54 protein-coding genes (1 of these 54 running past the window's edge) are annotated in these 55,089 nt (G+C 68.9%); 29 read left to right on the top strand and 25 right to left on the bottom strand.

The genetic code is table 11. The features are described 5' to 3' along the window. The first annotated feature begins 95 nt into the window (after positions 1–95). The 6 genes from ABDW61_RS00730 to ABDW61_RS00705 all read left to right on the top strand — a co-directional run bounded on the left by ABDW61_RS00730 (position 96) and on the right by ABDW61_RS00705 (position 10,322). Positions 96–314, top strand: a complete 219-nt coding sequence (locus ABDW61_RS00730; RefSeq protein WP_343635189.1) for a molybdopterin-binding protein — start codon at positions 96–98, stop codon at positions 312–314. Between the two features lie 20 nt (positions 315–334). Next, positions 335–955, top strand: coding sequence for an alpha/beta hydrolase (locus tag ABDW61_RS00725; RefSeq protein ID WP_343635187.1), 621 nt, complete (start codon positions 335–337; stop codon positions 953–955). Between the two features lie 102 nt (positions 956–1,057). After that, positions 1,058–1,504 (top strand): SRPBCC family protein, encoded by a 447-nt coding sequence (locus ABDW61_RS00720; RefSeq protein WP_343635185.1) that lies wholly within the window; start codon positions 1,058–1,060, stop codon positions 1,502–1,504. 317 nt (positions 1,505–1,821) lie between these two features. After that, positions 1,822–3,957 carry a protein-disulfide reductase DsbD domain-containing protein gene (locus tag ABDW61_RS00715; protein WP_343635183.1) on the top strand — a complete coding sequence of 712 codons (2,136 nt, stop codon included), beginning with the start codon at positions 1,822–1,824 and terminating at the stop codon, positions 3,955–3,957. Between the two features lie 52 nt (positions 3,958–4,009). Next, on the top strand, positions 4,010–4,666 hold the full coding sequence (locus tag ABDW61_RS00710) for a redoxin domain-containing protein (RefSeq protein ID WP_343635181.1): 657 nt from the start codon (positions 4,010–4,012) through the stop codon (positions 4,664–4,666). A gap of 205 nt (positions 4,667–4,871) precedes the next feature. Beyond that, on the top strand, positions 4,872–10,322 hold the full coding sequence (locus tag ABDW61_RS00705; protein WP_343635179.1) for a diguanylate cyclase: 5,451 nt from the start codon (positions 4,872–4,874) through the stop codon (positions 10,320–10,322). A gap of 22 nt (positions 10,323–10,344) precedes the next feature. Here ABDW61_RS00705 and ABDW61_RS00700 read toward each other — a convergent pair whose 3' ends face one another. The 9 genes from ABDW61_RS00700 to ABDW61_RS00660 form a co-directional block, all read right to left on the bottom strand. After that, positions 10,345–11,256, bottom strand: a complete 912-nt coding sequence (locus ABDW61_RS00700; protein ID WP_343635177.1) for a TIGR02285 family protein — start codon at positions 11,254–11,256, stop codon at positions 10,345–10,347. A 249-nt stretch (positions 11,257–11,505) separates the two neighbouring features. Beyond that, entirely contained in the window at positions 11,506–12,465 is a 960-nt protein-coding gene (locus tag ABDW61_RS00695; RefSeq protein ID WP_343635962.1) for a sulfate ABC transporter substrate-binding protein, read from the bottom strand. A gap of 231 nt (positions 12,466–12,696) precedes the next feature. After that, positions 12,697–15,432, bottom strand: a complete 2,736-nt coding sequence (locus ABDW61_RS00690; RefSeq protein WP_343635175.1) for a TonB-dependent receptor — start codon at positions 15,430–15,432, stop codon at positions 12,697–12,699. A 28-nt stretch (positions 15,433–15,460) separates the two neighbouring features. Continuing rightward, a complete protein-coding gene (locus tag ABDW61_RS00685) occupies positions 15,461–16,408 on the bottom strand; it encodes a CysB family HTH-type transcriptional regulator (RefSeq protein WP_343635173.1) in 948 nt (315 codons plus the stop codon). Positions 16,409–16,572: 164 nt separating this feature from the next. Then, on the bottom strand, positions 16,573–17,496 hold the full coding sequence (locus ABDW61_RS00680; RefSeq protein ID WP_343635172.1) for a CysB family HTH-type transcriptional regulator: 924 nt from the start codon (positions 17,494–17,496) through the stop codon (positions 16,573–16,575). A gap of 52 nt (positions 17,497–17,548) precedes the next feature. Continuing rightward, positions 17,549–18,622: a sulfate ABC transporter ATP-binding protein gene (locus ABDW61_RS00675; protein ID WP_343635170.1), complete on the bottom strand. Its 1,074-nt coding sequence runs from the start codon at positions 18,620–18,622 to the stop codon at positions 17,549–17,551. Next, the gene (gene cysW / locus ABDW61_RS00670) at positions 18,619–19,509 is read right to left on the bottom strand and encodes a sulfate ABC transporter permease subunit CysW (RefSeq protein ID WP_343635168.1); all 891 of its coding nucleotides are present in this window, start codon (positions 19,507–19,509) and stop codon (positions 18,619–18,621) included. The genes ABDW61_RS00675 and cysW overlap by 4 nt, the downstream gene beginning before the upstream one ends. A gap of 1 nt (position 19,510) precedes the next feature. Then, positions 19,511–20,392 carry a sulfate ABC transporter permease subunit CysT gene (gene cysT / locus ABDW61_RS00665; RefSeq protein ID WP_343635166.1) on the bottom strand — a complete coding sequence of 294 codons (882 nt, stop codon included), beginning with the start codon at positions 20,390–20,392 and terminating at the stop codon, positions 19,511–19,513. Positions 20,393–20,400: 8 nt separating this feature from the next. Beyond that, positions 20,401–21,387 (bottom strand): sulfate ABC transporter substrate-binding protein, encoded by a 987-nt coding sequence (locus tag ABDW61_RS00660; protein ID WP_343635961.1) that lies wholly within the window; start codon positions 21,385–21,387, stop codon positions 20,401–20,403. 249 nt (positions 21,388–21,636) lie between these two features. Between ABDW61_RS00660 and ABDW61_RS00655 the strand changes: the two genes are divergently transcribed. Then, positions 21,637–22,137: a GAF domain-containing protein gene (locus ABDW61_RS00655; protein WP_343635164.1), complete on the top strand. Its 501-nt coding sequence runs from the start codon at positions 21,637–21,639 to the stop codon at positions 22,135–22,137. Further along, positions 22,137–22,526, top strand: a complete 390-nt coding sequence (locus ABDW61_RS00650) for a response regulator (protein WP_343635162.1) — start codon at positions 22,137–22,139, stop codon at positions 22,524–22,526. Before ABDW61_RS00655 ends, ABDW61_RS00650 begins: the two co-directional genes overlap by 1 nt. Positions 22,527–22,535: 9 nt before the next feature. Here the strand turns inward: ABDW61_RS00650 and ABDW61_RS00645 are convergent, their stop codons facing one another. Next, positions 22,536–23,348: a glycosyl transferase gene (locus tag ABDW61_RS00645; protein WP_343635160.1), complete on the bottom strand. Its 813-nt coding sequence runs from the start codon at positions 23,346–23,348 to the stop codon at positions 22,536–22,538. A gap of 181 nt (positions 23,349–23,529) precedes the next feature. Here ABDW61_RS00645 and ABDW61_RS00640 point away from each other — a divergent pair, with 181 nt between their 5' ends. The 4 genes from ABDW61_RS00640 to ABDW61_RS00625 are packed head-to-tail and all read left to right on the top strand — an operon-like array spanning position 23,530 to position 27,258. Beyond that, positions 23,530–24,471, top strand: coding sequence for a TauD/TfdA family dioxygenase (locus ABDW61_RS00640; RefSeq protein WP_343635158.1), 942 nt, complete (start codon positions 23,530–23,532; stop codon positions 24,469–24,471). Continuing rightward, positions 24,468–25,505 (top strand): ABC transporter substrate-binding protein, encoded by a 1,038-nt coding sequence (locus ABDW61_RS00635; protein ID WP_343635156.1) that lies wholly within the window; start codon positions 24,468–24,470, stop codon positions 25,503–25,505. Before ABDW61_RS00640 ends, ABDW61_RS00635 begins: the two co-directional genes overlap by 4 nt. A gap of 2 nt (positions 25,506–25,507) precedes the next feature. Next, on the top strand, positions 25,508–26,350 hold the full coding sequence (locus ABDW61_RS00630; protein WP_343635154.1) for an ABC transporter ATP-binding protein: 843 nt from the start codon (positions 25,508–25,510) through the stop codon (positions 26,348–26,350). After that, positions 26,347–27,258, top strand: coding sequence for an ABC transporter permease (locus ABDW61_RS00625; protein WP_343635152.1), 912 nt, complete (start codon positions 26,347–26,349; stop codon positions 27,256–27,258). The genes ABDW61_RS00630 and ABDW61_RS00625 overlap by 4 nt, the downstream gene beginning before the upstream one ends. On the opposite strand, the gene ABDW61_RS00620 is transcribed toward ABDW61_RS00625, so the two are convergent. Both ABDW61_RS00620 and ABDW61_RS00615 read right to left on the bottom strand, forming a co-directional pair. Next, complete coding sequence (locus ABDW61_RS00620; protein ID WP_343635150.1) at positions 27,233–27,664, bottom strand: VapC toxin family PIN domain ribonuclease; 432 nt, start codon at positions 27,662–27,664, stop codon at positions 27,233–27,235. The two genes, ABDW61_RS00625 and ABDW61_RS00620, sit on opposite strands and share 26 nt — an antisense overlap. A gap of 2 nt (positions 27,665–27,666) precedes the next feature. Then, complete coding sequence (locus tag ABDW61_RS00615; RefSeq protein ID WP_343635148.1) at positions 27,667–27,867, bottom strand: type II toxin-antitoxin system VapB family antitoxin; 201 nt, start codon at positions 27,865–27,867, stop codon at positions 27,667–27,669. A 401-nt stretch (positions 27,868–28,268) separates the two neighbouring features. On the opposite strand from ABDW61_RS00615, the gene ABDW61_RS00610 reads away from it, so the two are divergent. The 5 genes from ABDW61_RS00610 (at position 28,269) to ABDW61_RS00590 (ending at position 33,362) form a co-directional block, all read left to right on the top strand. Then, positions 28,269–29,684: a pyridoxal-phosphate dependent enzyme gene (locus ABDW61_RS00610; protein WP_343635146.1), complete on the top strand. Its 1,416-nt coding sequence runs from the start codon at positions 28,269–28,271 to the stop codon at positions 29,682–29,684. After that, the gene (locus tag ABDW61_RS00605; RefSeq protein ID WP_343635143.1) at positions 29,681–30,883 is read left to right on the top strand and encodes a PLP-dependent aspartate aminotransferase family protein; all 1,203 of its coding nucleotides are present in this window, start codon (positions 29,681–29,683) and stop codon (positions 30,881–30,883) included. The genes ABDW61_RS00610 and ABDW61_RS00605 overlap by 4 nt, the downstream gene beginning before the upstream one ends. Before the next feature lie 296 nt (positions 30,884–31,179). Further along, on the top strand, positions 31,180–32,118 hold the full coding sequence (locus ABDW61_RS00600) for a LysR family transcriptional regulator (protein ID WP_343635141.1): 939 nt from the start codon (positions 31,180–31,182) through the stop codon (positions 32,116–32,118). A gap of 106 nt (positions 32,119–32,224) precedes the next feature. Further along, positions 32,225–32,938: a Bax inhibitor-1/YccA family protein gene (locus ABDW61_RS00595; RefSeq protein WP_343635139.1), complete on the top strand. Its 714-nt coding sequence runs from the start codon at positions 32,225–32,227 to the stop codon at positions 32,936–32,938. A 19-nt stretch (positions 32,939–32,957) separates the two neighbouring features. Beyond that, the gene (locus ABDW61_RS00590) at positions 32,958–33,362 is read left to right on the top strand and encodes a hypothetical protein (protein WP_343635137.1); all 405 of its coding nucleotides are present in this window, start codon (positions 32,958–32,960) and stop codon (positions 33,360–33,362) included. Between the two features lie 6 nt (positions 33,363–33,368). Here the strand turns inward: ABDW61_RS00590 and ABDW61_RS00585 are convergent, their stop codons facing one another. The 3 genes from ABDW61_RS00585 to ABDW61_RS00575 all read right to left on the bottom strand — a co-directional run bounded on the left by ABDW61_RS00585 (position 33,369) and on the right by ABDW61_RS00575 (position 35,768). Next, the gene (locus tag ABDW61_RS00585) at positions 33,369–34,010 is read right to left on the bottom strand and encodes a glutathione S-transferase (protein WP_343635135.1); all 642 of its coding nucleotides are present in this window, start codon (positions 34,008–34,010) and stop codon (positions 33,369–33,371) included. 71 nt (positions 34,011–34,081) lie between these two features. Then, the gene (locus ABDW61_RS00580) at positions 34,082–34,678 is read right to left on the bottom strand and encodes a GNAT family N-acetyltransferase (protein WP_343635133.1); all 597 of its coding nucleotides are present in this window, start codon (positions 34,676–34,678) and stop codon (positions 34,082–34,084) included. Between the two features lie 49 nt (positions 34,679–34,727). Next, entirely contained in the window at positions 34,728–35,768 is a 1,041-nt protein-coding gene (locus tag ABDW61_RS00575; RefSeq protein WP_343635131.1) for a Gfo/Idh/MocA family oxidoreductase, read from the bottom strand. 225 nt (positions 35,769–35,993) lie between these two features. Between ABDW61_RS00575 and ABDW61_RS00570 the strand changes: the two genes are divergently transcribed. Then, positions 35,994–38,210, top strand: a complete 2,217-nt coding sequence (locus ABDW61_RS00570; RefSeq protein WP_343635129.1) for a M3 family metallopeptidase — start codon at positions 35,994–35,996, stop codon at positions 38,208–38,210. A gap of 61 nt (positions 38,211–38,271) precedes the next feature. Here the strand turns inward: ABDW61_RS00570 and ABDW61_RS00565 are convergent, their stop codons facing one another. Next, entirely contained in the window at positions 38,272–38,889 is a 618-nt protein-coding gene (locus ABDW61_RS00565) for a DUF2242 domain-containing protein (RefSeq protein WP_343635127.1), read from the bottom strand. 87 nt (positions 38,890–38,976) lie between these two features. Next, positions 38,977–39,258 (bottom strand): hypothetical protein, encoded by a 282-nt coding sequence (locus tag ABDW61_RS00560; protein WP_343635125.1) that lies wholly within the window; start codon positions 39,256–39,258, stop codon positions 38,977–38,979. A 201-nt stretch (positions 39,259–39,459) separates the two neighbouring features. On the opposite strand from ABDW61_RS00560, the gene ABDW61_RS00555 reads away from it, so the two are divergent. The 3 genes from ABDW61_RS00555 to ABDW61_RS00545 all read left to right on the top strand — a co-directional run bounded on the left by ABDW61_RS00555 (position 39,460) and on the right by ABDW61_RS00545 (position 40,614). Beyond that, on the top strand, positions 39,460–39,654 hold the full coding sequence (locus ABDW61_RS00555; protein WP_343635123.1) for a hypothetical protein: 195 nt from the start codon (positions 39,460–39,462) through the stop codon (positions 39,652–39,654). Between the two features lie 37 nt (positions 39,655–39,691). Further along, positions 39,692–40,006, top strand: a complete 315-nt coding sequence (locus ABDW61_RS00550; protein WP_343635960.1) for a BON domain-containing protein — start codon at positions 39,692–39,694, stop codon at positions 40,004–40,006. Between the two features lie 185 nt (positions 40,007–40,191). Next, positions 40,192–40,614, top strand: coding sequence for a response regulator transcription factor (locus ABDW61_RS00545; protein ID WP_343635121.1), 423 nt, complete (start codon positions 40,192–40,194; stop codon positions 40,612–40,614). Here the strand turns inward: ABDW61_RS00545 and ABDW61_RS00540 are convergent. Then, entirely contained in the window at positions 40,592–41,224 is a 633-nt protein-coding gene (locus ABDW61_RS00540; protein ID WP_343635119.1) for a response regulator transcription factor, read from the bottom strand. The two genes, ABDW61_RS00545 and ABDW61_RS00540, sit on opposite strands and share 23 nt — an antisense overlap. A gap of 45 nt (positions 41,225–41,269) precedes the next feature. Here ABDW61_RS00540 and ABDW61_RS00535 point away from each other — a divergent pair, with 45 nt between their 5' ends. The 5 genes from ABDW61_RS00535 (at position 41,270) to ABDW61_RS00515 (ending at position 47,617) form a co-directional block, all read left to right on the top strand. Next, a complete protein-coding gene (locus ABDW61_RS00535) occupies positions 41,270–42,739 on the top strand; it encodes a CHASE3 domain-containing protein (RefSeq protein ID WP_343635117.1) in 1,470 nt (489 codons plus the stop codon). Between the two features lie 189 nt (positions 42,740–42,928). Continuing rightward, complete coding sequence (locus tag ABDW61_RS00530) at positions 42,929–43,375, top strand: BON domain-containing protein (protein WP_343635115.1); 447 nt, start codon at positions 42,929–42,931, stop codon at positions 43,373–43,375. Positions 43,376–43,735: 360 nt separating this feature from the next. Then, positions 43,736–44,107 carry a hypothetical protein gene (locus ABDW61_RS00525; protein ID WP_343635113.1) on the top strand — a complete coding sequence of 124 codons (372 nt, stop codon included), beginning with the start codon at positions 43,736–43,738 and terminating at the stop codon, positions 44,105–44,107. A 65-nt stretch (positions 44,108–44,172) separates the two neighbouring features. Continuing rightward, complete coding sequence (locus ABDW61_RS00520; RefSeq protein ID WP_343635111.1) at positions 44,173–46,353, top strand: M13 family metallopeptidase; 2,181 nt, start codon at positions 44,173–44,175, stop codon at positions 46,351–46,353. Between the two features lie 43 nt (positions 46,354–46,396). Continuing rightward, positions 46,397–47,617, top strand: coding sequence for a hypothetical protein (locus ABDW61_RS00515; RefSeq protein WP_343635109.1), 1,221 nt, complete (start codon positions 46,397–46,399; stop codon positions 47,615–47,617). 24 nt (positions 47,618–47,641) lie between these two features. Here ABDW61_RS00515 and ABDW61_RS00510 read toward each other — a convergent pair whose 3' ends face one another. Then, the gene (locus ABDW61_RS00510; protein WP_343635107.1) at positions 47,642–47,998 is read right to left on the bottom strand and encodes an H-NS histone family protein; all 357 of its coding nucleotides are present in this window, start codon (positions 47,996–47,998) and stop codon (positions 47,642–47,644) included. A 333-nt stretch (positions 47,999–48,331) separates the two neighbouring features. On the opposite strand from ABDW61_RS00510, the gene ABDW61_RS00505 reads away from it, so the two are divergent. Continuing rightward, positions 48,332–49,057, top strand: a complete 726-nt coding sequence (locus tag ABDW61_RS00505; protein ID WP_343635105.1) for a GntR family transcriptional regulator — start codon at positions 48,332–48,334, stop codon at positions 49,055–49,057. A gap of 7 nt (positions 49,058–49,064) precedes the next feature. Here the strand turns inward: ABDW61_RS00505 and ABDW61_RS00500 are convergent, their stop codons facing one another. Then, positions 49,065–49,532: an Lrp/AsnC family transcriptional regulator gene (locus tag ABDW61_RS00500; RefSeq protein ID WP_343635103.1), complete on the bottom strand. Its 468-nt coding sequence runs from the start codon at positions 49,530–49,532 to the stop codon at positions 49,065–49,067. Between the two features lie 126 nt (positions 49,533–49,658). On the opposite strand from ABDW61_RS00500, the gene ilvB reads away from it, so the two are divergent. Continuing rightward, on the top strand, positions 49,659–51,386 hold the full coding sequence (gene ilvB / locus ABDW61_RS00495) for a biosynthetic-type acetolactate synthase large subunit (protein ID WP_343635959.1): 1,728 nt from the start codon (positions 49,659–49,661) through the stop codon (positions 51,384–51,386). A gap of 33 nt (positions 51,387–51,419) precedes the next feature. Here the strand turns inward: ilvB and ABDW61_RS00490 are convergent, their stop codons facing one another. The 3 genes from ABDW61_RS00490 to ABDW61_RS00480 form a co-directional block, all read right to left on the bottom strand. After that, positions 51,420–51,908, bottom strand: a complete 489-nt coding sequence (locus tag ABDW61_RS00490; protein WP_343635101.1) for a hypothetical protein — start codon at positions 51,906–51,908, stop codon at positions 51,420–51,422. Next, positions 51,909–52,964, bottom strand: coding sequence for an XRE family transcriptional regulator (locus ABDW61_RS00485; RefSeq protein WP_343635099.1), 1,056 nt, complete (start codon positions 52,962–52,964; stop codon positions 51,909–51,911). 72 nt (positions 52,965–53,036) lie between these two features. Beyond that, the gene (locus ABDW61_RS00480; RefSeq protein WP_343635985.1) at positions 53,037–53,315 is read right to left on the bottom strand and encodes a hypothetical protein; all 279 of its coding nucleotides are present in this window, start codon (positions 53,313–53,315) and stop codon (positions 53,037–53,039) included. Here ABDW61_RS00480 and ABDW61_RS00475 point away from each other — a divergent pair. Then, positions 53,241–53,600, top strand: a complete 360-nt coding sequence (locus ABDW61_RS00475; RefSeq protein WP_343635097.1) for a DUF3224 domain-containing protein — start codon at positions 53,241–53,243, stop codon at positions 53,598–53,600. The two genes, ABDW61_RS00480 and ABDW61_RS00475, sit on opposite strands and share 75 nt — an antisense overlap. A gap of 37 nt (positions 53,601–53,637) precedes the next feature. Here ABDW61_RS00475 and ABDW61_RS00470 read toward each other — a convergent pair whose 3' ends face one another. Next, on the bottom strand, positions 53,638–54,078 hold the full coding sequence (locus ABDW61_RS00470; RefSeq protein WP_343635095.1) for a hypothetical protein: 441 nt from the start codon (positions 54,076–54,078) through the stop codon (positions 53,638–53,640). A 249-nt stretch (positions 54,079–54,327) separates the two neighbouring features. Continuing rightward, positions 54,328–55,089: the end of a DNA topoisomerase (ATP-hydrolyzing) subunit B gene (gyrB, locus tag ABDW61_RS00465; protein ID WP_343635093.1), read on the bottom strand. Its footprint extends 1,767 nt past the window's final position; the window shows 762 of its 2,529 coding nt (coding positions 1,768–2,529); its start codon lies beyond the right edge, outside the window; its stop codon occupies positions 54,328–54,330.

Below are 55,089 nucleotides of genomic sequence, written 5' to 3'. Positions count from 1 at the left end.
CATATGCGGGCGCCGCATGTTCATCGGCAAAGCGCTTCGTTCGGCAAATGAGCGCCGCTGCCTAAGCTGGTCCCCATCTTTTCAGGAGCCCACGCATGAGCATCACCGCCATCAACGTCCGCAACCAGTTCCGCGGCACCATCAAGGAGATCGTCGAAGGCCCGGTCGTGTCCGAAGTCGACGTGCAGACGGCCGGCGGACTGATCGTCACGTCGGTCATCACCACGCGCTCGGTGAAGGAACTCCAGCTGACGGTCGGCAAGGAAGTCGTCGCGCTGGTGAAGTCCACCGAGGTGTCGATCGCCACGCTCTGAGCGCGGCCCAGGAGACCGTCATGGCGCTCTACCCTCTTCGCGCGTCGCAGCGCTCCGCGAGCACCGAGCCTCGGCTGCTGATCATTCCCGGCCTGCACGACAGCGGGCCGGCGCATTGGCAGAGCTGGCTCGAGCAGCAATACCGCGATGCGCATCGCGTGCGTCAGCGGGATTTCAGCCATCCCGATCTGGAGCGCTGGTCCGAGCGCATCCAGGCGCGGCTGGACAACGCCGGACCGGGCGAATGGATCGCCGTGGCGCACAGTTTCGGCTGCCTGGCGCTGGCGCACCATCTGCAGCGGCATCCGGACTCGCCGGTGCGCGAGGCGCTGCTGGTCGCACCGGCCGAGCCCGACAAGTTCGGCCTCGCCGAAAGCCTGCCGCACCAACGGCTGGGCCGCCCGACAGCCATCATCGCGAGCCAGAACGACCCGTGGATGAGCGCCTCCAGCGCCCTGCGCTGGGCCACGCGCTGGGGCAGCAGCTACAGCAACATCGGCCTGGTCGGACACATCAACACCGAGTCCGGCTTCGGCCCGTTCCCGCTGGCCAAGCGCTGGGTCGAGGCCGCCCGCGCCCGCGCCGCCCGCGAGCGCCGCCCCGAGCGCGCCAGCATCCTGGAGTGGTCGTTCTCGGTCTGAGCCCCCCTCGGGGAATCCCTGTCAGGGGCGCGGAGTCTCGCGCCGGACACGTTCCAGGACTATGGTCAGCCCCTCGTTCCATCCAGAACCAGGGAGACCTCAATGCCCTTCACCATCCGCCTGCACCGCGTCCTCAAGGCACCGCCAGAACGCGTGTACCGCGCCTTCACCGACCCCGCGGCCATGTGCAAATGGCTGCCACCCCACGGGTTCACCGGGACCATGCATCACATGGAAGCCAAAGTCGGCGGAACCTGGCGCATGTCCTTCACCAACCTCTCCGCCGGCGGCAGCCACACCTTCGGCGGGGAATACCTCGAACTCGAACCCGGCCGCAAACTCCGATACACCAGCCGCTTCGATGACCCCAACCTGCCCGGCGAGATGACCACAACCATCGAGCTGACTCAGGTCTTCTGCGGGACCGAAATGCAGGTCACCCAGGAAGGCATCCCCGACGTCATCCCGTCCCAGGCCTGCTACCTGGGCTGGCAGGAGTCGCTGACCCTCCTCACGCAGCTCGTTGAACCCGATATTCCGAACGGCTGAAGAACACCGTTTTCCTGGCAGGGGGTGTCAGGGTCTGCGTATTTTTTCGAAGGGATTTTGGCGTTCGAAAGTCCCCAATGACCCCGCACGGCCAAGCGCGGGCTCTCCACGACGCGAGGGGGCTCCCTCCAGGACCCCCTCGCATCATTCCGGCCCCATGACCATTTGCTGACTTCCCCTTTCCCCCTTTCGTTCGCGAATCACGGATCAAGGCAATCAAGGAGAAGCGGCGCTTACGGTTTCTTCGAATCCACGAAGTAAGGAAACAAGGAAACGACGCCTTGTGAGCGCTTCAACCATTCCCTAGCATCGCCGCCATGCCGCGCTTCGATCCGTCCCGCCTGCGACCCATCGCCGCCATCGCGTGCCTCGGCCTGGGCATCGGCGTCGCGCTGCCCGCCCCTGCGTCACCCTCAGATCGCGCATCGACCGACGAAGTCGAAGTCCGCCTCATCAGCGCGTCCTCGCAGGTCTCGCCCGGACAAACCGTCCTGGTCGCCCTCGAGCAACGCATCGCGCCTCACTGGCACACCTACTGGAAAAATCCCGGCGACTCAGGACAGCCCACAAGCATCGACTGGCAACTCCCAAAGAACATCACCGCCAGCGACATCCACTGGCCCGCACCCAAACGCTTCGACGTCGGCCCCATCACCAACTACGGCTACGAAGCGCAAGTCCTCCTGCTCACCGAGATCCACCTCCCCGATAGCCTGACCCCTGGCACCTCCGTCGCCCTCACCGCCGAAGCGAACTGGCTCGTCTGTCGCGAGGAATGCATCCCGCAACAAGCGACGCTCGCCCTGTCATTGCCGGTGGCCGCCTCGGCAACGCCTTCCCCGGATGCGGCGACGTTGTCCACAGCGCTGTCCTCATTGCCCGCGAAGGCAAGCTTCGATGCGTCCGCTCGCGTCGATGGAAAGGAGCTCGTCGTCAGCTGGCCCGTCGCTGCGACCGCGCAGGCGAGACAAGCGCTGTTCATGCCCAATGACTGGGGCCGCATCCAGCACGCGGCAAAGCCACGGCTCGATCGCGACGGCGATGCATGGCGCCTTCGCATGCCCGTCGGCGAACAGCCTGCGCCGGCCGGACAAGTGCTCGAGGGGTTGCTGCTCGTCGACGGCCAGGCCTGGGAAGTCCGCATGCCGGTGCTCAACGGGAACGCGCCATCGCCGGCGCCTGAGCCAGCGAACGCGAATGCTTCCGCGCTCGGCCTGTGGACCGCGATGGGTCTGGCCTTGATCGGCGGCCTGATCCTGAATCTGATGCCGTGCGTATTTCCGGTGCTCGCGATCAAGGCGCTCGGCTTCCTGCAAGGCAGTGCGAGCGAGCACCGGCGCCAAGGGGTGGCCTACACCGCCGGCGTGCTGATCGCCTTCGCCGCCCTGGGCGCGGTGCTGCTCGCCTTGCGCAGCGCCGGCGGCAGCATCGGCTGGGGCTTCCAGTTTCATTCCCCGGTATTCGTGTTGTTGCTCGCCTGGCTGCTGTTCGTGCTCGGCCTGTCGCTGGCCGGCCATCTGCAGATCGGTGGCGGTTTCGCCGGCATCGGGCAAAGCCTGGCCAGCAGGCCCGGTCTGGCCGGCAGTTTCTTCACCGGCGTGCTCGCGACGGTCGTGGCCACGCCTTGCACCGCGCCCTTCATGGGCGCGGCGATGGCTTTCGCGCTGGCGCAGCCGGGGCCGCAGTTGATGGCGGTGTTCCTGTCGCTGGGATTCGGCCTGGCGCTGCCCTATCTGGCTCTGGCCTGCTGGCCCGCGCTGCAGCGCCGCATGCCGCGTCCTGGCCCGTGGATGGAGGTGCTCAAGCAGGCCCTCGCCTTCCCGATGTTCGCGGCGGCGATCTGGCTCGTGTGGGTGCTCGCGCAGCAGGCCGGACCGTTGGGCGTGCTGATCGTGCTCTCCGGCATGGTGTTGATCGCGCTGGCCGCCTGGGTTCGCATGGTGAGCCGCCATGCATCGGCCCAATGGCGCTGGACGGGGGCGGGCGCCGCGCTGGCAGCGGTCATCGGTGCTGTCGCGCTGGTGCCCTCGTTGCCGGCGATGAATGGCGGCGAGACGTCTTCATCCAAGGACTCGGCCATCGCCGCTGCCGCTGAGGGGCACGAGCCCTATTCGCCAGAGCGCCTTTCGGAGCTGCGCGCGCAAGGCAAGCCGGTGTTCGTGAATCTGACCGCGTCCTGGTGCATCACCTGTCTGGTCAACGAGCGCGTGGCGCTGTCCACGCAGGAGGTGCGCGAGGCCTTCACCCGCGAGGGCGTGACCTACCTGAAGGGCGACTGGACGCGCCAGGATCCGCGCATCACGGCCTTGCTCAAGCAGCACGATCGCAGCGGCGTGCCGCTGTACCTGTTCTATCCCGCCGGCGCCGGCAGCAGTGCGCAAGTGCTGCCGCAGGTGCTGACGCCTGGCATCGTCACTTCGGCGCTGCGCGCCGGAGAGGCCGCCGTCCGTTGAACCGCTCCCTGAACCGCTCCTTGAAGCGAGCCCCAACCTGGAGATTCCTGCGATGAACGCTTCGACCACCGCTTCCTCCATGCCGGCCACCTGGTCGCGCCGCGCCGTACTGGCCACCGCCGCGCTCGCCGCGTCGATGGCGATGACCGGTCCCGTGCTCGCGCAAGCGCAGCTCGACCAGCCCGCGCCCGCCTTCAGCGCGGCCACGGCTGACGGCAAGACCGTGACGCTGGACAGCTACAAGGGCAAGACCGTCGTGCTGGAGTGGACCAACCACGAGTGCCCCTACGTGAAGAAGCATTACGGCAGCGGCAACATCCCCGCGCTGCAGAAGGAAGCGACCGCGCAGGGCGTGGTGTGGCTGCAGGTGATCTCGTCGGCGCCGGGCCAGCAGGGCAACGTCGACGGCCCGACGGCGATCAAGCTGAACAAGGATCGCGGCGCCGCGCCGACGCAGGTGTTGCTCGATCCGAGCGGCCAGATCGGCAAGAGCTATGGCGCGCAGACCTCGCCGCATCTGTTCATCGTGAATCCGCAAGGCGTGCTGGTCTACAAGGGGGGCATCGACAGCATCGCGACGGCGAAGGTCGACGACATCGCCAAGGCCGATCCCTATGTGAAGACCGCGCTGAGCGAGCTCGCGGCCGGCAAGAAGGTGACCCACGCCAGCACCAAGCCCTACGGGTGCTCGATCAAGTACGGGAGCTGAGCCGCCGAAGATCACCTGCGCCGCGCGATTCGCGTGCGCGTTTCCCCCTCGCTCCCTTCGGGGGCGAGGGAGTTGAGTCCGTGGCGGCGCCTGAACTGTCGCTTTCTTCCGCTTCCTCCCCGATTCGGGGGCCGCTTGAGGGCGAATCGGCGCAAGTGCGCCGTGTCCTGCCGTTACAGTCTGCGGACAACAGAGAGCGGACGGGATGACGGACAGAGCAGCGTGGGAGGCGGCCGATCCAGGGGCTTGGCAGACGGAGCGGACGCTCCACCAGGGCCGCCGGACCGAGGTCGTCCAAGTCGGCGATGGCGCCGGCCGCAGTGCGGTGCTCAAGCGCCTGCGCGATACCCACGCCGAACCCGCCGCCATCGCGCGCCTGCGCCGCGAGCACGAGCTGGCGCAGCGCCTGGAGCCCGCTTTCGTCCTTCGCCCCACGGCCCTGATCGAGCACGACGGCCGCCCCGCGCTGCTGCTGCCGGCGCTCGGCGCGGAAACGCTGCGCCACCGCCTGCGCCGCGGCACCTTGGACAACGACGAGTTGATCCAGATCGCGCTCGATCTGGTCGAGGCGCTGCGACACCTCCACGGCCATGGGCTGATTCATCGCAATCTCGGACCCGGACAGATCCTGCTGCTGCCCGGCGCTGGCCGCGAGGAAGGCCGGACGCTGATCGCGGACCTGGGCCTGGCCGCCGAGATCGAACGCGAACGCCCGCTGGTGCAGCGGGCCGAGCTGATCGAGGCCTCGCTCGCGACGCTCGCGCCGGAGCTGACCGGCCGCATGAGCCGCGATGTCGACTACCGCGCCGACTTCTACAGCCTCGGCGCCACGCTGCTGGAGGCGCTGACCGGCGCGCCGCCATTCAGCGTCGAGGATCCTGCGCGAGCAGTCCATGCGCACCTCGCCGTCGCCGCGCCGATGGCGACGGCGCGCAACCATCAGGTCTTCGCGCCCTTGGCTCAGGTGGTGGCGCATTGCCTGCACAAAGAGCCCGAAGGCCGCTATCAGAGCCATCAGGCGCTGCGTCACGATCTGCAGCTGTGTCAGGCGGCGCTGCGGCAGGGCCGCGCGTTGCCCGGCTTCGAGGCCGGCCATGGCGATGCGGCGGTGCGCTTCCAGCCGAGCGGCCGGCTCTACGGCCGCGAGTCCGCGCAGGCTCAGCTGGGTCAGGCCTTCGACGAGGCCGCGCGGGGCCATGCCGCCGGCCCGGGCCTAGTGGCCGTCGCCGGCTTCTCCGGCATCGGCAAGACGGCGCTGGTGCTCGCGGCGCAGCGCAGCCTGCTCGCCCAGCGGGGGCACTTCGCGGCGGCGAAGTTCAACCAATACGGCCAGGACCGCCCCTATGGGCCACTGCTGCATTTGCTGCAGCAGCGTGCGGCGCTGGTGCTGGCGCTGCCGATGGCCCTGCAGGCCCCATGGCGCGAGCGGCTGCGCGAGCGCCTGGGCGCGAATGCCGCGCTGCTGGCGCAGGCGCTGCCAGAGATGGCGCCGCTCCTGACGCTCGACGCGCCGTTGGTGCCCGTCGGACCGGCTGAGGCAGAGAACCGCTTCCTGCGCAGCGTCAGCCAGGGCTTCGCGGCGCTCGCGCGCGAGGGCGAGCCGCAGACGCTGTTCCTCGATGACTGGCAATGGGCCGATCGCGCGTCGCGCCGGCTGCTGCGCGAATGCCTGAACGACGCGACGCTGCGGCACACGCTGTTCGTGCTCGCCTATCGCGACAACGAGATTCCGCCCGGGCATCCGATCGCGCAGGAGCTGACCGAGCTGCGCCAGCAGCTGGGCGAGCGCTTCACGCCGCTGCGCGTGGGCCCGCTGGGGCTCGATGACACGCGCCACCTGATCGCCGATAGCCTGCATCGCGACCCCGAGGCCGAGGACAACGGCCTGGACGAGCTGGCTCGGCTCTGCCAGACGCGCACGGCGGGCAATCCCTTCTTCCTGCGACGGCTGCTGGAGGACCTGGTCCGCCGCGGCCTGATCCATTACGACCCGGCCGCGCAGCGCTGGGACCACGCGCTTGAACGGATCGCGGCGACGCGCACGGCGGACAACGTCGTCGCGCTGATGCTGCAGCAGCTCGAGCGCCTGCCCGACGCGACGCGCCAAGCGCTGAGCGTGGCCGCGCTGCTGGGCGCGGGCTTCAGTCTCGACAACCTGGCCGTCGCACTGGACGTGGCGCCCGAGACGCTCGCCGTGGACCTGCTGCCCGCGTTGCAGGCGCAGCTGCTGGTGCCGGCGAGCGCGCTTTACCGCTACGCGCCGCAGCTGCAAGGCCAGGCGAGCGAGTCGGTCCGCTATGCCTTCGCGCATGACCGCGTGCAGGAGGCGGCGCTGCAGCGCATCGCCGCCGATCAGCGGCCGGCGCTGCAGCTGCGCATCGGGCGCCTGTTGCGTGACAGCCACCTGGCCGCGCAACCCGGCGCGCCGCTGCCCTACACCGCGCTGCACCATCTGAACGCGTCGCGCATGCTGCTGCGCGATGCCCACGACGGGCGCGAACGGCAGGCGCTCGCCGGCTTCAACGCGCAGGCCTCGCGGCAGGCGATGGATGCCGCGGCGTTCGAGCCCGCGGCCGACTACGCCGAGCTGGCGCTCGAGCTCGCGCCGACCTCGCCGCATCGCGCCGCCTGGCTGCATCACGCGGCGCGCATGGCCTACCTCGCAGGCCGCCCGGCACGCATGGATGCGCTGCTCGAGTCGGCGCTCGCCGACGCGCGCGACAACGCGGAGCGGGCTCGGCTGCTCGAGGTGCGCATGGAGGCCTTCTACGCGCAAGGCCGGCTCGCCGAGACCGTCGACCTCGGGCTCGAGCTCTTCCTGCTGCTCGGCGCCCAGTTGCCGAGTACCGCCGGCCCGGATCCGATGGCCTCGGTGATGGCGCTGCTGGCCGCGCTGCAGCAGGAGATCGCGGCGATCGGCCTGGACACGCTGGCGCAGCGCGCGCCGATGCGCGACGAGCAGCGCCTGCTGCTGATCTCCATCGCCGCCAAGATGACCGCCGCCGCCTACATCGTGCGGCCGGCGCTGCTGCCGTTGCTGACGCTGTTCCAGGTGCGGCTGATGGTGGACCACGGGCATGTGCCGCAGGCGCTGTCGGCGTACTCGGTGCTCGGGCTGATGTGCGCGGAGTTCCTCGGTGACTACCGCTTCGCGCACGACCTCGGACGCATGTCGACGGCGCTCGTGGAGCGCCATGGCTGGATGCAGGTTTTCGCGCATGCGGGCTTCTCGTTCCACGCCTTCCTCAGCCATTGGGTGCAAGGCCTGCGCGTGAGCATGGATGGCCTGATGCAGACGCATCGCAATGGGCTGGAGTTCGGCAACCTTCGGCATGCGGGCCTGGGCCTCTATGTGCACGACGCGCATGCCTTCCTCGCCGGCACGCCGTTGCCGGCGCTCGAGCAGCAGCTCGTGACGCACGGCCAGCGCCTGCGCGCGATGCGCCAGCCGGTCGCCGCGGACTACGAGGACGCCTTGCTCGAGCTCGTGCTCGCCTTGCAGCGTCCGCGCTTGCCCGACGAGGGCTTCGACGGGATGGAGGCCCTCGCGCGGACCTACGGCGAGCGCCAGGATCAGACCGGACTGATGTTCCTGCAGGGCTGGCAGGCCGTGCTGCATTTCGTCGCCGACCGGCCAGAGCCCGCATTGCGCCTGGCGAAGGAGGCACGCGCCCTGTTCGCCGCGGGGCGCGGCATGCACGCGCAGTCGCTGCTGCTGTTCATCGCGGCATGGGCGGCGCAGCGCGTCGCGCTGGCCGGCGGCGAGCGCGATCAGGCGCTCGAGGAGGACGCGCTGACGCGCCTGCGCCGCTGGCGGGACGCGGGACCGGGCCATCTGCGCGAGCGCGTCGCGCTGCTGCTCGCGCAGCAGGCGATGCTCGCGCAGGCGCCGGACGAAGAGATCGAGCGGCTGCTCGATGGCGCGCTCGAGGCGGCGCAAGGTCCGCACGGCACGCCCCTGGATGCCGCGGCGGTGCTGCGCGCGCAGGCCGCGTGGTGGCGCGATCGCGATCCGCCGCGCGCCGGCCACGCGAGGCAGCGCCTGCAGCAGGCGTGGAAGGACTGGGGCGTGATCGCGCTCGCGGGCGAAGCGCTGGCGATGCCGGGATCGCTCGATGGCCACGGGGAAGCAGGGGGAGCACCGGGCGGCGTGCCAGCCAGCGGCATCGCCCCCTCGGGAGAGATCCGCGGCGATGCCGCCGACCTCAGCACGCTGACGAAGGCGGTGCAGGCCATCAGCAGTCAGCCGGACCTGCCGCGGCTGCTGCGCCGGCTGTTGGAGGTCGTCGCCGAGAACGCCGGCGCGCAGCGCGCCGCGATCGTGCTCGCGAGCGGTTCGGCCGGCGTCACGCGCTGGGTGCTGCAGGCCGAGGCGATCCTGGGCGCGCAGCCCAAGCTGCATCTGCTCGAACAGTTGCCGCTGGAGCGAGCCGGTCAACAGCTGCCGCTGGCGCTGATGGGCCGCGTGCTGCGCGATGGCCGCCGTGAGCTGATCGTCGACGCGCGCGGCCTCGCGACGATGGAGGACTACTTCCAGCGCCACGCGGCCCCGCCGCGCTCGGTGCTGGCGCTGCCGCTGCTCAAGCAGGGACAGACCGTCGGCGCGCTTTATCTGGAGAACGCGGCGGCGGCAGGCGTGTTCACCGAGGCGCGGGTCAGCTTCCTGGAACTGCTGTGCGCCAACGTCGTCAACGCGGTGGACAACGCGCGGCTCGTGACCGAGCTGCAGGAACTCAATGCCAGCCTGGAGCGCCGCGTGGCGCAGCGCACGCGCGAACTGGCCGACAGCGAGGAGCGCTTGCGCGCGGTGCTGGATCACGCGCCGATCCCGATGGTGGTGACGCGCGATCACGATGCGCTGATCGTCTACGCCAACCAGCCGTCGGCGGACATCGCGGGGCGCTCGCTGGATGACCTTGTCGGCAAGCCGGCGATCAGCTTCTACCGCGACCCGCATGACCGCGACCGCATGCAGCAGAAGTTCCACCAGGAGGGCCGGCTGCAGGGCGAGGAGCTGTGCCTGCTCGCGGCCGATGGCAGCGAGTTGTGGATCCTGCTGTCGCAGGTGCCGGTGAACTACGACGGCGCGCCGTCGGTGCTGAGCACGCTGGTGGACTTCACCGATCGCAAGCGTCTGGAGCTGGAGCTTCAGCGGCTGGCGACGACGGACGCGCTCACGGGCGCGGCCAACCGCCGCAGCTTCCTGGAGCAGGCCGAGGCGGAGCTGGCGCGCAGCCGGCGCTACGGGCTGGAGATGGCGCTGGTGATGATGGACGTGGACCACTTCAAGCGCATCAACGACACGCTGGGCCATGCGCGCGGCGACGCGGCGCTGTGCCACCTGGTGCAGCTGTGCGCACAGATCGTGCGCAAGCAGGACCTGCTGGGACGGCTCGGCGGCGAGGAGTTCGCGCTGCTGCTGCCGCAAACCTCGATGGAGGACGCGGCTCACCTGGTCGAGCGGCTGCGCCATCACATCGAGACCAGCGGGCTGGAACTTCAGGTTGGATCGCCGCCGGCCTCGCTGACCGCGAGCTTCGGTGTGACGGCGCTGCGGCCGGAGGACCTGCGTGTCGAGGAACTGCTCGGGCGCGCGGATCAGGCGCTCTATCGCGCCAAGGACGGCGGACGCAATCGCGTCGAGCGGCAGGCCTGAGCGCTGGCGGCCCGCTCGCCGCTCAGGGCTCGATGTGGGAGGGCTTGGCGCGTTCGCGATAGAACGCGTCGAAGCGGGCGGCGTAGTGGGCCTGGGTCTCGGGCGTGAGCCAGTGCATGAGCCCTTCGCGCAGATCGGCGGCGCCTTCGGGCCGGCCATAGGCCTTGTCGACGCCGCGGATCGCGGCGAGTCCCCAGGGGGTGCGCGGACAGGCGATGCCGGCCATCACGAACTCGCTGGCGCCGTTGATCGGCACGGAGACCAGGTCGGCCGGATTGCCGACCATCACGAGCGCCATGTCCTGATCGATCGAGTAGTCGGCGCGATCGAGGCTGAGCATTTGCAGCACGCGCGCGCCGAAGTCCTTCGGCGAATAGAACGTGACCGCGCTGCGGGCCGGCCGGGCGGCGAGCAGCTCATCGATCGCCTGCCCATAACGGCGGCCATCGACGATCGCGCCGCGCATCGTGCGGTCCGCCAGCAGCCTGGGCAGCAGCACTTCGCCGGCGGCGTTGCGCGGGACATGCGACAGGCGGTCGCGCCGCACGATGAGCTGCGGCGGCGGCGTGAGCTGGGTGTTGATGAAGTAGGCGACCTTCTCGCGCTCGGGCGTGCGGACGACGTTGGCGCGGCAGACCTCGTCGCCGTTCTCGATCATCTGCCAGCTGCGTTTGGCGTTGGCCAGCAGGATCTCGTGCTCGACGCCGGGCCAGTGCTTGCCAAGATAGGCGACCACGCGGCCGGCGACGCCGCTGGCTCGACCGCTGCCCGTGCGCGGCGAGAGATCGGAGGCGAGCCAGGTGATCTTCGTCACCGTGACGAGTGGCGCGGCTGGCGTCGCCGCTCCGCTCTGCGCAAGCGCGGCCCGGCCGGCCAGCGAGGCGGCCAGCAGCACGACGGTGAGCGCCGCGCGGATCGAAGGGGTGTGAATCACGGCGGCGAGCATACGGGCATCGCCGAGCGCGCCCGAGGGCCGCTCCGCAGCGCGTTGCATCCGGAGCGGCACTTGATCACTCCCCGAGGCAATCTGAGGGGGGAGGCGAAAAAAAGCCCCACTGGCCATTGCCAGCGGGGCTGCTCGCACAGAGCGAACGGTCAGGATGCCTTTGACGCCGCGTGAGCCGCGTCCGAGACCGACCGAGGAGACAAACTTGAATGCCGTTGGCGCAGTCCTCTGGAGGACTCAGCGCGCCGCGTTGATCTGGTCGAAAACGCCGCCGTCGTCGAAGTGCGTCTTCTGCGCATTGCGCCAGCCGCCGAAGACCTCGTCGATCGTCACCAGCTTCACCGGCGCGAACTGCTTCGCATACTTCGCCGCGACCTTCGCGTCGCGCGGCCGGTAGTAGTTCTTCGCCGCGATCTCCTGCCCTTCGGCCGAGTACAGGTATTCCAGGTAGGCCTGCGCCACCTTGCGCGTGCCCTTCTTGTCCACCGTCTTGTCCACCACCGACACCGGCGGCTCCGCCAGGATCGACAGGCTCGGCGTCACGATCTGGAACTTGTCCGGTCCCAGCTCCTTCACCGCCAGGTAGGCCTCGTTCTCCCACGCGATCAGCACGTCGCCGATGCCGCGCTCGACGAAAGTCGTCGTTGCGCCGCGCGCGCCCGAGTCCAGCACCTTCGTGTTGCCGTAGATGCGCTTGACGAAGGCCTTGGCCGAGTCCGCGTTGCCGCCCGGCTGCTTGAGCGCATACGCCCATGCGGCCAGGTAGTTCCAGCGCGCGCCGCCCGAGGTCTTGGGATTCGGCGTGATGACGTCGACACCGCTGCGAGCCAGGTCCGGCCAGTCGTTGATCTGCTTGGGATTGCCCTTGCGCACCAGGAACACGATCGTCGAGGTGTAGGGCGAAGCGTTGCTCGGCAGACGCTTCTGCCAGTCGGCCGGCACCAGCTTGCCGTGGTCGTGCAGCGCGTCGATGTCGTAGGCCAGCGCCAGCGTCACGACGTCCGCGTCCAGGCCGTCGATCACCGAGCGCGCCTGCTTGCCCGAGCCGCCATGCGAGTTCTTCACCGTCACGGTCTCGCCGGTCTTGGCCTTCCAGTACTTGGCGAAGGCCGCGTTGAAGTCCTGGTACAGCTCACGCGTCGGGTCGTAGGAGACGTTGAGCAGCGTGACCGAGCCCTGCGCCTGGGCCAGGGGCATCAGCGCACCGCCCAGCAGAGCGGCGGTGGCAAGCAGCGAGACGGAGCGGCGAATGACGTTCACGGGATTCTTCTCATGGCGGGGTTGGGGGAGCGCTCAATGTAGGCAAGCGCACAGAAGCTGTGAACGAAGAAGTTCTGCTTTGCTTTGCAGTCGCTCGCGAAGATGAAAAAAGGGCCGCCCCCTCGTGAGGAGCGGCCCCGCGCCGGCACGGTCGAGCCGGCGATCGGATCAGGCGCCGAAGCGGTGTTCCAGTTCGATCCACCCCTGGCGGCCATGCGGCAGGTAGTAGCCCACCGGGTAGTACGGCCAGGTCGCGCTCGGGTCGCGGCGGATCTTGTCGAACACGTTGTTGACGATCAGGCTGAGCCGCGTGTTGCGGCCGACCTGCCAGGCGGTGCTGGCGTTGACGTTCCAGTACGGACCGACCCACGCGCCGCTCTCCTCGCCGGGAATCCGTCCATTGCGCTGCGCCGAGAGCGTGTGCGACCAGTCGCCGATCTTCCAGTTCACGCTGGCATTGAGCCGGCTCGGCCAGTCGGTGAAGTCGCGCGTGCCCACGATGTTGGCGTTCTCGTCCCCGGCGAACTGCTGGTACTTGAAGTTCCTCACCTTGGTGTACTTCGCGTCCACCGTCCAGCGGCCCCAGGACTCGAGCGACCAGCTGTAGCGCGTGCCGACGTCGATGCCCCAGGTCGATTCGTTGGAGGCGTTGATCGGATTGACGCGGATCTCGGCCACCTCGCCCGGCCGCACCAGCGCGTCGGCGGGATTGCGGCGGATGCGGTCGATCGCGTCCTTGCAGGTCGGCGATTGGATGTCCTTGGCCCCGGCCCGGCAGTCGGCCTCGGTGCGCAGCAGGCCATCGGCGCTCAGATCCGTGACCAGGTCGCGGATCGCGATCTTCCACAGGTCCACCGACAGGTCGAAGGACGCCGCCGGCTGCCACACCGCGCCCAGGCCCCAGGAGCGGCCACGCTCCGACTTCAGGTCCGACGAGCCGGTGCGCACGTAGTTGAAGCCTGGCGAGACGTTGGCGAAGTCGCAGCTCGACACCGGCTGGCCCGCCTGCGCGCAGCGGTAGTAGTCCGTGGACGACGAGTAATAGCCCTTGGTCTGCTGCGCGAAGATGTAATTCATGTCCGGCGCACGGAAGCTGGTCGCGTGCTGCGCACGCAGCAGCAGCGTGGACAGCGGCCTGAACTCCAGGCCCGCGTTGTAGGTCGTGCTGCCGTCGTTGCGGCCGGCGAAGTGATAGCGATCATGCCGCGCGGCCACCGTCGCGGTGAGCTGCTTGGTGATCGGCGCGTTCAACTCGCCGCCCAGCGCCAGGCGGTCGCGCGTGCCGCGCACCGCCGGCGAGTTGCTCGTGTTGTAGAACACGCCGGCGCCCAGTTGCGGATCGGCTTCGTTGCGGAAGCCCTGCAGGCCGGCCTCGGCCACCACGGCCGTCTTCACCGGGCCGCCGGGCAGCGTGAACCACTCGCCGCTGGCGCTGGCGCTGAGCTGCTGGCTCCAGCTCGCATTGCGCGTCCAGCTGCGGCCGGTGACGCCGTCGATCTCCTGCGGCGTCAGCGGCCGGAACAGCCGTGCCGGATCCGCGGCGTAGATCAGCGTCCCGTCCGCGTCGGTGCCGAGCCGCGGGCCGAGCAGCAGCTGATCGATGCCTGACAGCAGCCGTGGCGTGGTCGTGCGGTTCAGGTAGTAGGAGCTGTTGGCCGCGACCTCGAAGGTCCAGCTGCCGCTCAGCTCGCCGCGCGCGCCGATGACGACGTTGTGCGTCGCGTCCTGCCACTTGCGGTTGAAGCGGTCGACCCCGCCGAGCTCCTCGGGCGCGAAGCGCCGCGTCCAGGTCTCCAGCAGGCCGGTCGTCGCGTTGCGGAAGTAGCTGTTGCCCACCACGTCCGAGGTCCAGCTCGGACCGCGGGTGTTGTTCTCGGTCCGGGCCCAGCCGAACTGGCCCTCGGCGAACAGTTCCAGCCCGTGATCCAGCGACCAGGTCAGCCCGCCCGCCGCCTGCGCGCTGCGGTTGCCGGTCTGCGTGGTCCAGAAGCTCGGCGAGGCGCGGCCGCTGCCGCAGTACGTGCCGCTCTTGCCGGTGTACGCGCTGGTCGACCCTTCGAAGAGGCTGCCCGCCGCCGCGCAGCCGTCGGCCGGCGTCAGGTACTTGCCGGTCGAGGCGTCGCGGCGGCCGAAGACCACCGTCGGCGCGGCGCCGCTCAGCGTCGTGTCGGCCATGAAGTCGCGCTGGCGGCTCCAGATCGGCTCGCGGCCGCTGAGTTCCACGCCCCACACGCCCTGCAGCCGGCCGCCATCGAAGCCGCCGGTGATCTGGGCGCGCGCGTTCTCGCCGCCGCCGCGCTCGGTGGCGCCGGCGCGCAGGTTGACGGTGATGTCGTCGACGCGCTTCTTCAGCACGATGTTGACCACGCCCGCGATCGCGTCCGAGCCATACACCGCCGACGCGCCGCCGCTGAGCACCTCGATGCGGTCGATCAGCGCCGACGGGATGTTGGCGATGTTGACGAAGTTGACCGAGCCTTCATAGGCGGTCGGGTAGTCGGCGACGCGGCGGCCGTTGACCAGCACCAGCGTGTGGTTGGGGCCGAGCCCGCGCAGGCTGATCGCATTGGCCGCCGGCGTGAAGGTGTTGCCGAAGTCCTCGCCCTGCGTGAAGCCGGTGTTCTCGGTCAGGTTGCTCAGCACGTCGGAGACGTTCTTGTAGCCCAGCCGGTCGATGTCCTCGGCCTTGATCACGGTGACCGGGCTGGGGCCTTCGCTGTTGACGCGCAGGATGCGCGAGCCGGTGACGACCACCGAGGGCAGCGGCGCGTCCTTTGCCGGAACGGCTTCCTGGGCGAAGGCGTGGGTGACTGGAAAGAAGGCGGGGAAGGCGGCGGCCAGGGCGGCCACCAGCGTGGCGGCCGGCCGGGTGAGGCGGGCCGCGTGCTGGACGATGGGCTTCAAGAGGGTCTTCCTTGTGGGAGTGAATGGATCAATCGGAGCCGCCCGGCACGGCGCGTGCCTGCTCCACCAGATCCCGCGTCAGCGGCGGCGCGAAGGTCTCGATGAAGGCGTAGACGTAGTCGCGCAGGTAGGCATCGCGCCGCACCGCGAGCCGCGTCAGGTTGTCGGCGAAGAGATGGCGCGCGTCGATCGCGCGCAGGTGACGGTCGCGCTCCTCGTCGAAGGCGATGGCGGCGACGATGCCCACGCCCAGCCCCAGTTCGACGTAGGTCTTGATCACGTCCGCGTCCATCGCCACCAGCACGACGTCCAGGTCCAGCCCCGCCTTGGCGAAGGCGTCGTCGATGTGCGAGCGGCCGGTGTAGCCGGTCTCGTAGGTGATGACCGGGAACTGCGCCAGGCGCTCCAGCGTCAGCGGCGTGCCGGCGGCGGCCTCCGCCTCGAGCGCATGCCCCGGCGGCACCAGCACGGTGTGGGTCCAGCGGTAGCACGGCAGCGTCAGCAACTGCGGATGCAGCGCCAGCGCCTCGGTGGCGATGCCGATGTCGGCCTCGCCATCGATCAGCAACCGCGCCACCTGCTGTGGCGAGCCCTGCGTGAACTGCAGGCTGACCTCCGGATGCGATTCGCGGAAGTCGCGCACCGCCGGCGGCAGCGCGTAACGCGCCTGGCTGTGCGTGGCGGCGATGCGCAGATGGCCGCTGTCGGCGCGGGCGAAATCCTCGCCGGCGCGGCGCAGGTTCTCGGCCTCGCGCAGCAGCCGCTCGACGATGGGCATCACGTTGCGGCCCGGCTCGGTCAAGCCGGTCAGGCGCTTGCCGGCGCGCACGAAGATGTCGATGCCGAGCTCGTCCTCGAGCTCGCGGATCTGCCGGCTCACGCCGGGCTGCGAGGTGTGCAGCGCCTGCGCCACCTCGGTCAGGTTGAAGTTGCGGCGCTGGGCCTCGCGGACGGATCGGAGTTGCTGGAAGTTCATGGGGGGCTTCGTGTGCAAGCCTCGAAAGTCGCTTGCTTATGCGGATTGATTATTCGAATCCGCGCCTCCCATGTCCTCCAACAAAAATCGATAAGCAATCCCGCGTGCCGCGCCTATGCAAACCAGCGCATGGCGCAACGCAACGCGATGCGGCGCGCGAGCGCTCAGGCGTCCGGATCCATCGCCTCGCGCACCGCGTCCTCGGTCAGCTCGGCGACGCATTCCTGCAGGAAGCGATAGGCGAAGCCCCGCAGGTAGTGGCCGCGCTTGAGCGCGATGCGCGTCGTGTTGGCGGGGAAGAGATGGCTCGCGTCGATCAGGCGCAGGCCCGAGTCGCGCGTCGGCTCGAAGGCCATCGCCGCGATCACGCCCACGCCCAGGCCAACCTGCACGTAGGTCTTGATGACGTCCGCGTCGAGCGCCGACATCACCACGTCCGGCGCCAGTCCCGCCGCCGCAAAGCTCGCGTCGATGCGGGCACGGCCGGTGTAGCCCTCGTGATAGGTGATGAGCGGCTGCTCGGCCAGCGCTTCCAGCGTCAGCGGCTGGCCGATGAGCGGATGTCCCTCCGGCACGACCACCGCGTGCCGCCATTCGTAGAACGGGAAGGTGACGAAGGCGTCATCCTTGCCGAGCGCCTCGGTGGCGATGCCGATGTCGGCCTCGCCGGATTGCAGCAGCGACACGATCTCCGACGGACTGCCCTGGTGCAGCACCAGGTGCACGCGCGGATACGCGGCCTTGAAGCGCGCCACCACCTGCGGCAGCGCGTAGCGCGCCTGCGTGTGCGTGGTCGCGATGGTCAGCTGGCCTTGATCGGCGCTGCTGAACTGCTGCGCCAGCCGCTTGATGTTGCGCACGTCCTGCAGCATGCGGTCGACGACGACCGCCAGCTCCTTGCCCGGCTCCGTGAGCCCGAGCAGGCGCTTGCCGCGGCGCTGGAAGAGCTCGACGCCGAGCTCGTCCTCCAGGTCCTTGATGTGCTTGCTGACGCCCGACTGTGAGGTGAACAGCGCGGCCGCCACCTCGGTCAGGTTGAAGTTCTGCTGCACCGCCTCCCGGACGATGCGGAGCTGTTGGAGATTCATGGTCGGAGGACTCGCGGGATCGCGCGCTCTGCGGCTCGCTGATCGAGGGGGATCAGGCGGCCTGATCGATGCCGAAGAGGCTCAGGCGCGAGGCCTGCAGCCGCACTTGCTGGCCGGAGGACAGCTGCAGCGCCTCGGCCTGCTCGCGGCTGAGTTCCGCTTCCAGGTGCTCACCCGAGGCGCCGCGCAGTTCCACGCGCGCGGCGGCACCGAAGCTCAGCACGCGCTCGACGGTGGCCGGCAGGCCCGGCGCGTCCTGCGCCGGGATGATGACCAGCTCATGCGGACGCGCGTAGGCCTGCACCAGGCCCTGCTGCGCGCCTTCGATCGCGGCGGCCGCGCCCTGCGCCAGCGTCTGGTCGCCGACGCGCACGATGCCGCTGTCCACGCGCCCCTCGAAGCGGTTGACCGCGCCGAGAAAACCGTAGACGAAAGGTGTCGCCGGGCGCTGGTAGACCTCGGTCGGCGAACCGACCTGCTCCACGCGCCCGTGGTCCATCAGCACGACGCGGTCGGCGACTTCCAGCGCCTCCTCCTGGTCGTGCGTGACGAAGATGCTGGTGATGTGCAGCTCGTCGTGCAGGCGGCGCAGCCAGCGGCGCAATTCCTTGCGCACCTTCGCGTCGAGCGCGCCGAAGGGCTCGTCCAGCAGCAGCACGCGCGGCTCGACCGCCAGCGCGCGGGCCAGCGCGATGCGCTGGCGCTGGCCGCCGGAGAGCTGCGGCGGATAGCGGTCCGCCAGCCAGTCCAACTGCACCAGCTGCAGCAGCTCGTGCACCTTGCGCTTGATCTCCGACTCGGGCGGCCGCTGCTTGCGCGGCTTCACGCGCAGGCCGAAGGCCACGTTGTCGAACACCGTCATGTGGCGGAACAGCGCGTAGTGCTGGAACACGAAGCCGACTTCGCGCTCGCGCACGTGGGTGTCGGAGGCATCGGCGCCATCAAGCAGCACCTGACCCCGGTCGGCCGTCTCCAGGCCCGCGATGATGCGCAGCAGCGTGGTCTTGCCGCAGCCCGAGGGGCCCAGCAGCGCGGTCAGCTCACCGGTGGGGAAGTCCAGGCTGACGTCGCCCAGCGCGGTGAAGCTGCCGAAAGCCTTGTGGATGTTGCGGACCTGGATGCTCATGCTTCTTCCTTGATCACATTGCGCGAGGCCTGCCACTCGACGAACTGCTTGAGTCCGAGCGTGACCAGCGCCAGCAGCGCCAGCAGCGACGCGACCGCGAAGGCCGCGGCGAACTGGTATTCGTTGTAGAGGATCTCGACCTGCAGCGGCAGCGTGTTGGTCTGGCCACGGATGTGGCCCGAGACCACCGACACCGCGCCGAACTCGCCGAAGGCGCGCGCGTTGCACAGGATCACGCCGTAGAGCAGGCCCCACTTGATGTTGGGCAGCGTCACATGCCAGAAGGTGCGCCAGCCGCTGGCGCCCAGCACCGTGGCGGCTTCCTCTTCATCGCGGCCTTGCGCCTGCATCAGCGGGATCAGCTCGCGCGCGACGAAGGGGAAGGTCACGAACACGGTCGCCAGCACGATGCCGGGGACGGCGAAGATGATCTTGATGTCGTGCTCCGACAGCCAGGGGCCGAACCAGCCCTGCGCGCCGAAGATCAGCACGTAGATCAAGCCCGCCACCACCGGCGAGACCGAGAACGGCAGGTCGATCAGCGTGATCAGCAGCTGTTTGCCTCGGAAGTCGTGCTTGGTGATGGCCCACGCGGCGCTGACGCCGAAGACGATGTTCAGCGGCACCGCGATGACCGCGGCGATCAGCGTCAGCTTGATCGCGGAGACGGCGTCGGGCTCGATCAGCGAGGCCAGGTAGGTGTCCCAGCCCTTGCGCAGCGCCTCGGTGAACACCGCGGCGAGCGGCAGCAGCAGGAACAGCGCGAAGAAGGACAGGCCCAGCGTCAGCAGCGTCCAGCGCACCCAGCGCTTTTCCGCGGTGGCGGGGTTCCCTTGATAGTGACCGGCCGAGCGGGGCCGGCCGAGCGATGCGGCGGATCCGGCCATGTCAGCGCTTCCCGTCCATTCCGTTGCGGCGCAGGCTCCAGGCCTGCAGTCCATTGATGCCCAGCAGCAGCAGGAACGAGAACACCAGCATCACGACCGCGATCGCGGTGGCGCCGACGTAGTCGTATTGCTCGAGCTTGGTGATGATCATCAGCGGCGTGATCTCGCTGACCATCGGCATGTTGCCGGCGATGAAGATCACCGAGCCGTACTCGCCGACCGCGCGCGCGAAGGCCAGCGCGAAGCCGGTCAGCAGCGCGGGGGTGAGCATCGGCAGCACCACCAGGCGGAAGGCCTGCCAGCGGTGCGCGCCCAGCGAGGCGGCGGCCTCCTCGAGCTCGGTGTCCAGGTCCTCGAGCACCGGCTGCACCGTGCGCACGACGAAGGGCAGGCCGATGAAGATCAGCGCCACCAGCACGCCCAGCGGCGTGAAGGCGACCTTGATGCCCAGCGGCTCCAGCCATTTGCCCATCCAGCCGTTGGGCGCGTACAGCGCGGTCAGCGCGATGCCGGCGACGGCCGTCGGCAGTGCGAAGGGCAGGTCGATCAGCGCATCCACCAGCTTCTTGCCCACGAAGTCGTAGCGCACCAGCGACCAGGCCAGGATGAAGCCGAACACGACGTTGATCGCCGCGCCCAGCAGCGCCGCGCCGAAACTCAGCCGGTACGACGCGAGCACGCGCGGCGAAGTGGCCGCGGCCCAGAAGGCCTCGGCGCCATGGCCGGCGGACCTCAGGAAGACCGCGCACAGCGGGATCAGCACCAGCAGCGAGAGATAGAAGAGCGTGAAGCCCAGCGTCGGCGCGAAGCCGGGCAGTACGCGGCGGCGTTTGCGGGCCGGCGCCTGGGCGGCCGGCGGCGCGGTGAGCACGGCGGTGTTCATCGGATCAATCAGCGGCGCGCGGCCATGATCTGGTCATAGGTGCCGCCGTCGGCGAAGTGGGTCTTGCCCACCTTGGCCCAGCCGCCCAGCGTCTGGTCGACGCTGAACAGCTTGATCGGCGCGAAGCGCTTCTCGTGCTTCTTGAAGATCGCGGCGTCGCGCGGGCGGAAGTTGTTCTGGGCAATGATCTCCTGGCCCTCGGGGGTCCACAGGAAGTCCAGATAGGCCTTGGCCAGCGCGGCCGTGCCCTTCTTCGCGGCGACCTTGTCCACCACCGCCACCGGAGCGTCCGCCTCGATCGAGATGCTGGGCGCCACGACCTCGAAGTTGCCCTTGCCGAACTCGTTCTCGATCAGCTCGGCCTCGGATTCGAAGGTCAGCAGCACGTCGCCGATGCCGCGCTGCGTGAAGGTGGTCGTCGCGCCGCGGCCGCCGCCGTCCAGCACCGGCACGTTGGCCAGCACCTTGGTGACGAAGTCCCTGGCTTGCGCGTCGGTGCCGCCCTTGGCGATCACGCTGCCCCAGGCGGCCAGGTAGCCATAGCGGCCGTTGCCGGTGACCTTGGGGTTGGGGATGATGACCGACACCCCGGGACGCGCCAGATCGGCCCAGTCCTTGATGCCCTTCGGATTGCCCTTGCGCACCAGGAACAGCATCGTGGAGCTGTACGGCGCCGCGCCATTGGGGAATTTCGTGCGCCAGTCGGCGCCGGTCAGGCCCTTCTCGGCCAAGGTGTCGACGTCGGTGGCCTGGTTCATCGTGACGACGTCGGCCTCCAGGCCGCCGATCACCGAGCCGATCTGCTTGGACGAGCCGCCGTGCGACTGGTTCACCGTGACCGTCTGGCCGGTCTTGGCCTTGTACGCGGCAACGAAGGCGGGATTGATCTGCTTGTAGAGCTCACGCGCCACGTCGTACGAGACATTCAGCAGCGTCGTCTGCTGCGCCGAAGCCAGCAGCGGCACCCCCATCAACGGCATCGCGGCGGCCAGCATCAGCGCGCGGCGGCGGCTGGCGGAGAACAGGGGACGGCTCTGGGGGGCGGAGTTCTGGGACATGGCGAGCAGGCGAGGGCCGGCGACGTTGAGGGTCGGGCTGCGAAGCTTGCCAACAAGTCCTTATTCCAGGAACGATTGTTTGAGCATTTGCTTATTTCGCATAACGCATATGCGGTGGGCGGGCGCTGGTGGCGGGTCCCGATCAAGTCGGCTAGTCTGGCGCTTCGATTGGGAGGACCCGCGTCCATGATGACCGCCCCGATTCCGGAGAACGAAGCCGAACGGCTCCAGGCGCTGCGCGAGCTGCTGATCCTGGACACCCCGCCGGAGGAGCGCTTCGACCGGCTCGTCGAGTTCGCCGCCGAGGAGTTCGGCGTCCCGATCGCGTTGATCAGCCTGATCGACGACCACCGGCAGTGGTTCAAGGCGCGCTTCGGACTGGCCGTCTGCGAGACCGGCCGCGACGTCAGCTTCTGCGGCCATGCGATCCATGTGTCCGAGGTGATGGTCGTCAGCGACGCCACCGAGGACCCGCGCTTCGCGGACAACCCGATGGTGCTGGGGCCGCCGCACATCCGTTTCTATGCAGGCGCGCCGCTGGAGCTTCGTCCCGGCGTGCGCATCGGCACGCTGTGCCTGATCGACCGCCGCCGCCGCACGCTCGACGACACCGACCTGGCCATCCTGATGAGCCTGCGCGACATCGTCGTCTCGGAGCTGATGACCGAGGCTGGGGAGCTGCGCTGATGGCCGCCGCGACGCACCCCCAGTTGCTGCTCGTCGATCCCCATTCGCTGTTCCGGCGCACCGTCGCGATGGTCGCCCGGCAACTGCAGATCGCCGAGGTGCACGAGTCCAGCAGCCTCGAGGCGGCGCATCGGCTGCTCGAGCACCAGCCGATGGACGGCCTGCTGCTGGACATCGGCCAGGGGCTGGACGCGCTGGCGCTGCTGCAGAGCGTGCGCGCCGGCGCGCTGCGCTGCCCGGCCGGCACGCCGGTGGCGCTGACCGCCGAGGCCTGCGATCTGCCCACCGCCCAGCTCTACAAGGAGCTGCAGGTGCGGCGGATCATGCTCAAGCCGTTCAAGGTGAAGACGGCCCTGGAGGTGATCCAGGACCTGGCGCGGCCGCAGTAGGCTGCGGGCCTACTCGACCCAGTGCTCCGCCAGCCAGGGCGTGGGCAGCACGAAGCTGCGCAGATGGCGCCAGCGGTGCTTGACCCCGCTGCCGAACGCGGCGCGAAAGTGCTGCCACGGGTCGGTGTGCGGCGGATCCTCGGTGTTCCAGCGGCCGAGCATCACGTCGGCCGGGTTCGGGCCGCCCGGGAAGGTCACGATGCGCGCGCCGGCGGGCAGCTTGGCCGGCCGGAAGTAGCGCAGCGGGAACGGCGGCAGGCAGTGCAGCCGGAAATGGCGCGTCCAGCCCTCCGGCCACAGCTTGATGCCGCCCGGGACCGAGGCGGTCACCCAGTGCTGCTCGAAGCCATGCTTGTCCGAGACCGCCTGCGGATTGGCGCGGAAGTTCTCGATGATGTGCGGGTACTTGCCGATCGGGAAGCGGAACACCGAGGTCTGGCCCAGGCGCTGCATCGGCTTGGCCCAGTTGCGGGCCAGGATGACGTCGTCGGGATGGCCGTAGCTGAAGTAGCCGTCCATGTTGCCGACGATCACCGAGTCCAGGTCGATGAACAGGACCGGACCCGACAGGCCGGTCTTCTCGCCCATGTCGGCGCTCCACATCACCAGCTTGCGCCACTTGCCCAGCGACTTCCTGGGCCATTCGCAGCCGAGTTCGGGCAGGTCGTAGGCGTCGACCTCGGGGCGCAGGCCCTCGGCGTTGTCGGTCAGGCAGACCAGGCGGAAATCGCCGGTGATGTGCCGGCGCAGCATGCCGTAGAGACGGTTCACATACTCCGGACCGTAGGCGGTGCCCCACTTCACGCAGATCACTTGTTTCATGGGGGGCGCTGCTCCTGGCGACGGCTTTTCAGAGAAGCGCATCACTATATTCACATTATGTAAACGAAATGCAAACAGGGGCTATTGCGCTTTTGCGCGGGCGGCCTTATGCGGCTAACGCGCTTGGACATGCCGCGAGCTTCGTTCGCGCGAGGAAGGGCGATGCCTAGAGTCGGCGCCCATGACAGCCCTCGCCTCGCCCTCCCCCGCCACGCCGGCCGCGCCCCGGCTGGCCGCCGGCTTCGCCGCGGATTTCGATGCGCCCTCGCAGGATTTCGAGATCCACGCCTTCGACGGTCCACTGGGCGCCGAGGTGCTGGGCCTGGACCTGGCCCGGCCGCTCAACAGCGCGGACTTCGCGCGGCTGCACCGGGCGCATCTCGACCACCATGTGCTGGTGTTCCGCGACCAGCGCATCACGCCAGCGCAGCACATCGCGTTCAGCCGCCGCTGGGGGCCGCTGCAGATTCACGTGCTGCGCAACTTCCAGCTGCCCGGCTTCCCGGAGATCCTGCAGGTCTCCAATGTCCGTGACGCGCAGGGGCAGCCCATCGGGCTGGGCGACGCCGGGCAGTACTGGCATTCCGATCTCTCGTACAAGGAGCGGCCCAGCCTGGGCTCGCTGCTGCATGCGCAGGAACTCCCCGCCCAGGGCGGCGACACGCTGTTCGCGAACCAGCATCTCGCCTACGACGGCCTGCCGCTCGCGCTGAAGACGGCGATCGCCGGCAAGCGCGCCGAGCACAGCTACCTGGCCCGCTACGAGGAGCTGCGCGCCCGCAACCCCTGGCGCCCGAAACTGACGCCGGCGCAGATCGCCGAGGTCAGGCCGGTGCCGCAGCCGGTCGTGCGCACGCATCCCGAGACGGGCCGGCGCGCGCTGTTCGTCAGCGAGCATTTCACGACGCGAATCCTCGGCCTGCCCGAGGACGAGAGCCGCGACCTGCTCGCCCAGCTGTTCGAGCACAGCAGCCGCGACAGCATCGTCTACCGCCATCGCTGGCAGCCGCACGACCTGGTGTTCTGGGACAACCGCTCGCTGCTGCACCTGGCGGCCGGCTGCCCGGACCACCTGCGCCGGCATCTGCATCGCACCACCATCGAAGGCGACGTTCCCGCATGAAGCACGAGACCTCCCCCTCTTCCCGGCGCGTGTCGCTGCGCGTGCTGCTGACCGGCGCGGTGGCTGCGAGCCTGGCCCTGTCGGCGCTGTCCGCCCGCGCCGAAGGCCGGATCCGCATCGCCGAGCAGTTCGGCATCGTCTACCTGCTGCTGAACGTCGCGCAGGACCAGCGGCTGATCGAGAAGCATGGCAAGGCGGCCGGCGTCGACATCCAGGTCGAGCGGGTGCAGCTCTCGGGCGGTCCGGCGATCAACGAGGCGCTGCTGTCGGGCAGCATCGACATCGCCGGCGCGGGCGTCGGGCCGCTGCTGACGCTGTGGGACAAGACGCAGGGACGGCAGAACGTGCGCGGCATCGCGTCCCTGGGCAACTTCCCGTACTACCTGACCAGCAGCAACCCGAACGTCAGGACCATCGACGACTTCAGCGACAAGGACCGCATCGCGCTGCCGGCGGTGGGCGTGTCCGTGCAGTCGCGGATCCTGCAGCTGGCCTCGGCCAAGCGCTGGGGCGACGCGCAGTTCAACAAGCTCGACCGGCTGCAGGTGGCGCTGCCGCATCCCGAGGCGACCGCCGCGCTGATCAAGGGCGGCACCGAGATCAATGCCCACTTCGGCAATCCGCCGTTCCAGGAGCAGGGCCTGGCCGGCAACCCCGGCGTGCATGTGGTGCTGAGCAGCTACGAGGTGCTGGGCGGGCCGGCGTCGGCGACGGTGCTCTACACGACGGAGAAGTTCCGGCGCGACAACCCGAAGACCTACAAGGCCTTCCTCGGCGCGCTCGCCGAAGCGGCGGATTTCATCGCGAAGAACCCCGAGCGCGCCGCCGATATCTACATCCGCAACGAGAACTCCAAGGTGCCCAAGGAGCTGCTGCTGAAGGTGATCCGCAATCCGGAGGTGCAGTTCAAGATCACGCCGCAGAACACCTTCGCGCTGGCGAGCTTCATGCACCGCATCGGCGCGATCAAGAACAAGCCGGCGTCGGCACAGGATTACTTCTTCGACGACCCGCACAACGCGGCCGGGAGCTGAGCATGAGCGCGGTGCTGGAGCGGCTCGGGACGCCGGACGCGCAGGATGCGCAGCCGGTTTGCGGTGCGTGCGAGAGCCTGGCGCCGCAGGCTTGGCAGGCGCGCCTGCGGGTGGAGGACGTCAGCCTCGAGTACCGCGGTGAGCGCGGCATCGTCCGCGCGACACATCGCGTCGGATTCGACGTGCTGGCCTCGGAGCGCTTCGTGCTGCTGGGGGCGTCGGGCTGCGGGAAGTCCTCGTTGCTGAAGGCGGTTGGCGGCTTCATCGCGCCGGCGCAGGGACGGATCCTCGTGGACGGCGTGCCGGTCACCGGGCCGGGGCCGGATCGCATCGCGGTGTTCCAGGAGTTTGACCAGCTGCCGCCTTGGAAGACGGTCCTGGAGAACGTCGCGTTCCCGCTGATCGCCTCGGGGACGTTGCCGCGCAAGCAAGCGCGGGAACGGGCACGCGACTGGCTGGCACGGGTGGGACTGACGGGTTTCGAGTCGGCGTATCCGCATCAGTTGTCCGGCGGCATGAAGCAGCGCGTGGCGATCGCGCGGGCGCTGGCGATGAAGCCGCGCGTCCTGCTGATGGACGAGCCCTTCGCGGCGCTCGATGCGCTGACGCGCCGGCGGATGCAGGACGAGCTGCTGGCGCTGTGGGAGCAGGATCGCTTCACGCTGCTGTTCGTGACGCATTCGATCGAGGAGGCGCTGATCGTCGGCCATCGCGTGCTGGTGCTGTCGCCGCATCCGGGCCGCGTTCGCGCGGAGTTGAACGCTCAAGGGCTGAGCGCGTCGCAGCGGGCCGCACAGGCCGTTCGCATTGAACGGCTGCTGTTCGGCGAGGAACGCGCCGCATGACCGTCACCGCCTTGCCGACGCCACGGCCTTCCGACCCGCCCGTGCGGACGGAGCGCGAGATCGCGCTGGACGCGGTCCACGCACTCGCCCCCACGGAGACTCCTCACTCCGCCCTCTCCCTCTGGCGGGGCCGAGGGGGAAATGCGGAGAGCGCCTGGCGGCAGGCCGCGTTGCTCGCACTGCTGGCCGCGCTGTGGGAAGTCGCCGCCCGGATCGCCGACAACGACCTGCTCTTGCCGACCTTCACCGCCGCGGTCCGGGCGCTGTGGGAGGGGCTGGCCGGCGGTGAGCTGCTGCTGCGCGCGGCGATCTCGCTGAAGCTGCTGCTGCAGGGCTATGCGCTGGGCGTGGTGCTCGCGCTCGGACTGACGGCGCTCGCGACCTCTTCTCGCTGGGGACGCGACCTGCTCTCGAGCCTGACGGCGATGTTCAATCCCTTGCCCGCGATCGCGTTGCTGCCACTGGCCCTGCTGTGGTTCGGACTCGGCGCGGGAAGCCTGATCTTCGTGCTCGTGCACGCGGTGCTGTGGCCGCTGGCGCTGGCCGCCTCGGCGGGTTTCGCCTCCGTCCCGGAGACGCTGCGGATGGCAGGTCGCAACTATGGTCTGGCGGGGCCGCGCTATGTGGCGCAGATCCTGCTGCCGGCGGCGCTGCCGTCCATCCTATCGGGCCTGCGCGTCGGCTGGGCCTTCGCGTGGCGGACCCTCATCGCTGCCGAGCTCTTCTTCGGCGCCTCGTCCGGTCAGGGCGGGCTCGGCTGGTACATCTTCCAGAACCGCAACGAGTTGATGACGGATCGCGTCTTCGCGGGCCTGGCGCTGGTGATCCTGATCGGATGGCTGGTCGAGCGGCTGATCTTCAGCGCCGTCGAGCGCGTCACGATCAGACGGTGGGGCATGCAGCGATAAGAGCCCTGTCATTGCGCTCATGCGCTCTCGCCGGCGTCTCGGCGTGAGCGACGCCCAAGCGCTTCGCGAGCGCCGCCAGGCGCTTGTCCGTTGCCCAAAGACGCGCCCCCGGCGTCTTCAGCGTCGACATCAGCAGGGAGATGTCGACCAGCCCGCATCCCTTGCCGAAGATCTGCTCCCGTTCAATCAGCCCGACCACTTCATCGATGCTGACGGGTGCGCTGTGACGCAGGTCCTCAATGGCAGAAAGCGCCTTCGCGCGTGGATTGGGAAGAGAGCCGCAGCGCAACTCTCCAAGAATCAGCGGATGCGCGAGCACGGCCTGCGTCTTCAGCAGCATGAGCAGCAAGGGGTTGTGCTGGCGGAAATGGTCGATCCAGACAGAGGTATCCACGACCACCTTCATGGCTAGCGATCCTCCGGATCTTCCGGGTCCTGCCGACGGCGAGGGATATCCGGCAAGTTGGGCGCAATGCCGCCCATCTCGGCCAATCGCGCCTGCGCCTGATAAGCGATGAATGTGCGCAGTGCCGTATTGATGAGCTGCGTCTGGTCCATGGGCTCGTCTGCGACGGCCAAGGCGCGTTGATAGAGGGCTTCGTTGATCATGGCGGTGATCGGAATGCGTTTGAGAAGTGCGCAAGCTTGCGCCGCCTCGGCCGTCTCGTCAGTGGCCTGTTCCTATGCCGCTGCCGGCCATGCCCACCGACTCCAGTGGTGCCGCTCCCAAAAACAAACGCCCCGGCCGAAGCCGGGGCGCTGCTCGCATCGGATGACAAGGTTCAGTTCATGGCTGGGTCTTGGGCTTCCTCATGCTGGACGACATGGACGAAGGGTAGGGGCGCGCCGGCGCGCCGGGAACGAAGCGAAGCGGATAAGCTGCTGCGGCAACCGCGCTTGAGGCTCCGTCCTCGAGCGGCAGCGCGGCGATAAGCTGCCCGGTTCGCCCGGCGCCGGCGCCATCCCTGCCGTCGTCCGGGTTCATCCCACCAGGATCACAAGGAGCCCGCATGAGTGCCACGGAGACGACTTCCACCGCCATCAACCAGGGACCGCAGCGGCCCGACCGCCCCGCCGTGCTGGACCTCATCGGCAACACGCCGCTGGTCCCCGTCAACCGGCTCGACACCGGCCCCTGCCAGCTCTTCCTCAAGCTCGAGTCGCAGAACCCCGGCGGCTCGATCAAGGACCGCATCGGCCTGTCGATGATCGAGGCCGCCGAGCGCGACGGCCTGCTGCCGCCCGGCGGCACCGTCGTCGAGGCCACCGCCGGCAACACCGGCCTGGGACTGGCGCTGGTGGCCCGCGCCAAGGGCTATCGTGTGGCGCTGGTCGTGCCCGACAAGATGTCCGCCGAGAAGGTGCTGCAGCTCAAGGCGCTCGGCGCCGAGGTCCACATCACCCGCTCCGATGTCGGCAAGGGCCACCCCGACTACTACCAGGACCGCGCCGCGCGCCTGGTCCAGGACATCCCCGGCGCCTGGTACGCCGACCAGTTCAACAACCCGAGCAACCCGCTTGCGCACGAGACCACCACCGGCCCCGAGATCTGGCAGCAGGTCGGCCACCGCATCGACGCGCTGGTCTGCGGCGTCGGCTCGGGCGGCACGCTGACCGGGCTGTCGCGCTTCTTCGCCAAGGTGCGCCCGGGCCTGGACCTGGTGCTGGCCGATCCGGCCGGCTCCATCCTCAAGGACTTCGTCGAGAAGGGCAGCTACGGCGAGGCCGGCTCCTGGGCGGTCGAGGGCATCGGCGAGGACTTCGTCCCGCCCATCGCCGACCTCAGCGGCGTGCGCCATGCCTACGCGATCACCGATGAGGAGAGCTTCTCCACCGCGCGCGACCTCTATCGCGCCGAGGGCATCCTGGCCGGCTCCTCCACCGGCACGCTGCTGGCCGCGGCGCTGAAATACTGCCGCGCGCAGACCACGCCCAAGCGCGTCGTCACCTTCGTCTGCGACACCGGCACCCGCTATCTGTCCAAGGTCTACAACGACCCGTGGATGTTCGACCAGGGCCTGCTCAAGCGCGCCACCAAGGGCGATCTGCGCGACCTGATCGCGCGCCGCGCCGAGGACGGCGCCGTCGTCAGCGTCAGCCCCGACGACACGCTGGCCACCGCCTTCTCGCGCATGCGCCAGGCCGAGGTCTCGCAACTGCCGGTGCTGCGCGAGGGCCGGCTGGTCGGCCTGCTCGACGAGTCCGACCTGCTCGCGCAGATGCACATGGACGCGCGCCACTTCAAGGACAGCGTCGACAGCGCGATGAGTCATGATGTGCAGACCCTGCCCCCGGGCGCGCCGCTGTCCGACCTGATCGCCCAGCTGCGCAAGGGCCTGGTGGCCGTGATCGCCGACGATCGCGGCTTCTACGGCCTCGTCACCCGCTTCGACCTGTTGAACCACCTGCGAAAGGGCTTGTCATGAGCCAGTCCCCCAACAACAACGACCACCCTTCCGACGCCGGCCTGCGTTTCGACACGCGCGCCATCCACGGCGGCCAGCATCCCGATCCGCTGACCGGCGCCGTCATGCCGCCGATCTACGCGACCTCGACCTATCGCCAGCAGAGCCCCGGCGTGCACCAGGGCTACGAGTACGGCCGCACCCACAACCCCACCCGCCAGGCCTATGAGCGCGCGATCGCGAGCCTCGAAGGCGGTGTGCAGGGCTATGCGTTCTCGTCCGGCCTGGCCGCGATGGCCACGGTGCTGGACACGCTGGAGGCGGGCTCGCACATCGTCGCGGGCGACGATCTCTACGGCGGCAGCTACCGGCTGTTCGAGCGCGTGCGCAAGCGCAGCGCCGGCCTGCAGGTGACCTACGTCGACAGCAGCGACCCGGAGAACGTCCGCGCCGCGCTGCGGCCCGAGACGAAGATGATCTGGATCGAGACGCCCAGCAACCCGCTGCTCAAGCTCACCGACCTGGCGGCCGTCGCGAAGATCGCGCGCGAGCACGGTGCGCTGGCCATCGCCGACAACACCTTCGCCAGCCCCTGGTCGCAGCGGCCGCTGGAACTGGGCTTCGACGCGGTGATGCATTCGGCCACCAAGTACCTGAACGGACACAGCGACGTGATCTCGGGCGTGGTCGTGGTCGGGGGCGAGCAGCGCCAGGCGGCACTGCGCGAGCAGCTCGAGTTCCTGCACAACGCGGTGGGCTCGATCGCCGGCCCGTTCGACAGCTTCCTCGCGCTGCGCGGGCTCAAGACGCTGGCGCTGCGCATGGCGCGCCACAACGAGAGCGCGCTGGAACTCGCCCGCTGGCTGGAGGCGCAGCCCAAGGTGCGCCGCGTCCATTACCCGGGACTGGAAAGCCATCCGCAGCTGGCCCTGGCCAAGCGCCAGATGCGCGGCGGCGGCGGCATGATCAGCGTGCAGCTGGACACCGACCTGGCCGGCGCGCGCCGCTTCCTGGAGCGCGTGCGGATCTTCTCGCTGGCGGAAAGCCTGGGCGGCGTCGAGAGCCTGATCTCGCTGCCCGCGCTGATGACCCATGCGTCGATCCCGGTGGAGACGCGGGCGCGCCTGGGCATCACCGACTCGCTGGTGCGGATCTCCGCCGGCATCGAGGACGTCGAGGACCTGCGCGATGACCTGAAGGCAGGCTTGGCTGCGATCTGATCGGCCAAGGCCTCTCGCGGCGGCTTGAAGCCGCCGCCAACGAACGCGCCGCGGCCGGCAGGCCGCTGGCGCGTTCTGTTTTTCCGAGCCGCCAGCCGCACAAGAAGCGAAGCTTGATGTCAAGAAGCTGTGAAGATGTGCGCGTCCAGCGCGCAGAGAACCGAGCCGGCAGGGGCTGCGACTCCACCTGACCCGGGTCGGCGATCGTGTCGAAAAAACCTTCGTGAAGACGTTCTTAACTTCCGTTTAAGCGAAGCTGCTTATCATCCCGGTTCGTCTTTTTCGGAGGCCCCGCCATGTCCACCCTCAACTACCGTCATCTGCACTACTTCTGGGTCGTCGCCAAGGAAGGCGGCTTTGCCCGGGCCGCGGACCGGCTGGGCATGGCGGTGCAGACCATCAGCGCCCAGGTACGCGAACTCGAGCGCGCCCTGGGTCACCAGTTGCTCAAGCCCGAAGGCCGCGGCCTGGTGCTGACCGAAGCCGGCCAGGCCGCCTTCGCGCGCGCCGAGGAGATCTTCCAGATCGGCCAGATGGTGCCGCATGAGGTGCACGAAGCCGCGACCCAGCGGGTGCAGCGTCTGTCGGTGGGCCTGTCGGACGGCCTGTCGAAGCTGGCCGCCCATGCGCTGCTGGCGCCGGTGCTGGACACGCCTCAGTTGCGCCTGGTCTGCCACGAGGGGGAGGTCGACCAACTGGTGGGCGAACTTGCGCTCCATCACCTCGACCTGGTCCTCACTGACCAGCCCGCCCCCGTCAATCCGACGCTGCGCATCACCAGCCAGCTGCTGGCCAGCACGCCGGTGGACTGGTATGGGCCGGCGGAGCTGATCGAGCGCGCTCGCCGCATGCCGGGCAAGTCCTTCCCGCACGTGCTGGAGTCGCTGCCCGTGCTGCTGCCGACCCGCCACGCGTCGCTGAGATCAAGCCTGGAGCGCTGGTTCGAGCAGCACCACATCCGGCCGCAGATCGTGGGCGAGTTCGAGGACAGCGCGCTGATGAGCGTGTTCGCCGCCCGCGGCCTGGGCGTGTTCCCGGTGAGCCGGCTGGGTGCCGACGACCTCTCGATGATGGCCGGACTGCACCTGCTGGGACAGAGCGAGGTGATGGAGGACGTCCACGCCATCTACTCCCGCCGCGGGCAGAACCACCCGCTGGTGGCCAAGCTGCTGCAGCGGCGCGGCATGTCGATCCAGCCAGTTGAAAGCGAATCGGAAATTACTGCCACAGAATGAGAGAGAAGCAGGTTTCTTCGAACCTCTAGCGGCGCTAAGGTGGCCCCTCATGCGTGCGCGAGCGCGCCTGCAGTCCATCGGCTCACCTCGGATCAAGGAGACCCTCATGAGCGACTTCCAACGACATCCGGCGTCCCCCACGGCCTGGACGCCCGCCACCGCCAGCGGTGGCGATTCGGTCTTCACCCAGCGCGCCGACGTGGCGCGCGTGCTGCGCAACACCTATGCGCTGCTGTCGATGACGCTGCTGTTCAGCGGCGCGGTGGCGGCCGCGGCCGTCGCGTTCAAGCTGCCGGCGCCCGGCATGATCCTGACGCTGATCGGCTACTTCGGCCTGCTGTTCGCGATCCACAAGACGCAGCACTCCGCCGCCTCGGTGCCGCTGGTCTTCGCGCTGACCGGCTTCATGGGCTACACGCTGGGCCCGCTGCTCAGCGCCATCCTGACGCTGCCCGGCGGCGCCACCACGATCGCGATGGCGCTGGGCACCACCGGCGCGACCTTCCTGGTGCTGTCGGCCTACGTGCTGGCGACGAAGAAGGACTTCAGCTTCATGGGCGGCTTCCTGTTCGCCGGCATGATCATCGCGTTGCTGGCCTCGCTGGCGAACCTGTTCTTCCAGCTGCCGATGCTGGCGATGGTGGTCTCGGGCGTCGTGGCGCTGCTGTCGGTGGGCATGATCCTGTTCCACACCAGCATGATCGTGAACGGCGGCGAGCGGAACTACGTGATGGCCACCGTCAGCCTGTTCGTGTCGCTGTTCAATCTGTTCACGAGCCTGCTGAGCATCTTCGGCTTCGCCGGCTCGAGCGACGACTGACGAGCGCGCGGAGCCAGCGATGAAGACCTTCCTGTGGTCCGTGACCGGCCTGTTCGCGCTGCTCTGGAGCGGCCTGGCCTGGATCGCGGCCAGCCTGGTGCGCTGGACGGTGGAGGCGCTCTCCACCGGCCGCGCGGCCGAACTCGGCAAGGCTGCCGTGGAGTTCAAGTTCCCCGGCTGGGTGGAGCCCTTCCTCGACACCGGCCTGCTCGAGTTCGCGCAGGACGTGGTGCGATGGCTGATGGAGATGGCCGGCGCCGGCGCGCCGATGGCGGGCACCGCGATCGGCTGGCTGGTGCCGGTGGTCTGGATTGGCTGGGCGCTGGGCCTGACGGTGCTGATCGTGATCGCGCTGGTGCTGAACCAGCTGATCAAGCGCCTGCCCGCGGCGGGCACCACGGCGGCGTCGCCCCTCGCGCGCTGAGCCCCTTCAGCCGCCCACCGGCTGGACGATGCCGTCGCCATGAGGCGCGGCGCGGAACTCGGGCAGTTGCTCGACCTCGGTCGCATAGGCGATCAGCGTCTGCAACTGCTCGGCCGGCGGCAGCAGCTCCGGCGTCATCTCCCGCGCGAACGCCCACATCACGCCGATCGTCACGCCCGCCAGGCCGATCGCATCGCGCTCGGCGGACAGCGGCGCCTTCTTCACCTCTGCTTCCAGTTCCAGCAGCGCGGCGCGCAGCTGGCCGCTGACGCGGTCGAGCCAGGGCGCATGCTGCTTGTCGCCGGGGCGCAGCTGCTGCTCGTAGACGGCCTGGACGCTCTTGTCGGTGGCCGCCAGTGCCAGGCCCGTGAGCCGCAGCGCGCGCTTGAGCGCCGGATCGCTCGGCGGCAGCAAGGCGCGGCCGGGCGAGAGCGACTGCGCGTACTGCAGGATCAGTGTCGAGTCCATCAGCACCGTGCCGTCGTCGCAGACGAAGGTCGGCGCCTTGACGACAGGGTTGATGCGGCTGAACTCGTCGAAGGTGCGGAACACCGACAGCGAGCGGTGCTCGAAGCGCAGGCCGAGCAACAGCATCGCGATCGCCGAGCGGCGGACGTAAGGGGAGTCGAGCATGCCGATGAGCTGCATGGCGGTGTCCTTGGAACGGGTCGATGAAGGGCGGAAAGGACGCAAGCGCGGGAGGGGCCGGTGCGCGCGGCTCAGGCGCCGGGCGGCGGCGCCACGGTGAAGCGGTAGAGACAGCAGTCGTCGCCGTGCAGGCTGCGCACCTCGCGCACGATCTCGCCGGCGGCGCGGCCGCGGATGACGCCGGGCCAGAACTGCGCGGCCGGCGTGTTGGCCATCAGGTGGTAGATCTCCCAGCGGCCCGGGAAGCGCGCCAGCAGCTCGCTGGCCGCGCGCGCCGCCAGGCCGTGGCCGCGATAGCCGCGCGCCAGGAAGAAGTAGCCCATGTTGTGGTCGGAGCCGGGGTCCTCGCACTCGCCGTCGACTACCGCGAAGCCGGCCAGCTCCGCGCCGTGCCAGATCACGAACGGATGCACGTCCGGCTGCGCCCAGTACGGCGCCTTGGGCCGCAGCTGATACCGGCCCTCCGGCGCGAACGCCACCGGCGTCCATTCGCTGAGGTCGTAGTTGTAGAACTGCATGAGGTTCTCGATGCGCGGCAGATCGTCCGGGGAGGCGCGCTCGATGCGCAGTCCGGGGGCGTCGGGCAGCGGCACCGGGATCGACTCGGAGAACTCGGCGGAAGGGGCGGTCGAAAGGGCGGTGGAAAGGGCGGCGGGGCGTGTGTCCATCGGGGCTCTCGTCCGGGTGGGGCGGCGCGCGAGGGGCCGGTGCCGCGGCTCAGCGCGGCGGGAACGCGTCGTCGAAGGGGGAGCGCACGCCGGCCAGCGCGCGGATGCGGTCCATCCAGCCCAGCACCGCCAGCGTCTCCGCGTGCGGCACGACCGGGCTCTCGATCTCGCCGGCGCGCGCGCAGCGCATCGCTTCACGGATCTCGTTCTCGAAGCCGTTGATCTCGAAGGGGCGCTCGATCGTCTCGGCCATGCCGCGCGCGGGCAGCAACTGGGCGCGGGTGGCTTCCCAGAAGGTCTCGGGCAGCACGATGGCGCCGGACTCGCCCAGCACCTGCAGCGTGTTGGGCGCGAAGGTGTCGATGGCGCAGTGGAACTGCGAGACCAGCCCGCCGCCGAAGTCCAGCGCCACCGCCAGCCGGGCGTCGACGCCGGTGGGTGCAAGCGCCGCCTTCACCTGCAGGTCCACCAGCGGCGGCACCTCGCCGAGCGCGTGCTGCAGCACCCAGCGCGTGGCGGTGAGGTTGTAGATGCCGACGTCCAGCAGCGCGCCGCCGGCCAGCGCCGGGCTGAAGAGGCGGCTGTCCGGGTCGTAGGGCGCGGGGAAGCAGAAGCTCGACTGCAGGCCGCGCAGCGCGCCGATGCGGCCCGCGCGCAGCCAGGCGGCGAGCTCCTGGTAGATCGGCAGGAAGCGCGTCCACACCGCCTCCATCAGGAAGGCGCGATGCGCGCGCGAGGCCTCCACCAGCCGGCGGCCCATCTCCTGGTTGGGCACCAGCGACTTTTCGCACAGCACTGCCTTGCCGGCCTGCAATGCGGCCAGGACGTACTCGAAATGCTGGCCGTGCGGCGTCGCGACGTAGACCCCATCGACGGCCGGATCGTTCATGACGGCGGCCGGATCGGTGTGAGCGAGCACGGGCGGGTCACCGGCCTGCGACCAGCGCTCGGCGAACTGGCGGGCGCGATGGGCGTCCCGGCCGCACACCGCGTGCAGGCGGCAGCCGTCGAGGCGGGCGACGGCTTCGGCGAAGCGGTGGGCGATCGAGCCGGGGCCGATCAGGGCCCATTGGAAGGTGGGTTCGGACATGGCGGAGGAGGCTTCAACGGGAACCCGCGCGTGCGGGCGCGGCGAGCGGCCATGCTAATCGCCAATGAATCCGGCGGCGCTTGGGCGCGCTGGGTTCAGGGTTGTCCCGGATCGGGTTCGCCACAGGGGCGGACGACGCCCGTGGCCTTCGGTTTCGCGCGAGTCATCGGCTAAGGTGACGGCTTTCCGCACAACAGGACGCTCGCGGCAAGCGGGCGCGTTCCCATGAGGATTCCTTTCGTCCTGGCCGCCACCGTGGCCATCGCCGCGCCGGTGCTGGCGCAGACCACGGCTTCCGCCGCCGCGCCGGCCGCCGCCGTCCAGCCGGCCGAGCCCTCGGCCGTCAACCTGCTGCTCGCGCCCAGCACGCTGCCGCTGCAGTACCCGCCCTTCGACAAGATCCGTGATGCCGACATCGGTCCCGCGATCGATCAGGGCATGGCCGAGCATCTGGCCGAGGTCGGCGAGATCGCGGGCAACGCCAAGGCGCCGACCTTCGACAACACCATCGTGGCGCTGGAGCGCAGCGGCGCCACGCTGGGCCGCGCGGTGACGCTGCTGATGAGCCTGACCGGCGCCGATGCCAATCCGGCGCGGCTGAAGCTGCAGGCCGATTACGCGACCAGACTGGCCGCGCACCGGGACGCGATCCAGCTCGATCCCAAGCTGTTCGCGCGCGTCGAGTCGCTGTACCAGCGGCGCGCGTCGCTGGGACTGGGCGCCGCCGAGCAGCGCCTGATCGAGCGCCACTACAACCAGCTGCTGCGCGCCGGCGCGAAGCTGGACGACGACGGCAAGGCGCGCATGAAGGCGATCAACGCCGAAATGGCTCAACTGGGCGCGCGCTTCAACCAGAACGTGCTGGCCGAGGTCAACGACTCGGCGGTGATCGTGGACAGCGCCGACGAGCTCAAGGGCCTGAGCGACGAGCAGATCGCCGCCGCGGCGGCCGCGGCCAGGGCGCGCGGGCAGGACGGCAAGTACCTGATCGCGCTGCTCAACACGACCGGACAGCCGGTGCTGTCACAGCTCGAGAGCCGGGCGCTGCGCCAGCGCATCTATGAGGCCTCGGTCGAGCGGGGTTCGCGCGGCAATGCCTTCGACAACACGGCGCTGGTGTCGCGCGTGGTCACGCTGCGCAGCGAGCGCGCGCGGCTGCTGGGCTTCGCCTCGCATGCGGACTTCGTGCTGAAGGACGAGACGGCCAAGAACCAGCAGGCGGTCAACACGATGCTGCGCCAGCTGGCGCCCGCGGCGGTCGGCGCCGCGCGCCGCGAGGGCGGCGAGCTGCAGGCCATCATCGATCGCGAGCAGGCGGCGAAGCACGAGCCGTCGTTCAAGCTGGCGGCGTGGGACTGGAGCTTCTACAGCGAGAAGCTGCGGGCCGAGAAGTACGGCTTCGACGAAACGCAGCTCAAGCCCTACCTGGAGATGAAGAACGTGCTGGAGAACGGCGTGTTCTACGCGGCCGGCCAGCTGTACGGGCTCAAGTTCAAGGAGCGCCACGACCTGCCGGTGTACCAGCCGGACGTGCTGGTCTACGACGTGTTCAACGCGGACGGATCGCAGTTGGCGATCTTCATCGCCGACATGTATGCGCGGCCGTCCAAGCGCGGTGGCGCGTGGATGAACGCCTATGTCGATCAGAGCGGTCTGCTGAACCAGAAGCCGGTGGTGGCGAATCACCTGAACATCCCCAAGCCGGCGGACGGCAAGCCGACGCTGCTGACCTGGGACGAGGTGAACACGATGTTCCACGAGTTCGGGCATGCGCTGCATGGCATGTTCTCGAACGTGAAGTACCCGAGCATGGCTGGCACCAAGGTGCCGCGCGACTTCGTCGAGTACCCGTCGCAGGTCAACGAGATGTGGGCGGACTGGCCGAGCGTGCTGGCGAACTACGCGAAACACTACAAGACCGGCGAGCCGATGCCGCGCGCGCTGCTGGACAAGGTGCTGGCGGCGAAGCAGTTCAACCAGGGTTTCGCCACGACGGAGTACCTGAGCGCCGCGAGCCTGGATCAGCGCTGGCATCAACTGCCGCCGGACCAGATTCCGTCCGCCGAGGGCGTGATGGCCTTCGAGGCGAGGGCGCTGCGCGAGGAAGGCTACGACTACGACGCCGTGCCGCCGCGCTATCGCACGCCTTACTTCAGCCACATCATGGGCGGCTACGCGGCGGGGTACTACGCGTACGTGTGGTCCGAGGTGCTGGACGCCAACACGGTGCAGTGGTTCAAGGCCAATGGCGGCCTGAAGCGCGAGCTGGGCGACGCGTTCCGCGCGAAGCTGCTGTCGCAGGGCGGCAGCCAGGATGCGCTGGCGCTGTTCCGAGGCGTGGTCGGCCACGAGCCGCAGATCCAGCCGCTGCTGGAACGCCGCGGTCTGGTGCTCGAGAAGACCCGCACCGCGGAGAAGCCGCAGGGAACGGCGGGGGAGTGATCACGAGATGACCCACCCTTCGGTGGGTTGTCGCTTGTGGTTGGCGTAACGCCCGAACCGATCAACCGCCTGTCTTGTCCTCGGCTGGCGGTTCCGCCGTCCCCTGGTCCTTGAGCAGGCGCTGCATCAGCGCGAAGAACCGGTCGTAGAACTGCCCCGCCGGGATGGTCTCGGAGGCGATCTTGACCAGCGATTCCGACGTCGACGACAGCGGCACCGAGATCGAGCCCAGCGCGCTCACGCCGAGGCTGGTCGAATTCGCGCTGCGCTTGATGCTGTAGCGGTCCTGCAGTGCCGACACATAGGCCGTCGCGAGCTTGCCGCCGCCGCCTTCGGGCACGCACACGATCGTGAAGCTGATCTCCACGTGCTCCTCGCCGCCCGGCTGGAAGCGCTTCGCGCCGGTGATCGAGTCCGAGGTCGCCGTGTTGATCACATAGCCCTGACTCAGCAGCGCCCGCCGCGCCGCCTCGCAGGTGTCGTGCACGCTGGCGTCGAACAGGCGCGAGTAGGTCTCGTCCGCCGCGAAGCGCTCGTTCTGGTACACGGAGCCCTTGCGGGCCGCGCCGGACCCGAACGTGCCGCAGCCGGTCAGCACCAGCGCCGCGGCAGCCGCGGCCGTCCAGAGGCGGGAAGCAATCAGTCGGGTCGAAGGAAGGCGGGTAGAGCGTCGGATCATCGTCGTCAGGCCGTGATCGGCCAGCGGCGGATTATCCGCGTCCGCGGCAAGACGACCCTGAGGCCAGCGTTAAGCCCGTGCGGCCGGTCAAGAGGCCTGTGCGGTGAGCAGCGTCTGCCATTCGCCGTCGATGCAGACTTCCAGGCGCCGGGCGCAGCCCGGGCAGCGATGCCAGTGCTCGGCGGCCGCCGACATCAGCGCCGGCCACAACGGACGGTCCCCATCGCAGCGGCTGCGCGGGATCACCAGCGCCAGCTCCTGCTCCCGGCTCAGGCCGTCGGCCGCCATGAATTCGAGCCGCCCCCGCGCGACCACCGTCAGCGGCGTCGAGAGCAGGAGATCGGCGTTGACACGTTCCAGCGTTTCCATGTCCGGCATCCTAGGCACGGACCGTTCCCAGCGATGTCGGGGCCGCGCGCGAGGCCCTGTAGGACAAAGCCCCATCCGCGCCGTCGGCAAGCCCGTCTCCGCTTGTCCTACAAAACATCGCGGGTGCGGACGACAGGACCGGCTGTTCGGGATACGTAGAGTCAATTCCAGCGCGCCACGGGGCGCTCAAGGAGCCGACAGATGGGTATCGCCGACCACCATTCCCTTGCCCTCCACGTGCACGAGATCGCCTGCCAGGTCCAGTGGACCGCCGTCAGCGATCACGAGCCGGTCCTGGGACTCGAGGCGGCGCTGCCCTACCTGCTGGACCACCGCCCCGCGACGTTCGCCGAGCCGGCCCCTGCCGTCGTGTCGTCAGACCGCCACGCCGCGTGAGTCCGAGCCCTGTCATCAATCCAAGGAGATCAACATGATGATTCGTGCCACCGTTCTCGCCCTGGCCACTGCTCTGGGCGCCCTCACGCTGCTGCCGGGCTGCGCCGTTTCGCGCGGTCAATCGACGGTCGGCGAGTACGTCGACGACGCCGCCATCACCACCTCGGTGAAGAGCAAGTTCGTCGAGGCCAAGAGCGTCGACGCCAGCTCCATCCACGTCGAGACGCTGCAGGGCGAGGTGATGCTCTCGGGCTTCGCCAAGAACGCCACCGAGAAGGCCGACGCCGAGCGCCTGGCCCGCGAAGTCAAGGGCGTGAAGCGCGTGAAGAACGAGATCGCCATCCGCAACTGAAGCCGCGCCAGCGACTGATGCCATCGGCGCGTCTGGCGCGCGCCGGTGAGACGATTCCGATCCCGCGCCCGGCGGCGGCCTGACCCACCGCCTCCGGGCGTGCCGCGCGAACGGACGGCGTGCCTGCGCATCCCGTCCGTTCGCGCGCACCCGCCTGTGGTTCCGAGCAGTTCCGCGAGCCCCCCATGGACGCCCACGCCCCTTCCACCAGCGCCGCCCTCACCTGCTTCCTCGTCGAGGACAACGCCGTCATCCGGGAGAACCTGGTGGCCACGCTCGAGGAGATGCTGGACATGCGCGTGCTCGGCCATGCGGTCGACGAGCCCGGCGCGCTGCGCTGGCTGTCCGAGAACCATCCCGGCTGCGACCTGCTCATCATCGACATCTTCCTGGCGCAGGGCACTGGACTGAATGTCCTGCGCGCCGCGCTGGAGCGCATGCCCGAGGCGCACCGCGTCGTGCTCAGCAACTACGCCACGCCCGACATGCGCCAGCGCTGCCTCGCGCTGGGCGCGCACAAGGTGTTCGACAAATCGGCCGAGCTCGAGGATCTGCTCGCCTACTGCGGCGGACTGGCCGATGCGGCTACTCGATCAGCCCGTTCTTGAGGGCGTAATACGTCAGCTCGCTGTTGGTGTTCAACGCGAGCTTCTCCAGCACGCGCGACCGGTACGTGGACACGGTCTTGACGCTGAGCGACATGCCGTCGGCGATGTGGCCGACCGTCTCGCCGCGCGCCAGGCGCAGGAAGACCTGCAGCTCGCGCTCGGACAGCGTCTCGTGCGGCGCCTGGTCGACCGGGGCGCCCAGGCCTTCGGCCAGCAGCTCGGCCACGGCGGGGGTGATGTACTTGCGGCCGCGGAACACCGTGCGGATCGCCGTGGCGATCTCCTCGGGGTCGCATTCCTTGTTCAGGTAGCCGCTGGCGCCCTGGCGCAGCAGCGTGGTCGCGTAGTGCGTCTCGGGGAAGCCGCTGAGGATCAGGACGGGGAGTTCCGGCTTGCGGGCCTTGATGGCGGCCAGGGTCTCGACGCCGCTCTGGTCGGGCAGCGAGAGGTCCATCAGCATCACGTCGACTTCGCCGGCGCGGACCAGGTCCAGCGCCTCGCGGCCGGAACTGGCTTCGCCGCTGACGCGCAGGTCGACTTGTTCGGAGAGGAATTGCCGCAGCCCGGCGCGGACAATCGCGTGGTCGTCGACGATGGCGATTCGGATCATGGTGGCGATGGTCTAGTGAGCGTATCGCTCGAGGGAGTGTAGAGGATGAGTCTGAAGGACACCGTCACGAACCTGGGCCGCAAGACCTGGGCCTTGCCGCTGGGCGTGTTCGTGGCCCTGCTGATGATCCTGATCAGCGAGCTGGCCTACTTCGGGGCCGTCTCGCAGATGGACCGCCTGGACACGCTGGGCCGGGCCCGGATGGAACTGCTCCGGCTGATGGCCCGCGTGACCGACGCGGAGTCAGGGCAACGGGGATACCTGATCACCCGGCGCCCGGAATACCTGGACCCTTACCGCTTCGCCGCGGAGGACGCCTCGCAGGGTCTGAACGCGCTGCAGCGGATGTACGCGCAGGTTGGCGCCGAGGACGCCGAGCGCCGCAGCAAGGAGATCGCCACGGCCGTGGGCGCCAAGCTCAGCGAGTTGCAGGAGGTGCTCAAGCTCTACGAGAACGGGCGCGAGAACGCCGGCCGGGAGCTGATGATGACGGACATCGGCCGTGACCAGATGGAGCAGATCCGGCGCCGTTCGGCGGAGCTGCTGGCGGACGAGAACCGCCGCATCGCGCTGGGCACCGGCCAGGTCTACGACACGCTGATGCTGAGCCGCATCGGCGTGGCCGGCATGACGCTGCTGAGCCTGATCGTGTTCGTGCTGTTCGTGCGCAAGAGCCGGGCGCTGGACCAGCAGCGCGCCGACCAGGCGCAGGAGGTGCGCGCCGAACGCGACCGGCTGGAGATCGAGGTCTCGCGCCGGACCGCCGAGCTGACGCAGCTCGCGCGCCACCTGCAGACCGCGCGCGAGGACGAGCGCGCGCGCCTGGCGCGCGACCTGCATGACGAGCTCGGCGCGCTGCTGACGGCGGCCAAGCTGGACGTGGCGCGGCTGCGGCCCAAGCTGCAGGCCGGGGCGCCCGATCTGATGCAGCGGCTCAACCATCTGACCGAGACGCTCAACAGCGGCATCGCGCTCAAGCGCCGCATCATCGAGGACCTGCGGCCGTCGACGCTGGACCAGCTCGGGCTGGTGCCGGCGCTGGAGATCCTGTGCCGGGAGACGGCGGAGCGGCTGGGCGTGCCGATCCGGATGGAGCTGGATCCGTCGGTGGAGCTGCCGCCGAGCGCGCAGCTGACCGCGTTCCGGCTGGTGCAGGAGGCGCTGACCAACCTGGCCAAGTACGCCCACGCGACCGAGGTCACGGTGGCGCTCAAGCGCGAGTACGCCCAGGCGCTGGTGACGGTGACGGACAACGGGCAGGGCTTCGATCCGGAGCGGCTCTCGCTGGGGTCGCACGGGCTGCTGGGGATGCGTTTCCGGGTGGAGGCCGAGCGCGGCCAGCTGCGGCTGCGCAGCGCGCCGGGCCAGGGCTGCGAGGTGCGGGCCTGGCTGCCGCTCAAGCGCGACGAGCCGGAGATTGCGCGCATCGATTTCCCCATTCCGGGCATGCCGGGGATGGCCGCGGCGCCGTCCGGCGAGGGCGGCGCGCCGCCGGCGGGCGGGGTGCCGTTGTAGGCCGGCTCCTACGGGCAGCCGGGATACCGGGCGACCGGCGGTGCCGGCGCCAGCCGACCCGGCGTGCGAGGGGAAGTTCCTAGAGTGAGGGCATGGATCCGCGGCCACCCGCGGAATGTCCGCGAAGCGTCGCCAGGCCCCGGTGCCTGCCGCGACGGCCGCGCAAACCCCCGCGAAAGGAGCCTTGTCATGAAGCATGCATCCCGCCCGCATCACCTCCTCCTGGTCCTGCCTGCCGTGGTGGCAGCCGTCGCGCTGACCGCCTGCGGCCGCGAGGACGATGACCGCACCGCCGGTCAGCGCCTGGACGACGGCATCTCCAAGATGGAGCAGAAGTCCGAGCAAGCCAAGGCGGACACCCGCCAGGCGATGGACAAGATGGGCAACAAGATGGAGAACACCGCCAACAAGGTGGGCGAGGCCGTTGACGATGCGCAGATCACCACGTCGATCAAGACCGCGCTGGCCGGCGATCCGAAGCTGAGCGCGCTCGACGTGAAGGTCGAGACCGACCATGGCCACGTCACGCTGGACGGCACGGCGCCCGATCTGGCCGCGCGCGATCGCGCCGGCTCGATGGCGCTGGCCGCCAAGGGCGTCCAGTCGGTCAACAACCGCATCAAGGTCAACGGCTGATCCCCTCCTCTGCAGCCGTCTGACCAGGGCCCCGGCCCGCGTCCCAGGACGCGGCGCCGGGGCTTTCTCCGTCTGCGGCGGCCGCTGGCCCTCACCCCCTTCTTCCGCTGGGGCGAGGGGGCTCGTGCCACAGCGCTGCTGCCCTTCGAAACACCCCCTCTCCCCTGCCCTCTCCCCCCTCGCGGGGGGCGAGGGAGTTCTTGCGCAAGGCAAGTGCGGGCTGTTCAAGTTCCCGAAGGCGCTCACGGCTTTCAGCGCGCAATGATCGCCAGGGCGGGAGCGTCTCTCCTGCCGGGTCTCCACTCACGGGGCGCGAGCGGCGATGCCACTCGCGCCCTTTCACTTTTGCGGAGACCCCCCATGTCAATGCCCGGCTTCTTCTCGAAGATTGCCAACTGGAGCCCGTTCAAGCGCACCGAGCCTTCCGAAGAATCACCGCCGCGCGGGCGAGAAGAGGAGAAGGAGGTCGTCATCCAGAACGACCTGTATTGGACACACCGCGACCTGACGGAAACGATGGCGACCTCTCAGGGGACGGCCACGGACCCGTCCGTGCGATCTCGCCCGCCGATGCCCACCCGCGCACCGCCGGTACCCGGGCGCCTGCCCTTGGCACCCGCCGCGGCGAAAAGCATCGGCGGCGCGCAGGTGTCGATCGCTCCAGGGAGGGAGGCGCAGTTCCTGCCGGTGACCGTGGAACTCGCGCAGCGCTTCAACAAGAACCCGAAATGACCCGCCAGCCGGGCGAATCGCGGGGTGTCGTTTGGCACCCGGCGGCGGCGGACGGCTGACGGAGAATGCCCGCCAGCAATCACCACCCGCTGTCGGCCATGAACCGTCCCTTTGTCCGCACCTCCGCGGCCGCGCTCGTCGCGGCCGCCGTCCTTGGCGCCTGCGCCAGTGCCAGCGCGCCCACGTCAGACACCGCCGCCGCTGCCGCGGCTGGCGCGGCGTCCGCTCCGTTCGGCAACGGCCCCGTCGCCACCGAAGGCCCCCTGGACCGCCTGCCCTACACGCCCAGCCTGGACACGGCCGCGATGGACCGCACGGCCGATCCCTGCGAGGACCTCTACCAGTACGCCTGCGGCGGCTGGATGGCGGCCAACCCGATCCCGCCGGACCAGGCGCGCTGGTCGGTGTACGCCAAGATGGCCAACGAGAACCAGCGCTACCTGTGGGGCGTGCTGGACAAGCTCTCCGCCGCCGATCCGGCGCGCAGCGCCAACCAGGCGCGCATGGGCGACTACTTCGCCGCCTGCATGGACGAGCCGGCCGCCGACCAGCAGGGGCTGGCGCCGCTGCGCCCGCTGCTGTCGCGCATCGAGGCGCTGAAGGACCGCCGCGAGCTGCCCGCGCTGCTGGCCGCGCTGCACCTGGCCACCAACAACGAGCGCGTGCTGTTCCGCTTCACCTCGGGCCAGGACATGAAGGACTCGACGAAGGTGATCGCCTTCGCCTATGCCGGCGGCCTGAGCCTGCCGGACCGCGAGTACTACTTCAAGGACGACGAGAAATCGCGCCAGCTGCGCGACCAATTCGTCGCCCACGTGGCGCGCAGCTTCGAGCTGCTGGGCGACGCGCCCGCCGCCGCGCAGGCGCAGGCCCGCCGCGTCATGGCGCTGGAGACGGCGCTGGCGCAGGCCTCGCTGGGCCGTGTCGACAAGCGCGACCCCTACAAGAGCTTCCACCCGATGAAGGCCGCCGGCCTGCAGGCGCTGACGCCCGGCTTCGACTGGACGGCCTACCAGCGCGCGCTGGGCCTGGACCCGGCCAAGAGCTTCAACGTGACCGAGCCGGCCTTCTTCAAGGCCATGGCCAAGGAACTGGCGCGGCGCGACCCCGCGGAGCTGCGCGACTACCTGCGCTGGCAGCTGCTGAGCAGCCAGGCGCCGACGCTGGCGGCGCCGGTGGTGCAGGCCAACTTCGAGTTCTTCGGCCAGACACTGCAGGGCGTGCCGCAGAACAAGGCGCGCTGGAAGCGCTGCGTCGAGCTGGTCGACGCGCAGCTCGGCGAGGCGCTGGGCCAGGAGTTCGTCGCCCGCAACTTCAGCCCCGACCTGAAGGACAAGACGCTGACGATGACGCGCCAGATCGAGGAGGCGATGGCCGCGCGCATCAACTCGCTGAGCTGGATGAGCGAGACCACGAAGAAGCGCGCGCAGGAGAAGCTGCACGCGATCGTCAACAAGGTCGGCTATCCGGACCGCTGGCGCGACTACTCGTCGCTGACGGTGGCGCGCGACGACTTCGCCGGCAACGTGATGCGCGGCAATGCGTTCGAGCTCAAGCGCCAGCTCGCGAAGATCGGCAAGCCGCTGGACCGCGGCGAATGGGGCATGACGCCGCAGACCGTCAACGCGTACTACGACGCGCAGATGAACGACATCAACTTCCCGGCCGGCGTGCTGCAGCCGCCGCTGTTCGATCCCAGGATGGACGACGCGCCGAATTACGGCAACACCGGCGGCACCATCGGCCATGAGTTGATCCATGGCTTCGACGACGAAGGCCGCCAGTTCGATGCCAAGGGCAACCTGCGCGACTGGTGGACGAAGAAGGACGGCAAGGCCTTCGAGCAGCGCGCGGCCTGCGTGTCCAAGCAGTACGCGCAGTACGTGGTGGTCGACGACATCCGCATCAACAGCAAGCTGACGCTGGGCGAGGACCTGGCCGACCTGGGCGGGCTGGTGCTGGCGCACGCGGCCTGGAAGGCGCAGATCGCGGACATGAAGCAAGCGCCGGCGGACGCGGACGGCCTGACGCCGGAGCAGCGCTTCTTCGTCGGCTTCGCGCAGTGGGATTGCAGCCATGCCCGGCCGGAGTACGCGCGCGTGCATGCGCTGACCGACCCGCATTCGCCGGGGCGCTATCGCATCAATGGCGTGGCGGTGAACATGCCGGAGTTCGAGCAGGCCTTCCGCTGCAAGCCGGGCCAGAAGATGGTCAAGCCGGACGCGGAGCGTTGCCGCGTGTGGTGACACCCGATGTCGGGCGAACCGAGCGAGTTTGCAACGAAGACTGATGGATCGGCCCGGCTGCTTGCGCACCGGGCCGATTCATCTTGAACTTCGCCCCAACGCCATGACTCAACTCAAACCCACCTCCGCGCACCCGCCGTCCACTGCGGACTCCCTCTACGACGACGCGATCTCCGAGCCGATCTACGACGACGGGCGGTCCGAACCCGCGCCGCCAGAAGCGACGTCGACGCCCCCTCCTTCCAGTCAGCCCTACCGCAAGAACGCGCAGGAGCTGAAATACGGCCAGATCGAGCATCTGAGGAATCAGGGCGGCCACCGTCGCTTCGCGCCCAAAGGCGGCCAATCTGACGCGATCTACTCGCAAGTGCTTCCTAAGGCGCTCCGGAAGACCCCCGAGGAACTCGAAAGGGATGAGCTGTTCGTCGATGTCTCGCAGTTCTCTAAGGTGCTGTCGAACCCGAAGAAGCCGCCGCCGATACCGCCCAAGGCCAACGGTTCCGGCGAGTTGATCTATACGAGCGTGGTGGCATTAAAGGCGACGGGGTCGTCACAAGTACCGAAAGACAGTGAGGTCGTGGAGTACTCGGGGGTGCTGCCGGCCGACCAGGCCAAGGCAGTGATCGATGCTCAGGCAGCTCACCTGAAAGTCCGGATGACCGGCGCCGGTCTGGATTGGCCTGCCCGGCTCGACGAGCATGAGGCGTTGAGTTCGGACTTCGGACAGACGTACTTGCGCGGCGGCAGTCCGGGGACGAAGCAGTTGGATGCGATGTGCTCGAATCTGATGAAGTGCTTCGCCACCCCGCATGCGAAACCCAAGCTGCCCTTTTTTCACCGCGAGAAGAGCTATGGCGCCGTCGTCGCCATGTCCGAGACTTTGGCGATCCTGCGGTCCGACGTCGGGAAGACGGTCACGAGGGATCTGGCAACCGCTCTCGACGGTTCGATCGTGTCGAACGGCTGCAAGAACGATCCCGCGCTCATCGGATTGGCGCTCCACGAGTCGTTGCGGCGGGCCGAGGGTGGCCTGTCCAAGAATGAACGAGAGGTGCTGGCGCGCCATGCCAAGAGTCCCAGGAGCGGATTGCAGAACGAGATCAGCGACCGGACGCAGCGAGCCGCGGAGCTTTGGAAGAAGCTCGAGGAGCAAGACGATGACAACGGCCTCCATCAATTGAAAGCCGCGCTCAGGTCCGTGCATGTCGAACAGATGGCGCTGCTGCAACTGCGGCAGATCGCCGCCGAGCCTCGTCAGCGCTGAGCGCGATCAGCCCCGAGCGGACGATCACCTGATCAACAGATCCTCGGCCGTCTTCCCGGCGGCCAGGGCGTCCTTGAACCAGTTGGGGCGCTTGCCGACGCCGGTCCAGGTGCGGCCGGCGCCGTCGTGGTATTTCGGGGTGCCGCCGCCGCGCGCGGCCTTGCGCGCGGGCGCGCCGGCCTTGGCAGTTCTGGCCGTGCGGCGCGTGCCGCGCGGCTTGGCGCCAGCGCTGCCGAACAGTTCCTCGGGCGTCAGCCCGTAATGCTCGATGGCTTCGCGGATCCGGGCGACGACGCCCGAGATCTCCTTGGCGCGCAGCGCCTGGGCTTCCTTCTGAAGTTTTTCGATCTGGGACAGGACTTGCTTCAACGACTTGGCCATTCAACGGCTCCATTCGAGTGATTCGACAACGGGCATTCGCCTCTGTATCGCTGGCCTCCCGGCCGCGACTGTAGCGCTTGGTACACGGCGATGCGGAAACGACACAGCGAATGCCTTGCATGCGGGAGCGATTCGACTGATTGCGGTAGGCGATTCCTGGACGAACACTTCTATCGAGGAGTCATTTCGGCCGTCATTTGCGCATTCATTGCGCTTGAGCAAGAACGCCGCCGAGGACCCGAATCGCCCGGCGCGCGCAGTGGGCCGCCTTCGTAGAGTGGCAAGCCGCCCGCGCAATGCCGCGCTGGCGAACTCACTGGACGGAGTGCCGCGATGGCTCATTCCCCGTATCCGATCAACACGCCGACCTATCTGCGACTGCGCGACCAGATCCGCACCGACATCGAGGACGGCTGCTGGCGGCTCGGCCAGCACTTGACGCTGCACGAGCTGAGCGCGCATTACCAGGTCAGCAACGTGCCGGTGCGCGAGGCGCTGCTGCAGCTGCAGGGCGACGGCATGGTGGACATGCGGATGAACAAGGGGGCGGTGGTGCGCGAGGTGGATGCGCGATTCGTCGAGGAGTACTTCGATGTGCGCGAGGCCCTGCAGGCCATGCTGGTGACGCAGGCCTGCCGCATGCAGAAGCGGCTGTCCACGGCCGCGCTGACGCGCGCGCGGACGCTGCTGCCCCCGGTCGAGGAAGCAGCGCGCGCGGGCCAGGTCGGCGAGCTGCTCGCCGCGGACGAGGCGCTGCAGCACCAGCTCGGCCGGTTGGCGGACAACGGCCAGGCCTTCGACATGCAGGCCTCGCGCGGGCGGCTGCTGGAGGCGTTCCGGCGAGCGCGGCTGCCCCTGTGGGCGGCGGAGCTCGAGGTCCTGCCGGTGGAGGGCCGGGCGATGCTGCAGGCGGTCGCGCAGGGCGATCCGCAGATGGGCGCCGAGGCGGTCCGCCGTCATATCGCCGCGCTGCGGACCTATGCGCTGCGGCTGTTGAAGCTGCCGGAGATCCCGGGCCGGGGCGGCGCGGCGGCCGCGGCCGAGACTCCCGACGCTTGAGCGCGGCTCACAGCGGCAGCGAGCTCGCCTTCAAGCAGCGCAGCACGAAGCTGGACTTGCTGTGCCGGACGCCAGGGATCTTGTAGAGCTTCTCCCGAAGCAGGCGCTCGTAGTCACGGGTGTCGCGCACGGACAGGCGCAGCACGTAGTCGTAGTCGCCGGAGACGAGATAGGCCTCGATGACCTCGGGAATCGCCTCGAGGTGGCGCGCGAACTCGGCCATCGCCGCATCGGTGTGCTTGTTCAGCGTGAGCTGGACGATGAGCTGCTCGGGCCGGCCGATCTTCTCGGCGTTGACGCGGACGGTGTAGCCCTCGATGACGCCGGACTCTTCCAGCCGCTTGATGCGCGTCCAGCAGGGCGAGGTGGTCAGGCCGACCTCTTCGCTGATCTCCTGAAGGCTTGCTCGCGCATTGCGCTGGAGCGCGCGCAGGATGGCGCGGTCGAACTTGTCGAGCTTGATTTGCTGTTCCATCGAGATCCAACAGGAAGATTTGCTGCGGAGGCAATTCTAGGAGGCAGGAACGGCAACCCTTTCCGAGGGGCTGCCGGGATACTGGTTCGCATGAATGCACTGACCGAGGGCGCCGCGCTGGGCGCCATGAACGCGGTGGCCGGCGAGCCCCGCAATGGCGCGCAGACGCTGCTCGACACGCTGGTGGCCTGCGGCGTGGACACGGTGTTCGGCTATCCGGGCGGCGCGGTGCTGCCGCTGTATGACGCGCTGCATGGCGAGCCGCGGCTGCGCCACATCCTGGTCCGTCACGAGCAGGCGGCGGTGCACGCGGCCGAAGGCTACGCGCGCAGCACCGGGCGGCTGGGCGTGGTGCTGGTGACCTCGGGGCCGGGGATGAGCAACACGACGACGGGGCTGCTCGATGCGATGTGCGACTCGGTCCCGGTGCTGTGCATCAGCGGGCAGGTGAACAGCGCGTCGATTGGCACGGACGCGTTCCAGGAGTGCGATGCGCTGGGGATCTCGCGGCCAGTGACGAAGTGGAATGCGCAACTGCGGCCGGGCGGGGATGTGGCGGCGATGGTCCGCAAGGCGGTGGAGGCCGCGCGGGGCGGCCGGCCGGGGCCGGTGCTGCTGGATGTGCCGAAGGACGTGCAACTGGCGCCGGCTCCGAGACGACGGCCGGATCCGCGGCGCGAGCGCGTGGCGGCGCCGGTGGCGGGCGTCGTCGGCGCCGGATCGATCGAGCAGGCCGCGGACTGGATCGCGGCGGCGCGGCGGCCGGTGTTCTACGGTGGCGGTGGATTGATCAACGCGGGCGATGAGGCGTGCACGGCGTTTTCCGCCATCGTGGCTGCAAGCGGCGCGCCCTGCACCCTGACGCTGATGGGACTGGGCGCGCTGCCGGCGTCATCGCCGCAGTGGTTGGGGATGCTGGGGATGCACGGCACGCTGGAGGCCAATCTCGCGATGCATCACGCGGATCTGATCGTGTGCGCGGGGGCGCGATTCGACGATCGCGTGACGGGCCGGCTGGACAGCTTCGCGCCGGGGGCGCGGGTGATTCATGTGGACATCGATGCGGCGTCGATCGACAAGGTGCGCCGCGCCGATCTCGCGCTGTGCGGCGACGCGCGCGCGGTGCTGCCGCGGCTGAGGCGGGCGCTCGAGCGGCGCGCGATGGCGGCGGAGCGGCTCGCCGAGTGGTGGGAGCGGATCGAGGGCTGGCGGGCGCAGCGCTCGCTGGCGTTCGAGGACACGCCCGAAGTGATCGCGCCGCAGGCCCTGATGGCGGGGCTGCGGGAGCAGCTCGCGGGCCGCGATGCGATCGTGTCGACGGACGTCGGGCAGCATCAGATGTGGGCGGCGCAACACCTGGCCTTCGAGCGGCCGCGGCGCTGGCTGACCTCGGGGGGCGCGGGGACGATGGGCTATGGCTTGCCGGCGGCGATCGGGGCGCAGGTGGCGCATCCGGGGCGGCTGGTGGTGTGCGTGAGCGGGGACGCGTCGATCCTGATGAACCTGCAGGAGATGGCGACGGCGCGGCAGCATCGCGCGGGGGTGAAGGTCGTGCTGTGCAACAACGGCCACATGGGCATGGTGCGTCAGTGGCAGGAGCTGCACCACGGCGAGCGCTACAGCCACAGCTACAACGCGTGCATGCCGGACTTCGTCGCGGTGGCGAAGGGTTTCGGCTGGGAGGCGGCGCGGGTCACGCGGCGGGAGGAGCTCGATGCGGCGCTGGCCGCGTGCCTGGCGAGCGAAGGGCCGTATTTCCTCGACGTGGCCGTCGCGCCGGTGGAAAACTGCTTTCCGATGATCCCGGCGGGGAGGGGGCATCAGGAGGTGATGCTCGCGGCGCGGACGGCCTGAGGCCCGTGGCGACGCGTCATTTGCCGTGCCGGATCAAGTCGCCCATTCCTTGAATCGCCGTTGGCATTCTTCCGAAGGGAACCGGGCACCTGCAGTCAGCATCCGTTGAAGGGCCGCCGCGAGCGCTCCTTCATTGACGACGCCATGTGCCAGCAATTGATCGAGCAGCCACAGCGCGCCGTGCACCGCCATGCCGTCCTTCTGGGCTTGCCTGCGCAGCCGGCCATCTCCGGTCAGCAAGGGCAAGCCGGACTGCCGCGCAAGGTAATAGCAGGAAACGTCCGCCAGAGAGCTGTTGTTGTGCTCGGCGGTGAGGTGTGTGAGGTCAGCGATGGCATCGCTGCCAAGCGATTCGACGATCAGACCGCGCCGGGTCAGTTCTTCATGGGCAAGGTCTTGCAGTTCGTGCAGGACAAAGTCGGTGCTGCAGAAGTGGAACGGGAGGCGGAAGAGGTCGTCCAGAAGATCAGCGTTCCGGAAATCAATCCAGATGTTGGTATCGCTGACGTAGACCCGCTGCATTCATGCTCCCGCCAGCGCTGAGAGAGCGGGCTCGAGCGTGTCCAGCGGGCGTTGCAGGAACTCGGCGGCGCGGGACGGGGTGAAAAGGCCTTCGGCCAGCCCCCAGAACACGAGCGACTCGAAACGCCGCGGTTGCTCGGGCAACAGCGCCTCTGGCTCTGCGGTGCGCCAGCCAGCCTGCGAGAACTGGATGACCGCTGCCTTGTAGCCGGCCTCATGCAGCAAGCCGAGATCCTTCAGGCGCCGCAGTGCGACCTGCATCGAGATCCCGTAGCGCCGCTTCGCATTCAGGAGCTCCGCGGGATGGACACGCGACCGGCGGTGACTGCCGAAGTCGAGCAGCACCTGCGCTCCGGGGTAGAGAAACGCGCCGGCGAAGCGATGACAGCATCGCTCCTTGTCGGCCTCGGACATGTCCTCGGGCAAGGCCATCACCCAATGGCCGAGCTCATGCGCCGCCGTGAAGCGCATGCGCTCGCCAGGCCGCGCGGTATTGAGCGCGATCAGCACATGCTCGTGGTCTTCCGTGGCAGCGCATGCACCGTCGAAGTCATTTTGCGCATCGAGCAGCGCCACCTTGATGCCACGTTCTTCCAGCAACTGCGTCAGGTTCGCGATGGCGTCGCCGCCGATGCCCCAGGCACGACGCAGGCGCTCCGCAGCGCTCTCCGCCGCTTCGAAGGACTCGACCGGAAGGATCTCGGGGGCCGTCGGGGCGATGCGGACATTGACGGCGTCGAAGCAGCGCTCCAGGCCGATATAGCGTTCGAGGTGGTCCCGCATCTGCTCTTCCACCTGCCGCTGCCGGTACTTCGGCATGCGGGCCAGCTTGCGGAACTCCAGCGGAGACAAGCTCACCGCTTCGGCGCGGAAGAAGTATTCGGGCCGGACTCCCAGGGCCTTGGAGAACTGGAGGAGCCGCGTCGAGTTCGGGATCGCATCGCCCCGTTCGAACTTGCTCAGTGCCTGCTTGGTGATGTCACCGACGGCCTGGGCCAGTTCATCGAGGCTGAGCCCCTTCAAGACGCGGGCCCGCCGGAGTCGGTCGTGGATCATCGCGTGCTCCTTGGTTGACGCAAATTCTATTCCTGATCATTTCGTCAACCAACGACCGATCCAAGTAGCGTGTCACTGCAGCAGTTCGGCCACCGACGGATCCACGCCGGGCGGCGGTGCGCTGCAGTCGCTGCCGATCCACTTGTGGACCGAGGTCGATTCGTAGGTGATCGGCATGCCCTGCGCGGTCGTGCCCTTGAAGCTCACCTTGACCGTGGCGCTGGACTTGTCGGTGACCTGGTAGGAGCCGTTGCCCGTGCCGCTGGCACGTTCGACGTGCAGCTCACCCCCGCGCCCGCCACGAATGACGCCTGCCCGATTGGGCGCATGGCCATCGTCAAGCAGTTCCACGGCGATCTGGAAGGGAGCAGCCTCGGCGAGATGCTGGCCTTCAGGACGGCGGTGCCGGGCTCGGCCGGCTACGTGGCGATGGAGCAGGTGCAAGCCCGGCTCGCGGGCCGCGAGGGCAGCTTCGTGCTGATGCACGCCGGGGAGATGAACCGCGGACAGCCGCGATTGGCGGTGCAGGTGGTGCCGGATTCAGGAACCGGCGGGCTCGAAGGGATCAGCGGGACGTTGACGATCGATATCCGGGACGGGATTCACTTCTACGAGCTGAGCTACGAGCTGAAGTAATGCTTCGCCAGAAATTCCTCGCGACGAAGCAGATGGCTCAACCGCGGCCAATCAGCGTCACCGGGAGTATTTGGTCGGGCGCTCTGACGACCACGCGGCGGAAGGGACCAATACACCGCCAGCGAATGTTGCCGCAACCACAGGTAGCCCAATAAAAAAACTTCCGTTCAGGAATCGAGGACGGCGAAGCCGACCCGCAAGTGCGGCATTGAATATAGCCGCCCAACGTCGGTCGCCAGCCCGCGCTGACGATTGGAAGGACAACAAACAATTGCTCCAGTTTCTTTTGGCGCAGAAGTGGCAATTTCTTCTTAAGCCACTTTTCTCGGAGAATTCCGGTTTTGTGGTTGTTGGCCCATGCCGAATCACCCAACGCGGCCGGATTTGCGTCCGTCAATGAAGCGCGAAGCTCGGCCGATTGACGGGCGACCTCGGCCTTGCCCAGCTTCTTGAGTTGCCTTTTGCGATCTGCATCCATGACGGCTGGTGTTTGACTTCATCGGCGCTGCAAGGCGTCCGCTTGAAGAATGGTTGAGACGGCCGCTTCAGCATGGAGCACCAAGCGTCCACGAACGCCATGGGAGGCTCGCCGGTTTCCAATTGGTTAAACCGATATGCCGATCCGGCCCACGAATTACTACTGCTACTACTACCCTGCAGATGCAGAAATGGCCCATCTCGCAGGAGATGAGCCATTCTTCAATGCCGCATGACGGCGCGTCGACGCTCACACGTCGATATTCGCCGCCCTCAGCGCATTCGTCTCGATGAACTCCCGGCGCGGCTCGACCTCGTCGCCCATCAGCATCGTGAACACCCGGTCCGCTTCGATCGCGTCCTCGATCTGCACGCGCAGCAGGCGGCGCACCGTCGGGTCCATCGTCGTTTCCCACAGCTGCTCGGGGTTCATCTCGCCCAGGCCCTTGTAGCGCTGCCGGCCCACGCTCGACTCGGCCTGCGTCATCAGCCACGCCATCGCCGCACGGAAATCGCCGACCTTGCTCTCCTTGGCCTTGTCGCCCTCGCCCTTGCGGATCACGGCGTCCTCGCCCACCAGGCCCTTGAACGCCACGCCCGCCGCAGCCAGGACTTCATAGTCCGCACCGTGCACGAAATCCGCCGTGATGATGCTCGAGCGCACATTCCCGTGATGCCGGCGGCTGATGCGCAGCAGCTGCTTGTCCGTGCGCGGATCCGTCTCCGCCGTCACCACCGCATCGTGCAGCGCCGACTGCAGCGCCGTCGCGGCAATCTCCGCCGACTCCTTCGTGTCCAGGCTGATCGACAGCCCCGACGCCAGCAGGTGCAGCGCCTCGCCATCCATCCACGCGGACAGACGTTCGATCACGTTCTGCGCCGCCACGTACAGCCGCGCCTTCGTCTCGAGCTCCTCGCCCTTGAGCACCGGACCCGCGCCCGCGCCCGCCGTGTGCAGCTCGGCATCGTTCAGCGCGACCTTCAGCAGGAAGCCATCGAGCTCGTGGCCGTC

It is taken from the genome of Roseateles sp. (genome assembly GCF_039595595.1).
In the GTDB taxonomy this organism is placed as follows: domain Bacteria; phylum Pseudomonadota; class Gammaproteobacteria; order Burkholderiales; family Burkholderiaceae_C; genus Roseateles.
This window is presented reverse-complemented; position numbering and strand designations above follow the sequence as displayed.

Excerpts from the sequence above, each read along its gene's own strand:
- ABDW61_RS00730 (WP_343635189.1), top strand. The coding sequence starts at position 96 with ATGAGCATCACCGCCATCAACGTCCGCAACCAGTTCCGCGGCACCATC.
- ABDW61_RS00725 (WP_343635187.1), top strand. The coding sequence starts at position 335 with ATGGCGCTCTACCCTCTTCGCGCGTCGCAGCGCTCCGCGAGCACCGAG.
- ABDW61_RS00720 (WP_343635185.1), top strand. The coding sequence starts at position 1,058 with ATGCCCTTCACCATCCGCCTGCACCGCGTCCTCAAGGCACCGCCAGAA.
- ABDW61_RS00715 (WP_343635183.1), top strand. The coding sequence starts at position 1,822 with ATGCCGCGCTTCGATCCGTCCCGCCTGCGACCCATCGCCGCCATCGCG.
- ABDW61_RS00710 (WP_343635181.1), top strand. The coding sequence starts at position 4,010 with ATGAACGCTTCGACCACCGCTTCCTCCATGCCGGCCACCTGGTCGCGC.
- ABDW61_RS00705 (WP_343635179.1), top strand. The coding sequence starts at position 4,872 with ATGACGGACAGAGCAGCGTGGGAGGCGGCCGATCCAGGGGCTTGGCAG.
- ABDW61_RS00695 (WP_343635962.1), bottom strand. The coding sequence starts at position 12,465 with ATGCCCCTGGCCCAGGCGCAGGGCTCGGTCACGCTGCTCAACGTCTCC.
- ABDW61_RS00685 (WP_343635173.1), bottom strand. The coding sequence starts at position 16,408 with ATGAACTTCCAGCAACTCCGATCCGTCCGCGAGGCCCAGCGCCGCAAC.
- ABDW61_RS00680 (WP_343635172.1), bottom strand. The coding sequence starts at position 17,496 with ATGAATCTCCAACAGCTCCGCATCGTCCGGGAGGCGGTGCAGCAGAAC.
- ABDW61_RS00675 (WP_343635170.1), bottom strand. The coding sequence starts at position 18,622 with ATGAGCATCCAGGTCCGCAACATCCACAAGGCTTTCGGCAGCTTCACC.
- cysW (WP_343635168.1), bottom strand. The coding sequence starts at position 19,509 with ATGGCCGGATCCGCCGCATCGCTCGGCCGGCCCCGCTCGGCCGGTCAC.
- cysT (WP_343635166.1), bottom strand. The coding sequence starts at position 20,392 with ATGAACACCGCCGTGCTCACCGCGCCGCCGGCCGCCCAGGCGCCGGCC.
- ABDW61_RS00660 (WP_343635961.1), bottom strand. The coding sequence starts at position 21,387 with ATGCTGGCCGCCGCGATGCCGTTGATGGGGGTGCCGCTGCTGGCTTCG.
- ABDW61_RS00655 (WP_343635164.1), top strand. The coding sequence starts at position 21,637 with ATGATGACCGCCCCGATTCCGGAGAACGAAGCCGAACGGCTCCAGGCG.
- ABDW61_RS00650 (WP_343635162.1), top strand. The coding sequence starts at position 22,137 with ATGGCCGCCGCGACGCACCCCCAGTTGCTGCTCGTCGATCCCCATTCG.
- ABDW61_RS00645 (WP_343635160.1), bottom strand. The coding sequence starts at position 23,348 with ATGAAACAAGTGATCTGCGTGAAGTGGGGCACCGCCTACGGTCCGGAG.
- ABDW61_RS00640 (WP_343635158.1), top strand. The coding sequence starts at position 23,530 with ATGACAGCCCTCGCCTCGCCCTCCCCCGCCACGCCGGCCGCGCCCCGG.
- ABDW61_RS00635 (WP_343635156.1), top strand. The coding sequence starts at position 24,468 with ATGAAGCACGAGACCTCCCCCTCTTCCCGGCGCGTGTCGCTGCGCGTG.
- ABDW61_RS00630 (WP_343635154.1), top strand. The coding sequence starts at position 25,508 with ATGAGCGCGGTGCTGGAGCGGCTCGGGACGCCGGACGCGCAGGATGCG.
- ABDW61_RS00625 (WP_343635152.1), top strand. The coding sequence starts at position 26,347 with ATGACCGTCACCGCCTTGCCGACGCCACGGCCTTCCGACCCGCCCGTG.
- ABDW61_RS00620 (WP_343635150.1), bottom strand. The coding sequence starts at position 27,664 with ATGAAGGTGGTCGTGGATACCTCTGTCTGGATCGACCATTTCCGCCAG.
- ABDW61_RS00615 (WP_343635148.1), bottom strand. The coding sequence starts at position 27,867 with ATGATCAACGAAGCCCTCTATCAACGCGCCTTGGCCGTCGCAGACGAG.
- ABDW61_RS00610 (WP_343635146.1), top strand. The coding sequence starts at position 28,269 with ATGAGTGCCACGGAGACGACTTCCACCGCCATCAACCAGGGACCGCAG.
- ABDW61_RS00605 (WP_343635143.1), top strand. The coding sequence starts at position 29,681 with ATGAGCCAGTCCCCCAACAACAACGACCACCCTTCCGACGCCGGCCTG.
- ABDW61_RS00600 (WP_343635141.1), top strand. The coding sequence starts at position 31,180 with ATGTCCACCCTCAACTACCGTCATCTGCACTACTTCTGGGTCGTCGCC.
- ABDW61_RS00595 (WP_343635139.1), top strand. The coding sequence starts at position 32,225 with ATGAGCGACTTCCAACGACATCCGGCGTCCCCCACGGCCTGGACGCCC.
- ABDW61_RS00590 (WP_343635137.1), top strand. The coding sequence starts at position 32,958 with ATGAAGACCTTCCTGTGGTCCGTGACCGGCCTGTTCGCGCTGCTCTGG.
- ABDW61_RS00585 (WP_343635135.1), bottom strand. The coding sequence starts at position 34,010 with ATGCAGCTCATCGGCATGCTCGACTCCCCTTACGTCCGCCGCTCGGCG.
- ABDW61_RS00580 (WP_343635133.1), bottom strand. The coding sequence starts at position 34,678 with ATGGACACACGCCCCGCCGCCCTTTCCACCGCCCTTTCGACCGCCCCT.
- ABDW61_RS00575 (WP_343635131.1), bottom strand. The coding sequence starts at position 35,768 with ATGTCCGAACCCACCTTCCAATGGGCCCTGATCGGCCCCGGCTCGATC.
- ABDW61_RS00570 (WP_343635129.1), top strand. The coding sequence starts at position 35,994 with ATGAGGATTCCTTTCGTCCTGGCCGCCACCGTGGCCATCGCCGCGCCG.
- ABDW61_RS00565 (WP_343635127.1), bottom strand. The coding sequence starts at position 38,889 with ATGATCCGACGCTCTACCCGCCTTCCTTCGACCCGACTGATTGCTTCC.
- ABDW61_RS00560 (WP_343635125.1), bottom strand. The coding sequence starts at position 39,258 with ATGGAAACGCTGGAACGTGTCAACGCCGATCTCCTGCTCTCGACGCCG.
- ABDW61_RS00555 (WP_343635123.1), top strand. The coding sequence starts at position 39,460 with ATGGGTATCGCCGACCACCATTCCCTTGCCCTCCACGTGCACGAGATC.
- ABDW61_RS00550 (WP_343635960.1), top strand. The coding sequence starts at position 39,692 with ATGATTCGTGCCACCGTTCTCGCCCTGGCCACTGCTCTGGGCGCCCTC.
- ABDW61_RS00545 (WP_343635121.1), top strand. The coding sequence starts at position 40,192 with ATGGACGCCCACGCCCCTTCCACCAGCGCCGCCCTCACCTGCTTCCTC.
- ABDW61_RS00540 (WP_343635119.1), bottom strand. The coding sequence starts at position 41,224 with ATGATCCGAATCGCCATCGTCGACGACCACGCGATTGTCCGCGCCGGG.
- ABDW61_RS00535 (WP_343635117.1), top strand. The coding sequence starts at position 41,270 with ATGAGTCTGAAGGACACCGTCACGAACCTGGGCCGCAAGACCTGGGCC.
- ABDW61_RS00530 (WP_343635115.1), top strand. The coding sequence starts at position 42,929 with ATGAAGCATGCATCCCGCCCGCATCACCTCCTCCTGGTCCTGCCTGCC.
- ABDW61_RS00525 (WP_343635113.1), top strand. The coding sequence starts at position 43,736 with ATGTCAATGCCCGGCTTCTTCTCGAAGATTGCCAACTGGAGCCCGTTC.
- ABDW61_RS00520 (WP_343635111.1), top strand. The coding sequence starts at position 44,173 with ATGCCCGCCAGCAATCACCACCCGCTGTCGGCCATGAACCGTCCCTTT.
- ABDW61_RS00515 (WP_343635109.1), top strand. The coding sequence starts at position 46,397 with ATGGATCGGCCCGGCTGCTTGCGCACCGGGCCGATTCATCTTGAACTT.
- ABDW61_RS00510 (WP_343635107.1), bottom strand. The coding sequence starts at position 47,998 with ATGGCCAAGTCGTTGAAGCAAGTCCTGTCCCAGATCGAAAAACTTCAG.
- ABDW61_RS00505 (WP_343635105.1), top strand. The coding sequence starts at position 48,332 with ATGGCTCATTCCCCGTATCCGATCAACACGCCGACCTATCTGCGACTG.
- ABDW61_RS00500 (WP_343635103.1), bottom strand. The coding sequence starts at position 49,532 with ATGGAACAGCAAATCAAGCTCGACAAGTTCGACCGCGCCATCCTGCGC.
- ilvB (WP_343635959.1), top strand. The coding sequence starts at position 49,659 with ATGAACGCGGTGGCCGGCGAGCCCCGCAATGGCGCGCAGACGCTGCTC.
- ABDW61_RS00490 (WP_343635101.1), bottom strand. The coding sequence starts at position 51,908 with ATGCAGCGGGTCTACGTCAGCGATACCAACATCTGGATTGATTTCCGG.
- ABDW61_RS00485 (WP_343635099.1), bottom strand. The coding sequence starts at position 52,964 with ATGATCCACGACCGACTCCGGCGGGCCCGCGTCTTGAAGGGGCTCAGC.
- ABDW61_RS00470 (WP_343635095.1), bottom strand. The coding sequence starts at position 54,078 with ATGGATGCAGATCGCAAAAGGCAACTCAAGAAGCTGGGCAAGGCCGAG.